This is a genomic window from Collinsella sp. AM33-4BH, from assembly GCF_003469205.1.
GTDB lineage: Bacteria > Actinomycetota > Coriobacteriia > Coriobacteriales > Coriobacteriaceae > Collinsella.
Genome location: NZ_QSIN01000005.1, coordinates 115,343 through 173,013, shown reverse-complemented (window position 1 = coordinate 173,013; position 57,671 = coordinate 115,343). Strand labels below are relative to the sequence as shown.

Sequence of the window (57,671 nt, the reverse complement as noted above, 5' to 3'; positions counted from 1 at the left end):
CGGCGACGCGGGCAAGGACCAGCGCGTCTACTTCATCAACACCAAGGAGATCATCGGCAACAAGTACGGCACCGCCTCGCCCGTGCCCTTCCGCGTGGTCGATAACAACATTGGTCTGGACGTCGACATCTCCGTGCGTTGCAACGGCGAGTATTCGTACCGCATCACCAACCCGCTGCTGTTCTACACCAACGTATGCGGCAACGTGACCGATAGCTACACGCGCGACAAGATCGACAGCCAGCTTAAGTCCGAGCTTCTCACCGCCCTGCAGCCCGCCTTCGCCAAGATCTCGGAGATGGGCATCCGCTACAGCGCCATCCCCGGCCACACCACCGAGCTCGCTCGTGCGCTCAACGAGGTCCTCTCTGCCGACTGGCGCGACCTGCGTGGTGTCGAGATCGTGAGCTTTGGCGTCAACTCCATCGCAGCCTCGCAAGAAGACGAGCAGATGATCAAGGACCTGCAGAAGGCCGCAGTCATGCGCGATCCCACCATGGCGGCAGCCAACATTGCCAGCGCCCAGAGCGACGCAATGCGCGCGGCAGCGGCCAACCCCAACGGCGCGATGGCAGGCTTTATGGGCATGGGCATGGCAGGTGGCATGGGCGGCATGAACGCTAGCCAGCTGTTCGCCGCCGGTCAGGCACAGCAGCAGGCTGCCCCGCAGCCGGCTCCGGCACCCGCCCCGGCTCCTGTCGCCGCACCTGCGGCCGGCACGTGGACCTGCAGCTGCGGCGCCACCAACACCGGCAAGTTCTGCTCCGAGTGTGGCAGTCCCGCACCCGCCCCGGCACCGGCCAAGTGGTTCTGCCCCAACTGCGGCAGCGAAAACGGCGGCAAGTTCTGCAGCAACTGCGGAACGCCCAGGCCCTAGCCCCTCTATCTGGTAATTGGCGGGGGTTCCGCACCCCCGCATTTGTTTCTATGGGTTTCGTTCGATAAAGGAGGACACCATGAAGACAACGTTCAAAAAGTCCGTACTCGCATTTCTGACATGCGTCCTGGCGCTCGCCTTTGCCCTGACGGGCTGCAGCGGCGGCAAAGACCCCAAGGCCAACTTTGTCGGCAGCTGGAAGCTCTCGGGTGGAACCACGGAGGGCGAAGAGCTGACCGATGAGTATATGGATATGTTCGAGGAATGGGGCATCAGCTGCATCTTGGTCCTGGACGAAGACGGCACGGGCAGCCTCGATTTGTTCTCCGAAGTTTCCGACCTAAAGTGGGAGGCCAAGGACGCTACCACCGCGAGTATCACCGTCGACAAGGAGACGACCGACGTGAAGCTCGAGGACGGCAAGCTTGTCCTTGAGGACGGCGAGGACAAGCTCATCTTTAGCAAGTCCGATAAGGATCTGTCCGGTACCGTGAAGAAGGATCACGAGGCCGCCGAGAAGGAAGAGGAAGTCGAGGAGGCCGTCGAAGACGGCGATGTCCAGAGCGTCGAAATCTCCCCCGCCGTCACTGTCGCCGATGACGACCTGTGCACCATCACCATCACCGAGAAGTTCCAGGACGACTGGGGCGACATCGGCTTTGTCGTCAACATCACCAACAAGAGCGACAAGGACCTGAACCTTCTACGCCCCCACCGGCAAGACAAACGTCAACGGCACCATGAAGGAAGCCTGGTTCTCGGCCCACCTGATGCCCGGCACCAACGCCACCGAAGAGTTCACCTTCTCGAAGGGCACGCTTGACAGCTTCGACAGCCTAGTCAACACGACCATCGGCATCGACGCCTACCTGACCGATTCCTACGAGGACGTCGCCTCCTACAGCGCAACCATCGCGTAGCGGCACGTAACATCAGCCGCGGATTGGCGGACACATCCGCGCACACCAGACGGGGCCGCAGGAGATGATCCTGCGGCCCCGTCGCTTTATGCCGACAGCACTGCCCATACAAGCAGGCCGCCCGCCGTTTTTAGATGCGAAACGGTGGGCGGCCTATCCTTGCGGTGCCGGAACACGGGTGAGCGCGTCGATTACGGGCGCTCCATGTTGGGAACGATGCTACCCTCGGTCACCGCATGCACGGCCAGGCGCATGATGTTGTCGTAGCCGGTCTTGCTCAGGATCTCCGAGATGCGGCGCTTGATGGTGCCCTCACTCATAAACAGCTCGGCCGCGATCTCGCGACGACTTTTGCCCTCGCAGGCAAGGCGCAAAATCGATAGCTCGACATCGTCGAGGGCTGCTGTACCCGAAAAAATGCTCTCGGGCGGCTTGGGAAACGTGCAGTAGCCAGCCAACGTGGAGCGCATCACGGCGAACAGCTCGTCGATACCGACGTTCTTGTACACAAAGCTATCGACGCCCGCCTCGCGGGCCTGATCGACAAAGGTGATCTCGGGCATGCCTGTCATGATAATGATGCGACACTCGGGCAGCTGCTCCTTGATGCGTGCCGCCGCCACGATGCCGTTTGAATCGTGTTCGGTGCACACGTCCATCAGTATCATGTCCGGGCGCTCCTTGAGCGCGACACCCAAGGCCTCGGAGGCATCGGCGATCGCGGCAACGACGGTCATATCGGGCTGGTCGCCAACGGAGCGCGCCAGGCTCTCGCGCAGGATGGCCTGATCTTCGACAATTAACACGCGGATCATGAGTTTCTCCTTTGGGACGTGTCGTTGGCGTTAAGCGGAATGGATACCGTAAGCGTAAAGGGCGGGGTGGCGTGGACCTCTAGGCTGCCACCCAGATCTTGCGCGACATGCCTCATACCTGGGATTCCCGTTCCCTCGCGATACGATACGGGGGCCGGGGACCCGTCGTTAGAAATCGTCATGTGCGCGACGGCGTCAGCATCCGTCCTCTCCTGCCACAAGCGCACATGGACCCGATGCGCCTGCGCATGCTTGGTGGCGTTGGTCGAGGCCTCGCGGATAATCTGCAAAAAGGCAGCGGCGACACGCGCGTCCTCAGGCAGCGCACCCTCAACATCGATCTGCACGCTCACCAGGCCAAAAGCATGGACGATATCGCCCAGTTGCTCTGCCGGTTCGGTGTCGCCCCCGCTGCGCAGATCGGCAGCGATTGAGCGCAGCAGCGGGTCGATCTGCTCGAGCGACTCGTCGTCCAAGCGCCCCTCCTCCAAATAGCGATGGAGGATGGACAGACGCTGCCCGATCACGTCGTGCACGCGGGCGCGCATACGCAGATAGGCCGCATTGCCAGCAACCTTTTTGACTTCTTCGATCTGGGCCTGGAGCTCTTGGCCCGCAAGCTCAAGCAGGTGGTTGGCCTGCGCCAGGCGGTCATGCGCATGCGCATACTCTGTCACATCCAGACCGATTATGCGCTCGAACGAACGGCCCGAGACCATAACGCCATCGCACACAAACAGGCGAATCTCGGCGGGAGAAACCTCGACCACCGCACGCGCCTCACCAAAGCGGTCCAGGTTGATCCGCACGCGGTTCTTACCGCCTTCGGGCATTTGCATGCTGAGCTTGCGCAGGTCGTTCCATGTACCGCTCATATCGCCTAGGTCGGTGGGCATATGAAGCTCCACCAGGTTTTTACGCATGCAGCGGTTCATGAGCAGTGGACGGCCCCTCGAGTCCAGATACAGGATGCCCACGGGAATCACGTTGATGGTTTCGATCGTCGAGAACGCGGTGATATCCTCCTGGCGGTTACGGACGTCCATCAAGAGCGCCGCGACGGAACGGAACAGGAAGAACGCTCCCTCTGCGATAAGGACAACGGCCCACACCGAGCCCATGGCAAAAACCACCGGCGGTGTCACGGCGCCAACAAGCAGCAGCTCGGCCAGCATGACAGGGCGACGATAGTGCACCATAAGGACCACGCCATAGGCAAAGATCGCGGCATTGAGCCACAGCACTCCGCCCATTGCCCTGGCGCAAACGTCAAGCGGCGCCACCAGATACGAGCCAGACGACGCGAATAAGATGAGCGCCGAAATCATCAGGTGAAGCACAAGGCTCGTCTCGTAGGCGCAAATCACCTTACGGTTATAGGACGAGCGGCGCGATGCGATGAGCGGGACGTGGATCATCTGCAGACACGCAGCCAGGGCAAAGATAACATCGAGCGCAACGATTTGGGGAAGGATGAACGAAATCTGCATCGTCACTCACCCGCCCTCGGCATCAAGACGATCATGCGCAGCTGGCCGGGCTCGCCCTCAAGGCGGTATGCCACGTTGCGCCCTTGCAGAGCGCTTTCGAGCTCTTGCGCAGCGGGCGTCTGCGAAAGATCTTCATCATCGTTGGAAAAAAGCGTGGCGCGCAGCTCGACACTGCACCGGTCAAGGTCGCCCAAGTGATACATAAGCGCCGGATGGTCGGTGGTGTAGGCAAAAAACGCAAAGTCATACACGCAGTCGTACAGGGCGCTTACCGTACTGGCGTGCATCGGGCGCCGTATGGCGATAATCGAGGCGCAATCGACATCGATGGTGCGCAGGTCACTTGCGAGCTCGTTGGCGATGAGCTGAATGCGGTCGCGGTCAAAACCGCTCTCCCCGTGCTGTGCCAACGTGAGCGACCCCTTGCGTTTGCAATAGGCGACGAGCATCTTGGCGCGCTGCAGCATGCGGTAACGCTCGTGCGAAGATGCCTCATCGGTCAACGGCGGCAGCGAGCTCAACAGGTCGTACATCCCTTCGAGCGCACGGGCAAGCGCTTGGTCCACGTCTTGGACCAGTAAGGTCTCGGCCTCTTGGTCTGCCAGATGCGTCTTAAGGTCGTAGTCGGCGGCGAGCAGCTCGTTTTGGCGCTGCAGCTCCATGCGACGATGCGCCAGCTCGCGATTGAGCTCGTTGAGCTCCGAGACGTCCTGGGCAAGCAGGGCCGATCCGCCCAGCAGTGGAAAGGCACGGTACATTACATCGGGATCGGACGCCACGGCAAAGGCATGGGCATGCCCGTGTTCCTGGGCCCGCAGCTCTTCGCACACGCCCGCCGGCATTGGCTTTGACACCGGTGTGGCATAGACTTCCTGCAGGTCGCGCGTTAGAACTTTGAGGTCGAGCGGCAAGGTATCGAAGATGCCAGCAATGTCGTGATATGACGGAATGACACCGCAATCGAGACAGATTTCCATCGCCACCACGCACAGGACGCAATAGACGAGCGAAAAGTTGAGCCTCCATGCCCAGGGCACGCGCAGAGCATACGAGATGGCAAAGAATGCGCCACCCAGCAGTACGAGCGCCGCCGTGCCCGAGAAACGCTGGATGCGAAAGGACGAGGACCGGCCCACCAGGATAAAAAAGGCAACGAAGTTAAAGGCTGTCCATACCAGAACGGTACCGTAGCCCCAACCATATGTGTAATCGTTGCTCCAGGTTCCACTCGATCGATCGAAATGGAAGACCTGCTGATGAACATCGTTAGTAAGCACAAAGCCGATAAGCAGGACAGCCATGACCCACAAAACGGTGCGGTACCGACGCCCCATACGATGCTGTTCCAAACCCGCGAGGCGCAGACCGCACAGCTGGTAGATCAGCGGAATGAGCGTCATGGGCACGTAGTACAGGTACCACAGCACGGTGGCATAGAACGGCGTGAACGACTTATATTTGAGGATGACCTCGATCATCCACAGGGCACAAATGGCGGCGATGGCAACAAGGCGGCGGCGCAAGACGTAGTCCAAGCAGCGTAGGTACGCCAACACACCCCAGATTGAAAATGCAATTGCGGCGACAAGCAGCGGGAGAGAGCTCGAGTGGACGAGCGCATCCACGACCTCTTCGGACACCTCGCTATAGGCGGGCACGGTGTTGGAAAGCTTGGGGTCGGAGGCAAACAGTGCCGGCAAGACTGCCAAAAGCATAAGGAACAGCGCGGTAATGGCGCCGGCGATAACAAAGACGCGGTGGCGATACACGCCATGCGATATTCCAACAAGGAATCGCGGCATGGCGAAGAGCCTGCCGCCCCTAAGATCCGCCACGGGCGCGGATCGGGCGGTCGCGTGGCCGATATGTCGCTCGCGGGTACCCATAGTGCTTTTAGTGTACCGACAGGCGGGCCCAAAAAGCGGGCCACATGTCCCAAAATCCGCCGACGGCGAGGGACGTCGCCAGCGACTAGTCGTTTAAGAACGTCCCCAATGACTAAGACAAAACGAGCGAGGATTTTTGGACGCCCAAATGGCGAGAGTGGATAATCTCCCACTTTGAGCCCACAAACAGGCTAAAAACGGGAGATTATCCACTCTCATTCTGCGGGTACTCATTTAAGTACGTCCCCAATGAGTGCTTTCACTTCTTTTAACAAAACGCCCGGCGGGCATTAACTGCTCGCCGGGCGTATTGGTTAGGAAACTCTGAAGTTGAGTGTCTCGGCTTCCTTAGGACAGATCCTCACCATTCGTTTCAATGACATGCTTGTACCAGTGAAAGCTCTTCTTTTTGGAACGCTTGAGGGTGCCGTTGCCGGCGTCGTCGCGGTCCACATAGATAAAGCCGTAGCGCTTGGACATCTCGCCCGTGCCGGCAGACACCAGGTCGATCGGGCCCCAGGTGGTGTAGCCCAGCAGGTCAACGCCGTCCTCGGTCACCGCATCGCGCATCGCGGCGATATGCTGGCGCAGGTAGTCGATACGGTAGTCGTCGTTGATGGAGCCATCCTCCTCGACAACGTCCTTGGCGCCCAGACCGTTCTCGACCACAAACAGCGGCTTCTGATAACGGTCGTACAGGTCGTTGAGGGTGATGCGGAAGCCCAGCGGATCGATGGCCCAGCCCCACTGGCTCTCCTGCAGGTAGGGGTTCTTGGCGCCGGCGAAGGCGTTGCCCTGGGTGCGCTCGACATCGGGGTTATCGGCACCGGCGGAGCAACGGGTGCTGTAATAGCTAAAGCTGATGAAGTCGACGGTGTTGGCGGCCAGGATCTCGCGGTCCTCATCCGTCATGCCCACATCGATGCCCAAACGCTCGAGCTTCTTGACGGCATAGGCCGGGTAGTAGCCGCGGCTCTGAACGTCGACGAAGAAATAGTTGCTCTGGTTGTCAATCTGCGCTTGGCGCACATCGCCCGGACGGCAGCTGTAGGGGTAGTAGCTACCTGCGGCAAGCATGCAACCGATCTTGACCTCAGGGTCGATCTCGTGAGCGATCTTGGTTGCCCAAGCGCTGGCGACGAGCTCGTTGTGGGCGGCCAGGTACTCGACGGCCTCCTTGTTCTCGCCCTCCTCAAAGACCAGACCGGCACCCATAAACGGCAGGTGCAAGATCATATTGATCTCGTTGAAGGTGAGCCAGTACTTCACCAGACCCTTGTAGCGGGTAAAGATCGTGGTCGCGAGGTTCTTGTAGAAGTCGATGAGCTTGCGGTTGCGCCAGCCGCCGTACTCCTTGATGAGGTTGATCGGGCAGTCGAAGTGCGTGATGGTCACGAGCGGCTCGATGCCGTGCGCCTGACACTCGCGGAACACATCCTCGTAGAAAGCCAGGCCGGCCTCGTTGGGCTCGGTCTCGTCACCGTTGGGGAAGATGCGGGTCCAAGCCAGGCTCATGCGGAAGGTCTTAAAGCCCATCTCGGCAAAGAGGGCGATGTCCTCCTTGTAGTGGTGATAGAAATCGATGCCGGTCTGCGCGGGGTAGTAATAGCCGTCCTCGAAGTCGAGCATCTTGCGCTGGCCGGAGACCACCGCATAGCGCTCGGGGCCGTGCGGTGCCACGTCCACGTTGGCCAGGCCGCGGCCATCCACGTCGTAAGCGCCCTCGCACTGGTTGGCAGCCGTCGCGCCGCCCCACAGGAAGTCTTTACGGAAAGCCATGCATCAATCCTTTCACACGCTGTTTGTCGTAGCTTCAGTATCCCCGCAAACAGCGCGCCGCTCAACGACAGCAACGCAGGTCGACACTTCTTTTCGCGCGCGGGCGTCCGGCAGCCGCCCCTGCCTGACACTTTCTGATACCGCCGCCCCAAACCACCACAAAGGGGACAGGCACCTTTGTGGTGGTTTGGGGCGGTTTGTCTTGATCTGTAACAGGTAGACCGCCAAAACCGGGCCTGGTGTTACAGATCGAGATCTTTCGGGCACCCTCTGCGGTTATCTCAATCTGTAACAGGTAGAGACGATTTAGCCCGCCAGGTGTTACAGATTAAAACAAAAGCCCCTAGTCCACGGTGATGTCGAGGTTCTTGCCGACGAGGCCCACGTAGCCGCCTTCGGCTGCCTTGGGGCTATCGGCGTGGCAGAGGACCCACTTGTCAGCCTTCCAGTAGCAGTAGCTGTCACCGGCGGCAGGCATGTCGGCTGCAGCCTCGGGGCGCGGGCCATTGGTGCCCGCCGGCAGCGCCACCATCACCTGGAAGCCGCCGTCGTCGACCATGCAGGGCGTGTAGTGGAGCGTGGTGTTGAAGACCTCAACGACCTTGCCCGCCGGTACGCGGAACGCCTTGACGCACGCGGTGTCGAGCTTGCCGTCCTCGATCTCCCAGCGATGCGCCACGAGCAGGATAAAGTCGCGGGCGCCCAGGTTAAACTCGCTGGCGCGGTGATACTCCAGGCAGTTGAGGCGTGTGTTGTGCCCGTTGCACCAGCCGAGCTGGAAGGAGCGGCCGCCGTACATGAGAAAGCCCAGCTTATCGGCATCCTTGACGCCCTCGAGCTCCGGCGCGCTTGCTACGTACTTGCTGCCCTCGGGGATGGGCGTAGCCGCGAGCGCCTCGATGAGCGGAGCGGTCAGGTTGGACGGAACGTCGTTCCACACGCAGCCATAAGATTTGAACTCGTGATCTGATACAGAGTAGATATGCATGTTCGCTCCTGTTCGTTTATGTGACAGTACGAACATTCTAGAACATCATTCATCCACGACCACGATCAATACCGAAAACATTGCATGACGAAATCACCCGCTTAAAAAGCGACATGCAGTTTCCTAGTCGAGATAATCTTTAAGAAACTCAATAACGCTCATACACCAGTAGTCGGTCTCCGGCGCATGGGGCTTCATCAATGCGTGCCCCCCTTCTGAATACATGACTCCCTCATGGTGTACTCCAGCTGCATCCAGAGCATCGACCATCTTTTCATAATTGTCGGGCGATACAATATCATCGTCAGCGCATTGCCAAAGATATGTCGGAGGATACTGCTCCCACACATGCTGATTAATACAGAAATCATCGAGCGAGTCGCGACCAGCCCCGCCGCACACCGAATCAAGAAATCTATTGTCTGATGCGTTCTCAAAGCCATGAAGATCAATCGGTGCATAACACAGGGCCAAGGCTTTTGGCGCCTCGCATCCGTAGGACGCAAATCCCTTGTTGTCCGTCCCCCACTCGGCAGTTAAATGCGCACCAGCAGAAAAGCCGATAACTGCATAACTTTTTGCGACATTAAATTTCGCTGAATTCTCCAGGACAAAACGGACGGCTCGATTTAAATCGTCGATTGGGCGCGGCATCAAAGGCTCGACCCTCACCCTGTATGACAGCACGAACACGTTATAGCCCGCATCGTTGAGCTCGGGGGCAACGGGAAAGCCTTCCACTTGATGACAAACGCTCTGATAACCTCCGCCCGAAACCGCAATGATAAAGGGAGCCCTAGGTCTCCCGGGAAAGAAGAACAGTTTCGTATTGCGCCGAGTCGGATCACGGATGCAGTCGGCTTCATCCCAAATATCGTAGGCAACCTGCCTCCCGTCATCCACGAGCTCGACAATTCGATTCAATCCACGCAAAACGCGAGCAGTTTCATATGGATTAGCATCAGAATTCATATGAGACACAATGGGTTTATTCCACATGCGCTCCCAAGTTGAAGGCCGGCAAAGCATAAGGTGCTCGCCAAAGCCAGCGAACTCAGGAAGGAGCGCGATTTCGCCAAACGTCATATCGGCAGTAATTGTCATAGCTAGTCACTCCAAAAATGAGGGTGGGCTCGCGTGAATCAACGGCAAGCCCACCACATGCAATCTGCCGCGGGGTTTTCGGCAGCTTACATCCCGAATAATTGTCTACTCCACTACCGCCTCTTCATCAGGGCGATACAGGATGTAAACGAGAACGAAGTTAAGAATTAAACCGACGACATTGCAAAGAATTGCGCCGATGAGGCTGCTCATATCACCAGAAGGATCCATATAACCGGGGAAGCTAAAAATGCCGCTCGACGTCATAACGAACGTACAGGTGTTGAAAATCGCCGGGATAACAGCACTGATTGCTCCGGCGACCATGGAAGCGATAATGATCTTCTTGTGCTCCAAGATGATGCCGTACAGCGCCGGTTCCGTAATCCCGAAAAAGCCCGTAATGGCACAGCTGAACCCAAGACTCTTTTCACTCGGGTCCTTCGAGCGGAGGGCAAACGCCAAACAAGCGCCGACAACACCCATGCTGCAGCAGAGAAGTCCAAGGATAGGATCGGAGCCGACGGTCATAATATTGTTGATGGAAAGCACGATCAGGGCCCAATGGAGTCCAAGGGGGATCATAACGAGACCGAATATCGGCCCGAGAATAACGCCGCAAAGGACGGGGCTGAACTGATAGACCGCCAGCACTGCAGCCGCAAGCAAAGAGCTCGCCTGCTGAATAACGGGGCCGATCACAAGGAGCGAGACGGGGGCGGCAACAGCAACCGTCAGGAACGGGACGAGCGCAAATGCCACAACATCGGGAAGAACCGCCCGCAGCCACTTATTAAGAACGGATGCGAACCAAGCCGCCACGATAGCAGGAAACACCGTGGAGGAATAGCTCACCATTGTGAACTTCATGCCGAGCAAATCCAGCGCATCGCCCGCTCCGGCCGCAGCAACGAAAGTCGGATAAACCAGGATTGCGCCGAGTACCGCACCGATATATCGATCGGTTCCAAAGAACTGAGCAGCAGATGATCCGACAAGAACGGGCAGGAAATACATGCAGGCATTTCCCATGCCGTACAGCAGAGTGTATATTCCGCTCTCGGCGGAAACAGCACCCGCCGTCGTCAGAATGCTAAGGATGGCGTTTATCATTCCGCATGCGATCAAGGCAGGAAGAACGGGCATCATGATGCCGCTGATGAACTTCATTAGCTTTCCCAGAAAGCCCTTAGTCTCTCCTTCGCTTGCCTCGGAATCTCCGGCGTCAATCCCGGTTTCCTTGGCAACGATTTCATAGACCTTATCGACCTTAGGTCCCACAATCACCTGATATTGCCCCGCGGAATGGCGAATGTCGATCACGCCATCAATCGCCTTGACTTTTGCATCGTCTACGATGCTTTCGTCCTTAAGGTTGAACCTTAAACGAGTCATGCAGTGAGCTACAAATGTAACGTTGTCTGCGCCGCCCACCATCTCGAGAATCTCGGCAGCGAGCTTGGTTGTATCTGCCATAAATACCATTTCTCCCATGTTGAGTTTTATATGTAACCATCAGCAAAGCGCGCGCCTTTGCCAACTAATTACCTTGTTTTCGATGCAATTCGATTGATGTGCATCATGAGGTAGAGTCTTTCTTCGTCTATAAGTTCCCGCCCCGTCAGTCGGCTGAGAACAGAAGCAATATCATCGGCGCACATTGATGCCACCGGATATTCTTTTTTGAGCGAGAGGTACATCTTGCGGTTGTCGCTCACGATGCTTTCGCCAGAGTTCAACCTATTGAATAAGTACTGAAGATGGGTTGCGAACCTTGCGTAATCGAAACCTTCCCGATCAACTTGAATGCCAAGCCGATTTTCAACAGCAACGGTTGACTCCTCCAGAACACGATCGTAGATATCCGCGCTAAACTCTTTAACTACTTCGCATGAGTCCGAATCGGCCATGTTATTGATAAACGCCATGGCAATTCCAACTGCCTCATGAGCTGGAAGCCTAACGTTAAGACGTTTCCTGATTATCCTAAGTGCATACTCGCCGATTTTAAATTCGACGGGATATTGTTGGCGGACATCAAACGATAAAGGCATGCGGACAACGATATTTTGCTCTTTGCGCTTAACCGCATACGCGATATGGTCCGCAAGGATAAACGGCAAATTAGGGCTCACCTCATAAGGCAGCAAACCTGTCGACATATCAATAACATCCGAGGTAAGCTCAAGAAGCTCGTCGGGGACCTCGTCAACGAGAGCGATGTAGCGAGAGCTAACGTTATAAAACGTTCGTTGAATCTCCGAAAGAGGGACCTCGTCTCCGACATTCTTAAACCCCAGACCACGGCCGAATGCAACCAACTGTCTGCCATTTCCATCGACGCAGAGGACAGCGCTGGTATTAATTCGTTTAACAATTTCCATGTGCCCCCCTAAACAGAACAAGGCTCCCGAAGCAGAATCCGACAATCAATGTCAACAGATGCTGCTTCAGGAGCCTTGCCTGAATATCACTCTAAGAACTAGTTTAAGCGAGCTAGTGCTAATGACCTCGAATAAACACTTCTAAACAGTTAAACGGTCGATATCTCCGTGTGAACGGTTTGGAGGCAGAGGGCGGCCCTATGCCTGCTGATAGTGCAGGTGCTTCTCGTCGATATCGGCCAGATCGCGGTCGAGATAACGGCGCGCAAGCCAGTTTGCCATGGGGAGGTTCTGGTCCAGGTAGTTACCGCACTCCTCGGGAGCGGCACCGGGAACATCGCCCTCAAAGCCCGCGACAAACGCGAACAGCTCACGCACGAGCGGCAAGATCTCCTCGCTCGTCACCTCGCCAAATACGACGAGGTAAAAGCCCGTGCGGCAGCCCATGGGGCCAAAGTAGACAATGCGGCTCGACCACTCGGCATGATTGCGAAGGAACGTCGCACCCAGATGCTCGATGGTGTGGCACTCGGCCGTGTTCATGACCGGCTCCTTGTTGGGCGTGGTCAGGCGCAGGTCAAACGTGGTGACGGCGGCACCGGTCGCCGGATCGCGGTCGATGCGGCTCACGTACACGCCGGGCTCAAGCAGCAGATGGTCAACGGAAAAACTCGCGATGCGCTCCATGGCAGATCCTCTCGGTAGTCAATTTAGGACGGGACTCTTTTAGCTGGTTGGAATGGTCGCACCAATCATACCAGTCAAAAAAGCCCCGTCCCAAATGAGCTACCCGGGACGGGGCCCGAATGATTTTTTAATCCCCGTCCCAGAAAAATCATTCTAGGCAGTGTACGAGATGGTGGCGGCTACGGCGTGGCGCCAGCCGGTGATCTTTTTGGCGCGCTCGTCGGCGGTCATGGCAGGCTCCACGATGCCGCGGGCCCCATAGACGTCGACGACATCGCGCGTATACATGCCCAGCGCAATGCCGCAGGCCCAGGCCGCACCCAGGCCGCTCATCTCGTCGTTGCTCGCGATGCGGATAGGCGAGCCAACCAAGTCGCTCTCAAACTGCATCAGGTACGCATCGCGCGTGGGACCGCCGTCAACGCGAAGCTCGGCAAGTGCCGCGCCCGAATCCTCGACCATTGCGTCAATTACGTCAAAGATTTGATAGGCAATCGATTCGTCTGCAGCTTTTACGAACTCCGCGCGACCCGTGGTGCGCGTCATGCCAAAGACGCAGCCCTCGGCGTCACTCGCCCAGTGCGGCGCGCCCAAACCGGTAAACGCCGGCACAAAGTAGACGCGGCTCGCCGGATTGGCGGCGTAGCACAGGTCGGTAACTTCCTCGGGGTTATTGATGAGCTCCAGATCGTCGCGCAGCCACGTCTTGACGGCGCCGGCATAGCTCACGTTGCCCTCGAGCACGTACTCGGTCACGCCGTCCATGCGCCATGCGAGCGAGCTCGAAAGCCCGTGCGAGCTGGCAACGAACTCGTTGCCGACGTTCATCATGACCGAGCTGCCGGTGCCATAGGTCGCCTTGGCCATGCCGCGACTATGGCAGCCTTGGGCAAACAAGGCCGCGTGGCTGTCGCCGAGCACGCCGTGAATGGGCACGGGCGCCGGCAAAAAGCCGCCCAGATCCGTCGTGCCGAACAGGCCGTCGGAATCGGTCACCTGCGGCAGGCAGGCCACGTCGACGCCAAAGGCCTCGCACACCGGCTCGCTCCAGCAGCCACGGCGCAGGTCAAAGAGCTGCGTGCGGCTGGCGTTAGACCAGTCGCAGCGGAACTCCGCACCGCCCGTGAGCGTCCAGACCACCCAGGCATCGATGGTACCCAGGCACAGCTCGCCCGCCGCGGCAGCCTCGGCAGCAGCGGGAACGTTCGCGAGGATCCAGGCCATCTTGCCCGCCGGGTAGTAGGGCGAGAGCACCAGACCCGTCGTGTCACGCACCAGCTCGGCCACACCCTCGCGCGCGGCCAGCTTGTCGCACAGCTCGCGGGCGCGGGCGCACTGCCACACCACGGCATCGCACAGCGGCTCGTCCGTCGTGCGGTTCCAGGCAACGGTGGTCTCGCGCTGGTTGGAGATGCCGATGCCGGCGATGTCGGCCGGATCGACCCCGGTCTCCTCCACCACAGCGCGCGCCACGGCCAGCACATTGGCGGCAATCTCGGCCGGATCATGGCTCACCCAGCCGGCCTCGTTGACAATCTGGCGATGCGAGCGGTCGGCACGATGAATCAAATGGCCGCCCTCGTCCACCAGCAGCGCCTTGGTGCCCTGCGTGGACTGATCGATCCCGATGATGTATTTACTCATGTACTCTCCTGTCTCCCCCGCCGATTCAAAAACTAAAACCCGACGGACAAGGAGCGAGCGGCCACCAAGTGCCGCAGATTGCCGTGAAAGAGGAGCGCCGCGTACTTTGCGTACGCAAGCGACGGTTTGAACGGCAAGGTGCGGTGCTTGGCGGCCGCGCAGCGTCTGTGTCTACTAGTTGCCGAGGAACTCGGCGACGGTCTTGGCAATGCCTTCGCCGGTGAGGCCGTAGTGCGCAAAGACCTCGGGGCTCGTGCCGGTGATGACCGGCGCGTCGGGCAGGCTCAGGCACTTGACCGGACGCGGGCAATGCTCGCCCACCACCTGCGCGACCATAGAGCCCAGGCCGCCGAAGGGGCTGTGCTCCTCGACCGTCACGACGGCGCGCGTGGCACCGGCAGCCTCGATCACGGCCTCGGCGTCGAGCGGCTTGACGCAGTACATGTCGAGCACCGTTGCCGAAATGCCCTGCTCGGCCAGCAGGTCGGCGGCATCCACGGCGTGGCGGACCATCTCACCGGTGGCGACGAGCGTCACATCGTTGCCGCGGCGAACCCAGGTGGCACGGTCCATCTGGAACGGACACTCGTCCTCGGTATACACGTCCTCGACCGGGTTGCGCCCCACGCGGATGTAGGCCGGCTTGTTATCGTTGACCAGGGCGCGCACGAGTTCGGCGGTCTGGAAGCGGTCGCTCGGCAGATACACGCGCATGTTGGGAATCGCGCTCATGGCGGCGATATCCTGCGCAGAGTGGTGGCTCATACCTAAGGCGCCGTAGGACACGCCGCCCGAGATGCCGATGAGCTTAACATTGGTGTTGGAGTACGAGACGTCGACCTTGCACTGCTCATACGAGCGCGTGGTCACAAAGGACGCCGGCGAGGCGGCCCAGGCCTTCTTGCCGCACGAAGCCATGCCGGCGGCGATGCTCACCAGGTCCTGCTCGGCAATGCCGACCTCGACGGACTGCTGGGGATACCGATCGAAGAACGGCGTGAGCGACGCGGAGCCGCGGGAGTCGGAGCACAGGACGACGATGTCCTTATCGGTCTTCGCGGCCTCGAGCAGCGTGTCGCAGATAACCTTGCGATTGGCGATCTTGTTAGCCATTGATGGCCTCCTTATGGGCAGCGAAATCGGCGATGATCTGGGCATATTCCTCATCGTTGGGCAGGTGATGATGCCAGGAGGCCTTGTCCTCCATAACGGGCGAGCCATAGCCCTTCACCGTGTTGAGGATGATGACCGTGGGCTTACCCTTGGTCTCGGCGGCCAGCGTCAGCGCGGCGTCGATGGCCTGGACGTCGTTGCCCGGAATGGAGAGCACGTTCCAGCCGAAGGCGGCCCAGCGCTCCTCCTGCGAGTCCTGCTTCATGACGTCCTCGGTGCTGCCGCTGATCTGCAGGCGGTTGCGGTCCACGAGCGCGCACAGATTATCGAGCTGGTAGTTGCCGCCGCTCATGGCGCCCTCCCAGACCGAGCCCTCGGCAAGCTCGCCGTCACCCATGATGGTGTAGACGCGGTAGTCGCGGCCGTCCATCTTGCCGGCAAGCGCCATGCCCACGGCCACGGGCAGGCCATGGCCCAGCGAACCGGAGTTCATCTCGATGCCCTTGAGCTTGTTGTTGGGGTGACCGATGTAGGGGCTGCCGAACTTGGAGAAGCGGGCCTTGACGTCGTCGAGGTCCAGATAGCCCTCGTGGCAGAGCACCGCGTAGTAGGCCTCCATGGCGTGGCCCTTAGAGAGCACGAAGCGGTCGCGACCGGGATCGTCGACGGTCTCGGGCGAAATGTTGAGGTGGTTGGCGTAGAGGGTCATGAGGGCGTCGATCACCGACATGTCGCCGCCGATGTGGCCGCCGGCGCCAGCCATGATGATATCGACGCAATCGCGGCGAAGGTCCCAACGCAGGGACTCAAGCTCTTCGATAGTTGCCATTTCTACTCTCCTCGCAGGTAGGCTTTGACGTCTTCTTCAATCGGGTCGTACAGGTCGGGGGCAATGCCGATGTACTTGCACGCCTCGTAGAGCACCGGCACCACGTTGGCGTGAATGGCGACGCAGTGGTGGATGTAGGGGCCCTCGACGATCTTGGCCTCGAGGCGCTTGAGATTGTCGACCTCGACCCACAGGTAGGTGCCCATGCCGGCCGGGCCGTCGATGCCGCGGGCGTTGCCCAGCAGCAGCGAGTACTCGCCGTTGTCGCCGTCAAAGCGGGCAAGGGTGAGGTCGCCGTGCTTGGCCTCGGCCGTCAGCGCGCCGGGGTGATCGAAGGCCAGCGGGTAGGTGAGCTTAGGCTTGACGGCCGCACAGCTGCAGGGCCAGGGGCCGCAGTGCTGCAGCAGCTCGCCGTTCTCGTTATCGGGATGGCGCACGGTCCAGTCGGCGAACATGCCGCGGTGACGGCCCAGGTCGGCCGCCTCGACCATCAGCGCGGTGATGGCGCCGTGGATATCGGTCTCGCACACGACGGGGATACCCATCTCGTTGAGGATGGCGTTGGCGGCGCAGGGCATAATGCCCAGCTCGTCCTGCAGGGCGTTCCAACACTGGATGGCGCCGGCGTTGCAACCGTACTTCTCGACCAGGCGCTTCATGGCGATGGCGAGCCCTGCGACCGCGGGGACCTTGTCCTCGGGGATGCAGATCTCAAAGCTGTCGGTGATGTGGGCGAGCATGGCGTTCATGGCCTGCTCGTCGGCCTGGGCATCGCGCACGGCCTGGACAAGCTCGGTCATGGGGATGGGCGAAAGCTGGATATTGAACTTTTCGAGCAGCTCACCCTCGTTGCACATCGTGGACCAGAAGTCGAACGGACGGGTGGCCATCTGCAGAATGCGGGTGTGCTTGAAGGTCTTGACCACGTTGCACACAGCCAAGAAGTCCCAGACGCCGCGCTCGAACTCGGGGTCGGTCAGGCGGCAGTTGGTCATATAGGTGAAGGGAACCCGGAAGCGGCGCAGGACCTTGCCGGTGGCGAACAGGCCGCACTGGCTATCGCGCAGACGGGTGCCATCGGGCTCGGGGCGCTCGTCGCGCGGGCCCCACAGCAGCACGGGCAGGCCGAGCTCGCGGGCAAGGCGGGCGCAGACATACTCGGTGCCAAAGTTGGCGTGGCACAGCATGATGCCGTCGACGCCCTCGGCGCGGAACTTCTTGACGATAGGCTCGATATGGCTGTCATCGAACAGCAGGCCCTCGTCGTTGATGTCGTCGATATCCACGATGTCGACGCCGATCTCGCGCAGGCGATCAGCCGTCAGGCCGCGATACTTGATCGCGTCCGGCGCGCTAAAGATGCTGCGGCGCGTGGGCACAAAACCGAGCTTGATCTTATCCATGTACGTCCTCCCCTAGTCACATGTTCAGTAAACAGACGCGTGTTTCGTTTTGTTCTGTTTACTAAATGTTTTACTCTTCTGTTTAGAAGTTTAACGCGAAATACCAGTAGACGGTAGAGAAATCAGCCTAAACGGTATGTAAACAATCTGAACATACAAGGGGAACAAAAAGAGGGCCCCGAAGGACCCCCTCTTTGAACGACGTTATGCGTGCCGCCCCGCGCATCTTGGCACGGCGCGTGCGATGCCGCTTTCGCCTAGAGCTCGCGCACGCTCTGGCGCTCGACAAAATAGGTCGATACGGCTGTCTTGCAGGTGTAGCTCTTGGGATTGCGGATGTTGCCCACCAGACGGCGCACCGCGATCTCGCCCACCTCGTGCTTGGGAACGTGCACCGTGGTGAGCGGCGGGTTGGAGAAAGCGCCCAAAGATAGGTCGTCAAAGCCGATGATCGAAACATCCTCGGGCACGCGTATGCCGTGCTCGTTCAGGGCGCGCATAGCGCCCACGGCGAGCACGTCGTTCTCGGCAAAGAAGGCCGTCGGCAAGTCATCGCGCGAGACGCCGTCGAGCCACGCGCCCATGTCGCGATAAGCACCCTCGAGCGTGGTGCCCAGCGTGACGTGCCAGGTCGGGTTGGCCTCGAGGTCCGCATCCTCAAGCGCTTGGCGATAGCCGCGCTCACGATCTTTAAAGTTGCGAATGCGAAGGTCGCCTGCCAGGTAGCCGATTTGTCTGTGGCCCTTCTCGATAAGGTAGTCCACGGCACGCAGCACCGAATCGGTGTTAGCAATGACCACGGCATCGAAGTACTGGCGATCGCTCCAACCGTCGAGCACGATCAGGTGGGCGGCAGCGTTGGCGAACAGGGCGTAGTCTTCCTCGCCCAGCTCGGTGCCCATCAGCACGATAGCAGCAGACGGATCGGCGATCAGGCCCTCGACCTGCGGGCGCACGGCGTCCAGGTCGCTAAAGTCGAGTGTGACAAAGCTCGTGCTCATGCCGTGACGACGCGCCTGGCGCTCCACGCCCTCGATGACCGCGGGATGGAAGGTGCTCTCGTCCAGGATGGCGCCCGTCTTGCGCGCAAGTACAAACTGGATGCTCTCGAGCTGCGTCGACTGCTGATAGCCGAGCGACTGCGCACACTCCAGGATGACCTTGGCGGTCTCCTCGCTCACGCTGCGCTTGCGGTTGAGCGCGTTGGACACGGTTGCGGGCGAAAAACCGGTGATGCGGCTGATCTCGCGAACACTTGCTTTGGCCATTGGTCCCCCTAGCGGCGGCCGTGGTGGAGCATCGCGACTCGATGGCTCGGCAACTAAACGGCCGCAAATTCAAACTAAACATAATAGTAAATGTTTATGAGCTAGTTTAGCCTGTTGTCAAGCGAAGTGGCACGACTATTCCCCCAACGGGCGCATTTGCTCGGTAGCTAAAAAAGCCCCGTCCCAAATTGACTACATGGGGCGGGGTGCAGGAATCGTTTAACCTAGGACGCGGGCCATGCGCGCCTTAAACTCGGACAGGAAGCGCGGGGCGTCAACGGTCAGCGCCACAAGCGCGCTCTTGTCGGGATCGGACAGGCGGTGCTCGTCGCAGATGGTGCGGCCACGGTACTCGCCCAGCAGGTCGACACGCAGATTGCAGCCGAGCGCACCCACGAGCGTGGGGTCGATCGCCACGGCAACGGCCAGGGGATCGTGCAGTGCGCAACCACCCAGGTAGGGTGCGTTCATCTCGTACGAGCCAATGTAGTGCTCGACCATGCTCGCAAATGCGCAGCCCGCCATGGTGCCCGAGCCTGTCCAGCCGGCAACATCGCGGCGCGTGAGCACCACGCGATGCGTCACGTCCAGGCCCACCATGGTGAGCTTGCGGCCCGAGCGCAGCACGGCATCGGCGGCCTCGGGATCGCTTGCCATGTTGGCCTCGGCACCCGCGCTCACGTTACCGGGCACGGTCAGGGCGCCGCCCATCACCACCACGCGGCCGATAGACATCATCGCCGCCGCATCGCGCTCCAAGGCAAGTGCCAGGTTGGAGAGCGGGCCGGTCGCTACGTAGACCAGATCGGGCCCATAGGTGCGCGCGGCATCGATCAGATAATCGACCGCGGCATTGCCATCGGCCGAGGTCGCCCCCACTGGCTCGTAGGGAGACGCGGGCACGCTCGCGCCGCCGATGCCGTTCTTGCCGTGGATGAGCGTGGTGGACGCCGGTGGCGTATAGGGCTCGGTCGCCTGTAGGGGACGGTCGGCACCCAGATACACCGGCACCTCGGGACGACCCAACAGGTCGAGCACCGCCAGGCAGTTATGCGCCGACTGCTCGACGCGCACGTTGCCAAAGCACGTGGTGATGCCCACGAGCTCCACCTCGGGGCTCGCGATGGCATAGGCAAGCGCCATCGCATCGTCCACACCCATATCCAGATCAAGGATCAGCTTCTTGATTGCCATTGTTCTACTCCGCTTCTCCGTCTTGTACGTAATCGTCTAAACCAAACGCGCGCTCGACTTCGCCACGCGTGGGAATCGACTGCTGTGCACCCAAGCGCGACACCGTCACCGCCGAGGCACGGGCACCCGCGGCCATGCACTCAAAGAGCGGCAGGCCCTCCAGACGAGCCGCGGCAAGCGCACCGATAAACGTATCGCCCGCGGCCGTCGTATCGACCACCGTGCTCGAAAGCGCCGGCATGCGCAGCAGCTCGCCGTCGTCGCCGAGCGTAACCGACCCGGCACCGCCCAACGTGATGACCGCAGCTCCGGCACCCTTGGCGAGCAGGGCATTGAGCGCTGCGGCGCAGCTCGTATCATCCGCGGGCAAGATGCCCGTCAGCACCTGGCACTCGGTCTCGTTGGGACAGACCAGGTCGACCGCCGTCCAAGCCCCTGCCGGCACGTCACTTGCCGGCGCCGGGTTAAAGACCGTATAGAACCCCAGCTCGTGAGCGCAAACGAGTGCCTCGGCCGTCGCCGCCAGGTCGCATTCGCCCTGGGCGATAAAGACGCTTCCGGCAGCCGGGGCAATCTTGCTGGCGTCGCCGTCGAGTTCATCGGCCACCAGGCACCTCAGCGCGCAGGCAACGTCCTCGCCCGTAAGCGCATGGTTGGCGCCCGGCGACAGCACAATACGGTTGTCGCCACCAAAGCGAATGATGGTCGCCGTTCCCGTCTCCACGTCGTCGCGACGCGCCACAAAATCGCAGCTCACGCCAGCGTCTTGGAGCCCCGTCACGAGCGACGTGCCAAACGCGTCGCGACCGACCGCACCGATCATGCATGTGTGCGCGCCCATGCGCGCAGCCGCTACGGCCTGGTTGGCGCCTTTTCCGCCGGCGTTGGTGATAAACCCGCTGCCGCCGACGGTCTCGCCCGCACGCGGCATGCGCTCGCACGCCACCGAAAGGTCCATGTTCATGCTGCCGAACACCGCGACGATGCCGCAATCTGCCATGGAAACCTCCTCGTCCGCGGGCTCTGCACCCGCTGCCGGTCGTCGATCGTGCGCTCTCACGCCTCTATAACTTTAGTTCACTTTGATGTGGACGCGCGCTTGAGCTTGCGCCAGCAGCAAGCATTCACAGGAGCAGGCGGCTACAATAAAGGCGTGCTGATTATTCTCGTCATTTGGATGATGTTTTATGGAACAATTCCCGCGATCGAACTCGCGCAGCTCACGCCACTCGAGCGATCAACAGGCGCCGCACGAACGCTCGCGCGCCAGCCGCCAAACCTCCGAGCCGCGCCAAGCCGCAGACCCCCATCGCGCGTCTGCCAACAAGGGCGCCCACGCCAGCAGCGCCACAAAAGAGCAGGTGCCCGCGCGCCCCAAATCTCGGTATATCCCCGCCCTCGACGGTCTGCGCACGCTTGCCGTCGTCGCGGTGGTGCTCTATCACCTCAACCTCACCTGGGCGCAGGGCGGCTTGCTTGGAGTCACGATTTTCTTTGTGCTCTCGGGCTACCTGATCACGCGCCTGCTCATCAACGAAGTATCAAAGACCGGCCGCATCGACCTCAAGAGCTTCTGGATCCGCCGCATCCGTCGCCTGGTCCCCGCCGTGGTGACCGTTGTGGTTGTAACCTGTGCGCTGTGCACCGTCTTCAACCACGTGATGCTCACCAAGATGCGTCCCGACATTCTGCCGTCGCTGCTGTTCTTTAACAACTGGTGGCAGATTATGCAGGACGTTTCGTACTTCAACGCCCTGGGCGACCCCTCGCCGCTTACGCACTTTTGGTCGCTCGCCATCGAGGAACAATTCTACCTGGTTTGGCCACCGCTGCTGTTTGCCATGGTGTCCATGCATGTGAGCAAACCCAACACGCGCCGTGTGGTCCTGGGACTCGCAGCGGTATCCGCCCTTGCCATGATGGTGCTCTACAACCCTGCCGCCGACCCCAGCCGCGTGTACTACGGCACCGACACCCGCGTCTTCTCGCTGCTGCTGGGCGCCTGGATGGCCTTTATCCCCAATCGCGACCTGGCGCCGGTGCGTCTCGCTCATCGTTTGGGGCTCAATCGCCTGGCTGGCGCCGCCAAGCACGGCAAGAACGCCGAGGGCAAGCCTGGCGAGAAGGCCGACAACGCAGCCGAGACCGTCCCGGCACAGCCGAGCGCCCTCGTGCGCTTTTGGTCCTCGCCCGCATCCATCGATGTGTTGGGCGTCGTGGGTCTGGTTGGCCTTGCCGCCATGGTCGCGCTCACCAACGGCTACACCGCGTTCCAGTATCGCGGCGGCACGCTGCTATGCTCCATCCTCACGCTCATGGTCATCGCGGCCTGCGTGCAGCCCCAGGGAATGGTTGCCCGCGCACTGTCCGCCGAGCCGCTCGTGTGGGTTGGCAAGCGCTCGTACAGCATCTACCTGTGGCACTATCCGCTACTGTTGCTCATGAACCCGGTCGCCAACATCAACGATACGCCGTGGTGGCAGTACATTTTGCAGGTGTTGTTGGTGGTCGCCGTAGCCGAATGTTCATATCGCTTTATCGAGACGCCGTTTAGAAAGGGCGCCTTTGGGCGCACCGTATCCGAGTTCCGCGACGGCACCACCGCGCCCGCCAACTGGGTGCGCGCGCACGTCCCTGTCTGCGCAGCCTGCGCTGTCGTGTTGGTCGTTGCACTGGGCGGCCTGATCTTTGTGCCCGAGACGTCTGCGCTGAGCGGTGAGGGCGCCGAAGTCCTCAACAAGGAAGCCAAAAACACCGCGCCCACAGACCAACAGGCGGCCGACGACACCGACAAGGACAACGACGGCTTCCCCGATGGCTCCTACGACCTGTTGATGATCGGTGACTCCGTGTCGCTGCGCGCCGTTGATTCCTTTGACGGCGTGTTCCCGCACAGCCATATCGATGCCGAAAAGGGCCGCCAGTTTGATGCGGGCCGCGCGACATTTGAGGGCTATCTCCAACAGAACCTTGCCGGCAAGATCGTGGTCTTTGCACTGGGCACCAACGGCTTGGTAACCGACGACCAGATCGACGCCATCATGACCGATGCAGGAGATAAGCGTATTGTGGTGTTTGTGAACACGCGCAGCCCGCAGCCGTGGGTTGGCTCTACCAACCAGGCCATCGCCAACGCTGCTACGCGCTACAAGAACGTGCGCGTTATCGACTGGTACGGATACAGTGCCAATCGCAACGACCTGTTCGATGGCGATGGCACGCACCTGTCGACCACTGGCGTGACTGAGTACCTCAACTTGATCCACGATGCAGTCAAGAAGGACCTGCCCGTGCATCCCGAGGATCACGTCAACGATCCGCAGCCGGCGGCCGTCAAGTCTGCCACCGACGCGCTCGTCAATGCGCTCGCTCTCAAGCCGCACAAGCTGGGCACCGACAAGTAACCTGCAGCGCAAACTTCCCACATCCGGAGGGGGTGCCCGCCACGGCAGGCACCCCCTCCGACAGTTAGGGACGTTCCTTATGTGCCGGCACCCAGGGACACTCCTGACACAGCCGAGGAACGCCCTCCTTGCGACCAAATTCTGGGCGCCTCGCCACCCCGAACGTTGTTTCCAAGCCCACACCCGCAGCAAACAACCCAAAATCACTCTTTTCGAGCCGGCTCCAAGGGGTCGTGGACAAAAAGGGGCAAATATGAGTACTGTTACCATTTTAGTAGCAGGCAAAACCACCCAAAATGACGTCCGAGCGACCCCTACAACCCCCTAAAGCAGCCAACCTGACTGGTTTAAGACATATTGGAGCCAATTTTAATGAACATACTATCGGCTATGTCCATTATCTTCTTGGATGTAAATGCTATTCACTTAGCAACAGTACTCATATTTGGCATTTTTTGTCCACTGCCATATAACTAATGCCCTATAGCGGGCAAAAAACAGGCCGCAGTCCATCGCTGCGGCCTGTTCGGAAGCAAAAGTGGGCGCTAAGCGCTGTAACCCATCGCCTGCAGGACAAACATGACGACCGTGAGCACCGTAATCACACCGATAGTCGCCCAAGTGAGCACGTTCCACACGCGACCGTTGCGGTTAGTGCCCATAATGTGACGGTCGGCGGCGATAACCACCTGGAACACCAGAACCACGGGCAGTAGCACGCCATTGATGACCTGCGAGGTCATCATAATCTGGAACAGATCGACACCGGGCATGAGCACCAACACGGCAGAAATACCGATGATGGCCGTAATGATGCCGCGGTAAACCGGGGCCTCATCCCAGCTGCGATCGGCGCCGCGCTCCCAACCAAATGCCTCGCAGATGGCACTCGACGTAACGCCCGGCAGCACGCAGGCAGCCAAAAAGCTCGCTGCAACCAGGCCCGAGGCAAACAGCACCGTGGACCACTGACCCGCGATGGGCTCCAGCGCGCGGGCGGCATCGGCAGCATCGCTAATCTGAATACCCGCCGGGAACAGCACCGTACCGGTCGTGATGATAATAAAGCCCGCAATGATATCAGCAGCGATCGAGCCGCTCACGGTATCAATGCGCTGCAGCACGATGTCGTCCTCGCCCGCGTTCTTATCGACCACGTTGTTCTGCGCCAAGAAAATCATCCACGGCGCGATGGTGGTACCGATCGTTGCGACCACGAGCGACACGTAGCTGGGGTCATTTTGAATGTTAGGCACGACCAGGTCGACCGCGACCTCACCCCAGTTGGGGCCAGCCATAAACGCGGCGACAATATAGGTCACGAAGACGCAGCTTACCAACAGCAGAATCTTCTCGATGCGCTGGAAACTACCCGACATGGTAAGCATCCACACCAGCAGCGCCACCAACGGCACCGAGATGCTCGCCGGCACGCCAAAGAGAGCAAGGCCGCTGGCGATACCCGCAAACTCCGAAATGGTCACAGCCGTGTTGGCGATCAACAGCGCCGCCATAGCAAGTACACTCTTGCGCACGCCAAAGCGCTCGCGAATGAGCGATGCCAGGCCCTTGCCCGTGACGCAGCCGCAGCGCGCCGCGGTCTCCTGCGTCACGATGAGCAGCACGGTCATGACGGGAAGCATCCACAGCATCTTGTAGCCATAGCTGGCGCCCGCGCTGGAATACGTTGCAATGCCGCCGGCGTCATTGCCCGAAAGCGCCGCCAGCAGACCGGGACCCATAGCGCCAAAGATGGCCGCGATGGTCAACTTTTGCTTGGTGCCCGACTTTTGCTTGGTATTTTGCACGCGACCACCTAACCCATGACCGACATGGTGAGCAGCACCGCAGCGGCGCAGTACGCTACGCACGAGATCATGACGGCAATAACGTTCATGGCGGTGCCCGACGTGTTGAGGTCATGCTCGTCACGCCAGAACAGCACCATCAGGTAAATCACGGCGCTCATGTTGCCAACCAGGCAAATGATGGCAGCGATATTAAAGCACCCGGTAAAGAGTTGCTCCTCAAACATGGACGCATCGGGGAACGCAGCGGTGCGCACCAGCTGGGCGCACAGGTAGGTCACGAGTGACAGAATCAGGCCCATGCCCGTGCTCTGGAAGAAGAACCCCAGATACGGCTTGGGCTCGTCGTCGTGACCGTCATACTCCAGGAAGTAGTTCTTGACGAACGACACCATGCGCGAGGCCGCCAGCAGCACGAGCGGCATGGCGCACATGGGGAACACCACCAGATGCGCGGAGCCGAGCGCCGTTCCCAGCACGGTCGCCATGATGCACGACGCGATGCCCCATACAACAACCCAGTACTGGCGATGCACGAACCAGCTGAGCACATTCGTCGAGTCATCGGACGCGCTATCGCCCGAGCCGACACCGGCGATCTGCAGGTCCTCCTGGTGCTCCTCGGCGATAACGTCCATGGCGTCGTCGAAGGTCACGATACCCAGGATGTGGCGGTTCTCGTCACAGACGGGGATAGCTACCAGGTCATACTTGGTCATCTCATCCGTTACGTCTTCCTGGTCCTCGTCCGGCGACACATAGACCAGGTCGCGATAGGCCAGCTGACCCAGCGTGGCGTCGCGGTCGGCTACAATCAGCGTGCGCAGTGAAAGCACGCCGGTCAGCATGCCGCTCGGATCCTCGGTATAGACGTAGTAGACGCTCTCGAAGTCCTCGTCGAGCTCGCGAATCGCCTCGATGGCGTCACCGACCGTTGCCGTGGCGGGCAGGGAGACAAACTCCGAGGTCATGATGCGGCCGGCGGTGTTGTCTTCATACCCTAACAGGTTACGAATCGCCTTCTCCTCCTTGACGCCCATCAGGCGCAGGAGCTTCTCGGCCTTCTCATAATCGAGCTCGTCGATCAGGTCGGCAGCGTCATCCGGGTCCATCATGGCCAGCATCGACGATGCGTCCGTGTCGGACAGGCCCTCGAGCATCTCGGTCATGAGCTCGTCGTCATCGAACTCCGAGATGGCCTCGGCGGCCTGAGCCGTGTCGAGCTGTGCGAACACCTGCGCGCGTAGGCGCGGGTCGAGCTGCTCGATAATGTCGGCGATGTCGGCAGGGTGCAGCTCGCCGAGCGTCTTGTGCGACACCGAGAGCTGGATGTTCTTAGTCGAGCGATCGAGCAGGTCCATGTAGGACCAAGCGATGATGTCCTCACTGAGCGGCTTACCCAGGTGCTTCATAAAGCCTTCGACGATATGCTCGAGCGCGGGGCTGATGGCGCGTAGCAGACCGCGGGCACCGACCTCGGCACCCAGCAGGCGCAGCTGGTTTTCGCCCGACATGGAAAACTTGATGTCGTTTACGCGCACGACCTTCATGCCCTGCGTGTCGACGATCTGCTTGTTGAGCACGTCGCGTGCGAGCAAGAGCTCGGTCGGCTGCAGGTACGAAAAACGGATTTCGGTGGCCGACGCCTTAAGGTACACGCCCGTCTCGTCGATACGGTCGACCCATTTGCGCCAACTGATCATAAACGGCGTCTTGCCGGGTCCGCGGAACGCGAGCGACGTCACGTGCGGAAAAACTTCGCCGGTAGCAATACCAAAATCGTTGACCACGCCGAGCTTTTCGCCGTCGACGTCCAAGACCGGCAATTTGAGCATCTCACTCAGATAATTCAATGGTGCTCCCCATCATTATTCCTCCGGACGCGGCCATGCCGGCGCGCCATCCGTGGACTTTTAGATATTTATACGCATGCGCGGGCGGCACGCCGCTCGGCGCTCACACCCCGTGCATGCGCAGAAAGCACCTGCATGGGGTCATCGACTGTATGGTCGAGGTTTGGATTTCACCTGTAACCTTTCTCTTGACCCTTATTATCCGCAGTAACTATAGCATCAGCATCGCGCTGTGGCGCCAAATTTATGCGCTGCACATCGCAGGCATACCAAAGGCTGACGCATCCGTGACATAGTCATTGGGGACGTTCTTAAATGACTACCCAATAACTACTCTGCGGTGTCGTTGTCCTCGGCAAGTTGGGGGAACACGGCATCCTTGGGCATGGTGGCCTTCGTCAGCGAGGTGAGCTTTTTGCTCAGCGACGTGTCCGTCTTGACCAGGTCGCTGAGCGTCACGATCTTGTAGCCGTCGGCAATGAGGCCGTCGATAATCTGCGGCAGCGCCTCGAGCGTCTGCTCGGCGCATTCGTCTCTATCGGTGAGCAGCACGATATTGCCCGGCGTCACCGAATCGAGCACCGTCGAGACCTGCTCGTCGGCACCGTTGAGCAGCCAGTCGCCCGAGTCAATATTCCACGAGACCACGGCGGAGACCAGGTCCATCGCATCAATCCAGTTTTGCTCGTCAAAGGCAGCGTAGGGAGCACGCAGCAGCATCGTCTTCACGCCGGTCGCCGACTTAATCGCATCGGTGCCTTTCGTGATCTGCTCGCGTACCGCCTCACGGTCCTGACCCTTGAGCGAATCGTCGCTGTAGCTGTTGGATCCGATTTCGCACCCGGCATCGACAATCGCCTTGGCCGTGGCGGACGAGGCCTCGACCGCATCGCCTGAAAGGAAGAACGTCGCGGTGACGCCCTTTTCCTTGAGTACCTGCAAAATCTGCTTGGTCGCTCCGCTCGGGCCCTCATCAAACGTCAGCGCCACGTACTTTTCGTTGCCCTTGGGTGCCACGCTCGCGCACGCAACGACGCAATCGGTAGCGGGCACAACCTCGCCGCGGTCCTGCGTCTTACCCGATTGCTCGCCGACCCACACCTCCGAGCGGCCCTGGACACCCCACGTCTGCACATACTCGATAGCGCCCGTGCCCTCGACCTTGAGCTTGGGCTCGATAACCGAAGCCTGAACCTCGTGCTTCTCGTAGGTGTTACGGCCATCCTTGACCGTCACCTTCTCGCCGCCCTCAAGTTCGCGGCTTTTCCACTTACCCTGTTTTATGCGCTTGCCGTCCACCTTAACCGACAGCTTTTCGCCGCCATGGCGGGTCAGCACGCTGTCATCGACGGCCAGCAGGTCGCCTGCGTCGTAGGTGTCAGTCAACTCCTGGTCGTCGATGAGATTCTGCAGCGTAGAGCCCACGCGCACCGCGGTCTTCTGGCCGTTGAGCTCCACGTCCACGCTGCGGTTGACGTAGCCCACGACGGCAGCGATAAACAGCACGAGTGCGCAACCCACGGCGATGAGCGCATAGGGCAGACGGGACGGTCGGCGCGGCGAGCGCCCGTTGCCGATGCGCGCGCTGCGGTCGCTAAACCCGCGGCTATGGTTGAGGTACATCGCGCCGGGCTTACGGCGACGGCGGCGCTGACCGCCGGGCAGCTGCCCCAGGTCGCGGCGCGCCGTCGGACGCGCACCCGAACGCCCGTTTAAGTTGGATCCGTTTTGGCGCATGTGCCCTCCCCCATAAACACAGCAAGCCGGAGCAACAGGTCTCCGGCTTGCCTCCCATCATTTGGTACGTCGCTATTTTGTAGCTTTTGACGAGCCTCCGCTCGCCTTTTGGTATTCGTCCTTAAAGGCCTTGAACATGCCGCGCGTCTTGCCGAGCTGCTTGCCCAGCGCGCGACTGCCCTTGTCCACGGCAACCGATCCCTTGTCGTCGAGTACCATGGCGCCCTTTTTGACCTTGTCGCCCACCACGACGCTGGCCTCGGCGGCCTTGGCAGCCGCACCGCCCGAATACCCGAGCGACTTGACCTCGTCCGAAACAATCATTGCGCCGTTCTCGTAGCCGCGCAGCATCGTCGGCGGCACCTGCGTGTCACCAACCAAAACACTCGAAGCAGCACCGGCGGTCACATAGAATGCCTGCACGATGCCCGAGCGTGGCTTGAACTCAACGTCCGAGCAATAGCCCACGACGTCGCCCGATTCCGTGCGCACGTCCATACCGACCCAGATGATGCAATCGTCCAGGTTGATGTCGAGGCGCTTGGCAGCGGCGGCATCGTATGTGTCCTTGACGTCATCGACCGCAATGGCGCCCTCATAGACGCCGATGGCATCGAGCGCCACAAAGCGGTCGGGGCGCTCGATCATGCCCGCGATATCGGACTGGCGGACCATAAAGCCGACCACGCGCGTACCGCCCGGGGTAAAGACCGGAAAGTGAATCTTTCCGAGCTTTTTAGGGCTGCGCGGTGTGCCGTCCTTTTTGGTGCGTTTGTCCTCGGTAGGCTTGCGATAGATCTTGGCGCCGACAAAATCCCCGGCGCGCATTATGCCTCGGTCGAGGGCTCCGCAGCCTCGGCGGCGTTCTCGACCACGACGTCGGCGGCAGGCGTCACGTTGCCGCCCGAAATGGCGTCGTTGAGCTGCTCGCGCAGCTGGTCCATGCGCTCGCGGGCCAGGTCGACCTTGGCGCGCAGGTCGTCGGTCTTGGCGTCGACCATCGGGCCAAAGTCATTCACCGCAGCACGGGCCTCCTCGGCGCTGTGCTCGTAGGTGTCGCGCATATTGTCCCAGGCGTCGTTGGCGATATCGGCAGCCATGGCGCGGGTCTCGGCGCCCGAGCGCGGGGCCAGAGCAACACCGATAATAGCGCCGGCAGCGGCACCAAAAAGTGCGCCGGAGACAAAGCTGAAAGTCTTACCCATGATCATTCCTCTCCTGCGGGCACGTCGGTGCCCACCGTTTGAATGCTGTCCATTATACCCGCAGCGCATCACTTGCCGCTCCGCTCATCTGCGTACGGCAAAGGCGCAGGTACGTGATGGTGATAAACGCGTAGGCCTACTCCTGAGGCATAGCCGGCATGGCCACCGTGGCACCCGGGTCCTCGCCGGCGCCGTCCACGAGTGGCAGGCCGCCCTCATGCGCAGGTCCTGCCGGAACCGTCGCCGCACCGCCAAAGACGGCAGCGGAGGCCTCGTGGTTCTCGGCAACCGCGCCCTCGGTATCAATCGCCACCTGGGGCTCGTCGTCAAAGTTGGGGACGCCCTGGGGCTCGGTGGGAACGGGCTCGGCGGTCGCATCGGCAACGGGCTCGGCGTCGACCGGCACATCGCCCTCGTCAGCGCCCTCGTCCTCGGCAGCATCTTCGCCGTTCGCAGCAGCGACGGCCTCGTGAGGATCCTTGCCCTCGGCCTCGGCGCGCATGCCCAGCACCAGGTTGCGCAGGCCCGCGACCGTGCCTTCCACGTCGGGGGCAGGCTGGTCGGCGTGCAGGTACGCCCAGTCCATCATAAAGGTGGCCGACGACAGCGCACCGATGGCCAGTGCGTCGTCGGGACACGAAAGCTCGACCTCAAAGACACGCTCGTCATGCTCGCTTACGCGCGTGCGGCCGCACGAGATGCTACCGGCAAGACCGGTCTCGTTCATGAGCTCGACCGTCACGTGCTCCAGCAGGTGGCAGAGCTCGGTCTGACCCATGCAGTCCTGGAACTCGCGGCCGGAATCGCCCAGGCACAGGTGCTTGGCAATCGCCGGTACCAGGTAGTACACGCGCGCCGTGGCCTCGATGTCCTCCGAGGTCATGAGCGGCATGCCGGGGTTCACCAGCACATGCGCACAGATCTTGTCCTCGCTGACGGTGACCTTAAGGATGTTGAACAGGCCTGCCATAACTCTCCCCTACTCTTCCTTGTCCTACTCGTCGCCATCGTGCGGATCCACAGAGCCCGCACCCGACGCCGCCGGCTTCTCTGCCGAAGACTCGGAATCCTTCTTATCGGTTTCGGCCGGAGCGATCACGCGAATGAGCGAGATGCGCTGGCCACGCATCGACTGCACTTTAAACTTGTACCCCGCGACCTCAAACACCTCTCCGATGTCGGGCACCGAGTCGCAAAGCTCCAAAATCCAGCCGGCGATGGTCTCATAATCATCGCTTTCCTCGAGCGGCCAACCAAGCTCAATCGCGTCATCGCACGAAAAACGCCCATCGACGAGCCACTCGCGGCGCGAAAGGCGCGTGAGGTACTTGTTGTCGGGGTCGAACTCGTCCTCGATCTCGCCCACGATCTCCTCGACGATGTCCTCGATGGTGATGATGCCGGCCGTGCCGCCGTACTCATCCACGACGACCACGATCTGGTCGTGCGAGGTCTGCATCTCGGACAGCAGCGGCAGGATGTCCTTGGTGTCGGGCACAAAGGTGGCGTCGCGCAAAAAGCCGGCGATGGGCTGGTCGCCCTTGCCATCGAGCGCGGGCTGGATCAGGTCCTTGATGTGCGCGATGCCCGCGACGTTGTCGGGGTCCTCGTGATAGACGGGGATGCGGCTGAAGCCGGTCTGGCGCATGGTGGACAACACGTCGGCGACCGTCTCGTCGTCCTCGCACATGGTGGTGTCCACGCGCGGCACCATGACCTCGCGGGCAACGGTGTCGCCCAGGTCGAAGATCTCGTGGATCATGCGCTTTTCCTCGTCGAGCAGGTCGTCCTGCTCCGAGACCATGTACTTGATCTCTTCCTCCGAGACGTTCTGACGGTCGTCGGCACTCTTGATACGCAAGATGCGGGCCAGGCCATCGGAGCAAGCGCCAGTCAGCCACACGAGCGGACGGGCGATCTTTTGGAATACGGAGAGCGGTCCCACGACCTGCTTGGATACGCCCTCGGCGTTAGCAAGGCCGATGCGCTTGGGCACGAGCTCGCCGATCACGATGGACACAAAGGCGACGGCGACGGTGATGATGACCGGCGCCAGGCCGCGCGCGATGGCGGAGAGCGGCGCGATGCCAAAACTCATGAGCCACGTGGCGAGCGGGTCGGACAGACTCGTCGAGGCGACGGCGGACGAGGCAAAGCCCACGAGCGTGATGGCGACCTGGATGGTGGCGAGCAGCTGGTCGGAGTCGGCAGCAAGCTTAATGGCACGCTCGGCGCGCCTGTCGCCTTCCTCGGCCTCGTGCTCCAGCACGGCGCGCTTGGCCGTGGTGAGCGCCATCTCAGACATAGAGAAGTAGCCGTTGATGAGGGTCAAAACGAGGGTAGTGATAAGGGAGATGGTTATGTCCATCGGGAGTTTCTCGAACCTCCAAGATTCGGGACGTCAGGTCAAAACGTTGATGACGGATACGGCAATTGCACCGGCGCCCAAACGAGGACGCGGGCGCGCAGGCGCGGTCGCTAGATTACGAAGAGAATCACCGCCATGAACTGGAAGATGCTGCCGGCGAGCACCCACAAGTGGAAAACACTGTGCAGATAGCGCACGTTTTTGGCGATATAGAACGGCACGCCCACGGTGTAGCACACGCCGCCGACGGCGAGCAGGGCAAGCGCCACGGGGTTCAGCAGCGCCACGAGTGCGGGCAGTTTAAAGACAACGAGCCAGCCCATCAGCAGATAGACCAGGCCGCTTACCCAGTGCGGCTGGCGCTCGCGCATAAAGCACTCGAGGGCAATGCCGATAATGGCGATGGCCCATACGGCGAAGAACAGCGCAGCGCCGCCGTCGTTTGCGAGCGTGATGAGGCAAAACGGCGTATAGCTGCCGGCTATGAGCAGGTAGATGCAGCTGTGGTCGATGATGCGGAACACGCGCTTGGCGCGCGCGGGTTGAATCGCATGGTAGAGCGTGGAGGCTAGGTACTCGAGGATGATGCTGACGCCATAGACAATTGCCGCGGCCATGTGGGCCGGGCCACCGCCGCGCAGGGCAGCGAATACGATCAGGAGCACCAGGCCCGCGATACCCAGCAGACAGCCGACACCATGGGTGACGGAGTTCATGATCTCCTCGCCCACCGTGTAGTGCGGAACGGCCGCGGCCTTGGGTCGCGGCTTGGAACTGTCGCTCGAATCGGACATGCCGGTTACATCCTCCAACGTAAAGAGTTCTCAACACTATATCAAAGCGTCTGGGTGCGTGCGAAATTTGCACCATACGTGACCCTTTGTTTACCCATTCTTTGCCTGTTGACGCATCAACGGCGAACGTCCATAATGCGCTTCGTTTAATTGTTGACGTATTAACATCTTAGAGGAGAACGCTGCATGGCTCAAAACACGCACCCCCATCGAAAGCTCAAGATAGCCGGCGTTGTTGCGTTGGTGCTCGTCGTCGCGCTGCTTGGATTTGCCGGCAACTTTTTGTTTGACTTTGCCCTGAACCCCCAAGCGCCGTACACCCCATGAAGATGATGCAAGACGGCAAGGATGACAAGAAGGACGAGCAGATAGATGCCGAGGCAGTCGAAGCGCGGGCGTGGTTCAAAGAGCATCGCGAGAGCAGCAGCCTCACCGCAGACGACGGGACCGAGCTTGCCGCTTGGTATTTTGCCGCCCCGGAGAGCATGCACGATTACGCTATCTGCCTGCACGGATACACCGACGAGCCCATCGGTATGGCCCGATACGTCAAGCGCTTCCACGACCGCGGCATGAACGTGCTCGCACCCGCCGCCCGCGCCCACGAGCGCTCCGGCGGCGACTATATCGGCATGGGTTGGCCCGAGCGGCTCGATGTCGTTGCATGGATTGGGCGGATCGTTCAGGCCGACCCCGAGGCACGCATCCTGGTCTTTGGCGAGTCGATGGGCGCGGCGACGGCCATGAACGTCGCGGGGGAATCGTTGCCCGCAAACGTGAAATGCATTATCGAGGACTGTGGTTATACGAGTGTTTGGGACGAGTTTTCTCTGCAGCTCAAGGACGTGTTCGGGCTGCCCAGCTTTCCCTTGCTCGATGTAGCAAACTTGGTGTGCAACGTGCGCGCGGGCTACGACTTTCATAAGGCGAGCAGTGTGGAGCAACTCAAACACGCGACGGTTCCCATGCTGTTTATCCACGGCGACCAGGACACCTTTGTGCCGTACGACATGCTCGACCAAAACTACGACGCGTGCGCCAGCAAGGTCAAGCAAAAGCTCACCATCCATGGCGCCACCCACGCCAAGAGTGCGCAAGTTGACCCCGAGCTCTACTGGAACACGGTCGACAACTTCCTCGACGAGTATTTTTAGGCAAATAGTACGGTTTACTGGTCTATCTGACCCCTAGCACTTCCGAAAATCCGCCCGCGAGCGCTGTGCTCGCGGGCGGATTTTGCTTGAATTAAGCCACGAATGCGCTTGATATGTCCAATAACTAGGTGCTATTTGACCTCGATGAGCTCGTACTTGCTCGTGCCCAGGCCGATCTTCTCGGCATGCGCGATGCACGCGCGCCAGTCGGTGTCGGGATGCGTGATGCAGAAGGGATCCTTGGCCTGCTCGCCCTCCAGATGCTCGTGATTATGCTCCATCTTGGCCGCGCTGTCGGTAAGCTCGGTGTTAGGCAGCGGCTCGGATGCCAGGACGGCATCGGCACAGGCCTGATCGATGGCGACCGGGTCGAAGCTCGCGAACATGCCGATATCGTTGACGATAGGCGTGTCGTTTTCGGGATGGCAGTCGCAGTTGGGGCTGATGTCCATGGCGAGCGAGATGTGGAAGCTGGGGCGATCCTGAACAATGGCCTTCGTGTACTCGGCGATCTTGTAGTTGAGTACGTCGGCCGCGGCATCATAGTCGGGCTTGATGCAGTCCTGGTTGCACGCCGCAATGCAGCGTCCGCAGCCCACGCAGCGATCGTGGTCGATGGCAGCCACGTGAACCGTGCGAGTGCTGCCGTTGGCAAGCTCGCGCTCGCGGGTATCGTCAAACGAGATGGCGTTGTGCGCACAGATCTTTTCGCAGGCACGGCAGCCAACGCAGTGCTCAGTCGCGACGTTCGGCTTGCCGGCGGCATGCTGCTCCATCTTGCCGGCACGGCTGCCGCCTCCCATGCCCAGGTTCTTCATGGCGCCGCCAAAACCGGCCTGCTCATGGCCCTTAAAGTGGGTGAGGCTGATCACGATATCGGCATCCATGAGCGCCTGACCGATCTTTGCCTCGCGCACGTACTCACCGCCCTCGACCGGGACGAGCGCCTCGTCGGTACCCTTGAGGCCGTCGGCGATGATGATCTGGCAGCCTGTGGCGTACGGGGTAAAGCCGTTCTGGTAGGCGGTGTCGATGTGCTCGAGCGCGTTTTTGCGGCTACCGACATAGAGCGTATTGCAGTCGGTGAGGAAGGGCTTGCCGCCCAGCTCCTTCACGACATCCGCGACGGCGCGGGCGTAGTTGGGGCGCAAAAAGCTCAGGTTGCCCAGCTCGCCAAAGTGAATCTTGATGGCGACAAACTTGTTCTCGAAGTCGATCTGCTCGATGCCGGCGCGGCGAATGAGGCGCTTGAGCTTGTCGAGCTGGCTCTCGCGGCCGTGCGTGCGCAGGTTGGTAAAATACACCTTGGCAGGTGCTGCGGGTGCAGTTGCGGTCATAGATATATCCCCTCGGTCTATATGGCGTTACAGACATAGAGGATGGTACCCGGTGAAGTGGGGTTGAAGTCAAGCACAGGCACTCATTGGGGACAGACTTAAATGAGTGCTTGCCGCCCGGCCAGCGAGCCGGCGATCCGGCAAAGACTGTCCCCAACGACTAGTCGTTTAAGAACGTCCCCAATTGCTACTCTTGCACCTTGAGGGCTTCGGCCAGGCTGACGCGCTTGATAGAGCGCGTGTGTAGCAGCGCCACGACCAGGTACGTTGCAAAGCCGATGCCCACGCACGCCGCCATGGACCAAGCGGGCACGTAAATCTCGATATTGCCGTTATAGGCGAGCAGCATCGAGCGGAAGATGGCCGTGAGCGAGCCAATAATGACCGGCAGGCTCAGCACGAGCGACGCCGCCACGCACAGCGTGATCGAGCGGATGTACAGATGCGAGATCTCACTATCGCGATAGCCAAAGACTTTCATGTAGCTGATCGAACGGGCGCTATGGTCGATCACCGCTTTGGTCAGCAGGTACATAAACAGCAGGAAGATAAACACCGCGAGCCCGATCATCATTCCGATCATTTTGCTCATCATGCCGATGAACTGGTCACCCACGGCGCGCATGTCGTCGGGCGTGGTGTCGCCGGCAAAGTAGCGCGCGTCGAGGTCGAGCTTCTCGTTGCTCACATAGCCGTTAAAGTAGGCGGCATCGTTGTCGAACAGCTCGTTAAAGTCATCGATGCTCATATAGATGTTCATGTCCGACTTGGAGCCCCAGGCACAGTCCTTGCCCGCGTACTCAAAGGAATAATGCTCGCCCTCGTACTTGTCGCTGAGCGTGACCTTCTGGCCCTCGCTCCAGCCAAACTTATCGAGCAGACCGCCGCCAAAGACGACGCGGCCATCGCCGATGTTGAGGCCCTTCCAGTAGCGCGAATCGGACGAGATGCCGTAGACAGAAATCGTCTCCTCGCCATTACCGTCGCCGCGGTCGTACTGCAGCTGGTAGACGGCGTATTTCTCGGCCTGTGCAATCTTGGCTACACCGTTGTCGATCGTGTTGACCGGGTGGATATCGTCGTTGTCAGCGTCGATCTTAGAGGCCTTGTCGATCAGGTCGATAGCCTCATCGCGGTCGCAGCCGAGAGCATCGGCAAGGTCATCGAGGCGCGCATAAAGCGCATCCTTCTTGTCCTGGACCTTGGCAAGCGCATCCTGCGCTGCGGTCAGGCTCTCGGCAGACGGAGATGCGGTCGCGGCATCGGCTGCCGTCTGCGCCGCATCGGCCGCGCCGTCAAGCTCGTCATCGGCATCCTGGGCGGCAGAAAGCAGCGCGCCGTCAACCGACTGCAAGCGCTCGAGTGCCGACCACTGCTCGCGCTCCTCGGTAGTGCCCTCGAGCTCCAGCGGCGCCTTGAGTGTGTACTGATGCTCGGCGACCAGGCTCGTCTCGAGGTTGTCGGCGTAGTGCGTCATCGTGGGCAAAATCGCCAGGCCAAGGAGCAGCAGCAGCGAGGCGAATGCAATGCCCACGAAGAGCGTGGCGAAGTTGCCCAGGTTGCGCAGGAAGACGCGCAGGCGGAAGCGCGAGACAAAGCCCATGCACTCCGGCAGCTGCAGGCCGCGCTTGGTGCCCGATTTGCCGCTCGCCTCGTGACGAAGGAACTGCAACGGCGTCTTGCCCATCTTGCGAAGCAGGCCCACCAGCGTGATGAGGATGAGCGCAGCGGCGGGGACCACGGCACACTTCACGAAGATCTCCCAGCTCCAATACACCTGGAAGGGAGGCAGGCTGTACGAACCGTAATAGAGGCCGCGCATGGGCTCGGTAAAGAACGCAACGCCGAGCGCGGTGCCCAAAAGTGCCGCGAGCACGCCCACGATGGCGGGAAGTGCCAGGTAGTGCAGCACGATCTCGCGGCGGCGATAGCCGCTGGCGAGCAGCGTGCCGATGATGGCGCTCTCCTCCTCGATGGTGGCGTCGGTAAGGACCACAAAGACGAACGCCATGATCACGATGATAATATTGAGCAGCGTCATCCACATCATGGAATCGCCGTCCACGTCATCGCGCGCATAGCCAATGCCCTGATTGGAATCGGCATCGATCAGATCGTCCACGCGCGCATCGGCATCGGTCAGCGCCTCGACCATATCCTGCTCCGCATCGATGCGATCCGCGGTGGGGAGATCGCGGTCGGTAAAGGTAAAGGAGTAGGTGTAGGCAGGCGCGCCGCCGGCATCCTCGAGCGCGGTAAAGCCGGCGTCAGTGACCTCGGCCACGCCGTACGTGATGGTGTTCACCGTAAAGTCCGAATTGTCGAGGAACAGCGCCTGGCTATCGGGCTGCGTCATGATGCCGCAGATGGTGTAGGTGCGCCCCTCGAGCTCGACCTTATCGCCGATGGCGAGGTCGTTATTGGTGGCAAAGACGCGGTCGATAGCCACCTCGTTGTCCGCCTTTGGCTGCTTGCCTTCGCAGTAGGACGCAATGTCGACCTTGGTGCGATGCGCGTAGGTGCGCAGGGTGCGCTTGGTGCCATCGTCGCCGGACGCCTTTTTGATGATGGCGTCGATAGAGAAGTTCTTGTAGAACGTAACGCCGTCGACGTCGCCGGCTGCATCATCGGCGGCCTTGAGCTGGTCTTTGGTAGCCTCGAAGGAGGTGGTCACGCGGCCGTCCTCGATCGTGTACTCGTCGCGCATGTCGTCGATGAGGCAGCCGATGGAATGCGCCGCGAGCAAAAAGCCCGAGGTAAGGGCGATGCTTCCGCACATAAGCAAAAAGATGCCCAGGTACTTGCCGATATTGCGGCGCAGCTCGCGCGGGAGACGTTTTGCGAGAGGTGTCATGGCGCCGCCTACCAATCGAGCTCGGCGGCCGCGACGGGTGACTCATTGAGCTCATCCTCGACGATGCGCCCGTCGCGCAGGCGCAGCACGCGATTTGCCATGCGCGCGATGGCGGCATTGTGGGTGACAATGATGATGGTGCAGTCGTAGGTGCGGTTGACATCCTCCATGAGCTGCAAGATTTCCTTGGACGTCTTGTAGTCAAGCGCGCCCGTGGGCTCGTCGCACAGCAGCAGGCCTGGGTTTTTGACGAGTGCACGGCCGATGGCGCAGCGCTGCTGCTGGCCGCCCGAGACCTGGCGTGGGAACTTGTTGCGGTGCTCGTAGAGGCCCAGCGAACGCAGCAGGTCGTCGACATTGAGCGGGTTTTTGGACAGGTGCGCCGTGACCTCGATGTTTTCCTTGATGGTAAGGTCGGGCACCAGGTTGTAGAACTGGAAGACAAAGCCCAGCTCGCGGCGGCGGTACTCGCCCAGATCGGCAGGCTTGAGCGCGGTGAGGTCGCAGCCGTCCACCATGATGGAGCCGCCGTCGGCATCCTCCAGGCCGCCAATGAGGTTGAGAAAGGTCGACTTGCCCGAGCCCGAGGGTCCCAGCATGACGCAGATCTCGCCGCGGTTGATGGACGTGTCGATGCCGTCGAGCACCGTCAGGCGCGCATCACCGTCGCCATAGTGTTTCTTGAGCCCTTTGACCTGGACATAGGCTTGCTTTGTCGCCATGTTATCCCCCGTTGTTAGCCTTCTGCTACTTTTCTAGGGTAATAGTAAACCTGGGCGAACTATTTTTAAGCGACGTGCGCGACTTTTTTCCAACCTACTCATTGGGGACAGACTTAAATGAGTGAAATCGCTCATTTAAGTCTGTCCCCAATGAGTGCCGGCAGGAAAGGAGCGTCCCCAAGTGCCGACATATTGGGACAGTCCCTGCCAGCCCTGCTGGCGAACCGGCGAATCGGCAAAGACTGTCCCCGATGACTAGTCGTTTAAGAACGTCCCCAAGTGACGGGTTACGGCTAGGCATGGGATTTGGCGCGCGTGAGGGCCAGGCCTACGGCGGCGATGGCGGCGGCGAAGAGTACCGTGATGCCCAGGTCGCAGGCGATGTCGCCCAGCACGGTGGACGTCAGGTCCGCGGCGAGCGCCTTGCCGATCGCGTCGTTCACCCAAAACGTCGGCACAAAATGCGCCACGGTCTGCACGGCCGAGCCCATGAGCGACAGCGGCATCCAGGCGCCACCCAAAAACGTCATGAGCATGCCGAGTAAGTTGCCCACACCGTTGAGCAGCTCCTCGCGCGCGCCCAGGCTCGAAAGGGCAAAGCCAACGGCCAGCGGCGTGCACGCCAGGGCAAACGTCGCCGCCAGCGCCAGGCACACACGGCCCACGCCGACCTCGGCGACCGCGCCGGCAAAGCCCACGACACCCATCATGCTCGACACAAACCATATGCAGACGGTGAGCACCGCGGCAGCCGCGAACACGGCAAGCGAACGCCGGCGCTCGGAGATTGGGCCGGCATCCATACGACGCACGCGCTCGGGCTCGTTCATGCCCGAGAACACCAGCCCCACCGACACGATGACCGACGAGATAATCGCGTACGCGCCAAAGTTGAAGTACGACTCGAGCGTGGCGGCGGCTGTCGAGTCAACTTTGACCTGCTCAATCTCGACCTCGGCGCGCTTGGCGGCGGCATGTTCGGCGGCCTTGGCGACGCTGCCATTAGAGGCGGCGGGCTCTAGTGCGGCCGCAGCGCCCGCGAGCGAAATCCAGCGTGAGGCCTCGGCAGACGAAAGCGCCGCCGCCATGGTGCCGGCGCCGTAGGTCACATCGAGCTTGGGCAGGGACTCCCCCGCGCGGGCGGCTGCAACAAGATCGTCCTCAAACCCCTCCGGGATAAAGAACACGCAGTCGGCGCTGCCTTTGGCGCTGTTGCTCTTGGAGAGCGCATCCGCGAGATCGTAGGTGTCGTCGCCGACGCCCGTGACCAGCTCAAAGCGCGAACCCAGATGCTTGGTAAGCGCACGCGAAAGGTCGCTGTCGTCGCGGTCGACCACGATCACGTTGGCATCGTAGGACTTGTACTCGGCGAGCTGTGACGAGTTCCAGCTCACCGAAGCCGCGATGAATACGCCCATGAGCGAGATGAACACCGTATAGATGAGCAGGTAGAACGGGTGCGCCAGCGCCATGCGAAGCGCGGTCTTAAAGGTGCTCATAGCGGCTCCTTCCAAAGATCAGCGTAGCGGCGGCGACAAACACCAGGGCCATCAGGACGAGCGCGCCGGCGCGAACGGCGAAGGGCCCCAGGTCCTCAAAGAAATACAGGCGATTGAACATGTCGCAGATGAGCTTGACGGGGTTGAGCCAGCACTCGGCCGGGCAGGCGCGGGCGACGTCGTCGGCAAGCGCCATCGCCGGCTCGCCGTAGAGCCCGGCGAACAGGGCACACGTGGTGGCAAAGCCCGTGAGGATACCCGACTTGGATGCCTTGCCACCCTTAACGGGAAGCGTGCCTACAAAAAGGCCCAGGCCCGTCGCGGCAAGCGCGGAAGCAGCGCCGCCCACGAGGCACAGCCCCTCACGCCCGCCAAAGTCGACGCCCACGACCAGGCGCACGTAGCCGATCGCGATCGTCATCGAGGCAAAGGAAACCAGCCACGAGCCCACAAAAATGCCGGCCAGCGACGCCGTCTTGGAGAGACCGCCCACGCAGCGACGCGCGCCAAGGCCGGACAGATTGGGTTGCAAATCGACGACGCTCAAAGCGGCAAACTCGGCAGACATCATCGCGACCAGGCCAAAGAGCGCGTAGTAGTAGATGACCGTGCCATCGGGCGTGGCACGCGTCAAGCTCACGCGACGGGTTCCGCCCTCGAGTGACAGGGCGCGCGCAACCGCCTCCGGGTCGGCGAGCGCCGCCGGGTTGTCTTGGGCAATCTGGCTCATGAGCTCGGCATTTTGCGTATACGAACTCGCCACCGTCTCCAGGATGCTGCGATCGATGAGCACGGACGAGGCACGCGAGCTGTCATAGCTCGAAAGCAACGTGAGCTTGGGCGCGCCCGCGGCATCGACCGTATAGATGCCCGCGACCTCGCCGGCCTTGAGCGCACGGTTCGCATCGGCTGCGTCGTCGCACTCGTGAATCTCGAGCAGCTGGTCGTCGCCTGCCTTGGCAAGCGACGTCGTCACGTCCTTAAAGGTCGAGGCGTCCCAGGCCTCATCCGCTACGATGGCCACCGGCACCGGGTTGACCGTGCCGTCGGAGCTGAGATTCGCAAACATAAACATGAACATCGTGGAAAGCGCGACGGGAAAGACCGCGCCCCAAACCCACGTGCTCGGCCGGCGCAGCAGCGTCTTGACCGCAATGATAATGGTGTTGAACATGGCTGCCCCCTAGTCGCGCAGCTCGCGGCCGGTGATCTCGAGGAACACGTCGTTGAGGGTCGGTGGCTCGCTCCACACGCGGCCGAGCGCCACGTCGGCAGCACGCAGCGTGTCGAGGATGTCCACCAGGTTGTGCGGGCTTGCCTCGCAGGTGCAGACGAGTTCGCCGCCGGAAAGCTCAACCGAAAGCACGTGCTCGAGGACGCGCAGTCGCCCGACTGTGGCGGGCTCGACGGCGCCGACCTCGACGGTCACGCGCTCGCCCATCTGAATCATGCGCTTGAGCTCGTCGTTGGTGCCCTGCGCCAGCACGCGCCCGCCGTCCATGATCATGATGCGGCTGCAGATCTGCTCGACTTCCTCCATGTAATGGCTGGTGTACACCACCGTGGCGCCCTCGTCGCGCAGGCGGCAGATGCCCTCCAGGATAGCGTTGCGGCTCTGCGGATCGACTGCCACCGTGGGCTCGTCAAAGAAGATGAGCTCGGGCTTGTGCGCGATGCCACAGGCAATGTTGAGGCGGCGTGCCAAGCCGCCCGAGAGCTTTCCGGGACGAAACTTGGTAAAGTCGCCCAGGCCGACAAAGTCGATCGCCTCGTCCACCAGCGCGCGGCGGCGCTTGCGGTCGTTGACGTAGAGGCTGCAGAAATAGTCGATGTTTTCGCGCACGGTGAGCTCGTCGAACACCGCCACCTGCTGTGGCACCACGCCGACGCGACGCTTAAGGTCGTAGCGGGTGGGCGTCATGGGCTCGCCGAACAGCTCAATGGTGCCTTTGTCGTAGGCAAGCAGCTGCAAGATACAGTTGATGGACGTGGTTTTGCCCGAGCCGTTGGGGCCCAGCAGGCCAAAGATCTCGCCGGGGGCGATGCTCAGGTTAAAGTGGTCGAGCGCAATAAGGTCATCGTAGCGCTTGACGAGGTTTTCGACGTGGACGATGTCTGTCATGAGGCGGCCCTTCTGTTGGTCGTGGCCCGGTACGATTGCATCATCGCAGGAGCGGACGGCGCGCACCAGTGAGCTTTGTCACGAGTGCGAGGGGGCGGAGGCGAAACCCCCGCTCGCGCGAGCGATCGACGCCGCTTTGCCGCGCGGGAGGAATGTCACGGTTGCCCCGGGCGGCGCCTCCCCCGCGCGCGGCTTCGCGTACAATACCCGTATGAACAGGCTTTTCGACAAATCGATCGTGCTGGCGTGCTGCATTGCGGCCGCCACGGGCCTTGCTGTGGACGCTCGCCTGGTCGCGGCGTTTTGCCTTGGCGTTATTGCCACCTCGCTGGCCGAGCTCGCACAGAAGGAACGCACGAGCCGCACAAGCGAGGCCGCGAGCTACGCTTACATCATCGCGGCTGTCTTCGTGCCGCCGTTTGTGCCGTTTGCGCCCCTCGCCCTCTATGACATCGCGCGGCGCGTGCGCCGTGAACGCGTTTGGGTCGCGCTGGGCATTGGCGTCGCCTTTGTCTTTGCACTCGTCGCGGACCTTCGCGCCGACGCGCTTGCCGCTCGAACGCTCCTGCTGACCGCCATCCTTTCAGTCGCCGCCACCCTACTGTCACTGCGTACCGCCCAGTTGGAGCGCGAGCAGCAGCGCATGCGCCGCATCCGCGACGAGCTGCAGGAACGAGCCCTCGCGCTCGAAGCGCGCAACCGTGACCTTGCCGACCGCCAGGACTACGAAGTCGAGCTCGCGACACTCGCCGAACGCGCCCGCATCGCGCGCGAGATCCACGATAGCGTTGGCCACCAACTTACACGCGCCTCGCTGCAGACCGAGGCCTTGCGCGTCGTGCACGCCGACGAGCCCAGGGTTGCCGCCGATTTCGCCGACGTCAAGCACACCGTTGACGAGGCGCTCCAACTTGTGCGCGCCAGCGTCCACGCGCTCAATGACACTGCCGCCGACCTCTCCGTACAGCTCGAGTGCATCGTGGAAGGCGCGTGCTCAGATGGCGGCCCGCAGATTGAGCTTGAGGTTTTGGCCGAGCATGCGCCCGCCAACATCACCAACTGCTTTGCGGCGGTCCTGCGCGAGGCGCTCTCCAACACCATGCGCCACGCCCGCGCGCAAAACGTTGTTGTGCGATGCTTGGAGCATCCATCGTTTTACCAGCTCATCGTTACCGACGATGGCACGGGCGGGACCCAGACGGGCGGTCGCGGCATCGCCGAGGGCATGGGGCTCGGCTCCATGCGCGAGCGCGTCGAGGCGCTTGGCGGCACCTTCACCGCCGGCCCGCGCGCCGGCGCCGGCGGCTGGCGTGTGTTTGCCACCGTTCCCAAACAGCAAGGAGATGAGGCCCGATGAGGCTCATAGTTGTCGACGACGACCGTTTGGTGGTCGATTCGCTCAAGATTATCCTGGGCGCACAGCCGCAGATCGAGGTGGTGGGTACCGGCGCCAATGGCGACGACGCGGTCGCGCTCTACGCCGAGCACGCGCCCGATATCGCGCTACTCGACATCCAGATGCCGGGGCGCGACGGCCTTTCGGCGGCACGCGAGATCCTCGAGCGCGACCCTGCGGCGCGCGTGGTGTTTCTGACAACATTCTCGGATGACGAGTACATTGTGTCGGCGCTCAAACTGGGCGCCCGCGGCTACCTGATCAAGACCGATGTCGCCGCCATTCCACCGGCACTGGCGCAGGTCATGGACGGCAAACGCGTGCTCGAGGGCAAGGCGATCGAGGACATCGATTTTGACGGGACAGGCGCCGATGCCAGCACGCCTCGCCGACCCGCCGCCTTTGCCAGCCTGACCGACCGTGAGTTCGAAGTCGCCGAGCTCATCGCCCGCGGCCTCGATAACAAGGAGATTGCCGCCGCCGCTTACATGGGCGAAGGCACCGTACGCAACCACATCAGCTCGATCCTTGCCAAAATGGGCCTACGTAACCGCACGCAGATCGCCATCGCCTACCTGCGAGGGTAATTGCCCAACAACCGACCACCCCGGCATAGCAAAATGGCTGCCATCGATTTAATGCCATTTCAAAACTAAGCCGGTTTACGGGGCTAAACTCAGGACCCCCATCCATACCCGCGTTTTCTGCAAAATGACGGCTCGTCTACCTGCGGTTTTATTTTCACGAATATCGGCATGGTTGGGGACTCGTGACTCAGCCCCGTAAACCGGCATAGTTTTGTTTGAACGGTCCTGCGCGAACGCACCCACCAGCCGCGTGGGGCCAAAAATGATCCGTTTTCCTCCGTCCCCGGGGGATCATTTGGCGGCGCCAACCACGAAATCGGCCCATCTACTACGTTTGACTCGATACCCCTGACCATGCCTTCGTTTTGAACAAAACCGCAGGCGTTCTACCTGCGGTTTTGTTTTCGCGTTTTTTGGCATGGTTGGGGGTAAGGGGATAAACGTAGTAGATGGGCCGATTTCGTGGCGGCCCTTCCTCCCCTGCGCACAAAAGTGCCGCCACGGAGAAGGGAGACGTCTCCGTGGCGGCTGGGGGTGGGGGGGGTGGGGCTATGTTCTGGCTCCCCGCCGGCCGCCCGGGGCCTTTTGGCCCCGGGCGCTGCCAGCGTGCCTAGCGCTTACGGATACCCCAGACCAGGGCTCCGACGCCAGCCATGGCAATAACAAATGCCATGAGCAGTGCAGCGGCCTGCTGGTCACCCGTGGTGGGCAGGAAACCCTTGACCGTCTTGACGATGTTCGTCACGGTCTTGGGCGTGCCGGGGTCGGGCGTCGGCGTAGGGGTCTCGGGCTTCTTGTACGTGTTGTTGAACACGATACCCTCGACGCTCTTGTCGCCCTTGGTAAAGGCGACGTTCGCCTTGAGGCTGCCCTCGCCGTCGTCGACCACGTTGACGGTCGCGGTAAAGACGGACTTGTCATAGGTCATACCGGCCTCGTCGCCCTTGACCTCGCTGATGGTGTAGACGTACGTACCGGGCTCGTCGTACTCGAACTTGTCGAAGTTGATCTTGCCGTCGGCATCGTTGGTGACGGTGGACTCGATGTCCTCGCCAACGAGCTTAAAGCTAAACTCGTCCTTCTTGAGCTCGCGTCCCTCGAGCACCTTGATGGCGCCGATGGAAACCTGCGTGGGCATGGCGTGATACTTGTTGGTAAAGCCAGCCGACTCGGTGGTTCCCTCGAGCTTGTGCGTCGCGGTCAGCGTGCCGTCGCCATTGTCGGAGACGGTGGTCACGACGGTGTAGGTCGTGCCGTCATAGGTGACGCCCTTGTACAGGCCGAGCGCGTTGGGGCAAGCCTCGCGCAGCGTGTACGTGTGCGTGCCGGGCGCCTCGTAGCGGATCGGGCTCAGCGTAACGTTGCCGCTGGCGTCGTTGGTGCCACTAGCGACAGTCACGCCGTCCTCGAGCAGCTCAAACGTGAACTCGCCAGCTGCAAGGTCGCGGCCGGTCAGACGCTTAACCGTCTTGACCTGATCGGTCACGGAAGAGTCGGCGGGCGCCACGCTGTACGTGTTGGTGAACGTGAAGTCCGCACCGTCGTCGCCGTTGCGCACGACCCTCAGGTGTCCGGCGCCGTCGTCAGTCACGGTGTAGGAAACCTTGCGCGTGGCGCTGGCGTCGTTGGTCACGCCAGGGGCGCTACCGGACTCGGCCACCGTGTAGGTAAAGGTGTGCGAGCGCGGGGCAGCGGGGGCCTCGGGCTTGGACTCGTCCTTGGTCTCGTCACCGCTGGCGTCAGCGTCAACCTCGGCCTTGTCGGCGTTGGCCTCAGCGTCGCTCGATGCATCGCCAGAAGCGTTGGCCGTCACGCCCAGGGCGCGGTTGAGGTCCTCGAGCGTAAAGCGAATCTTGCCAAAGTCCACGTTGCCGGCCGTGTCGTTAGTTGCGGTCGTGCGCTCGGGCATCGGGGCGCCCGCCTCATCGGCAGTCACGGTAAAGGTGAACTTGCCCGCAATGTCGGCCGGGGTCAGGCCCTTGTCTGCCTGGAGCTTCTTGGTGCCGGCGAGCGCGGCATCGACGGCCTCGGCACCATAGACGTTCTCGAACACGGGCTCGGTGCCACCGTAGTCGGGCGATGCCGTCAGGGTGCCGTCGCCGTTGTCGACAACGATGACCTTAAAGCTAAAGCTCGACTTCGCGGAGGTAATGCCCTGGTCGGCCAGTAAGTTCGTGTACTCAAAGGCCGTGTAGTTGATAGTCCACGCAAGCTTGCCGTCCGTGTCGGTGCGGATGGCGCGCCCGGTGCTTACCAGGTCGGCGAGCATCTTGGTGTCGTAATGCAGCGTGCCAAAGCTCACCTGGCCGTTATAGTTGAACGCCGGCGTGCCACTGATGGCTTCCGTCTCGCCCGCATAGGCGATGCCAAAGTAGAACTCACCGTTAACCATCGGACGTCCGGTCAGGGTCTTGGTGGCGACAATCTGTGCAGAAACGCCCGGGTTATCGGTCGATGCGCTATAGCTGTTTTCGAACGGGACCAGAGCGCTCTCAACCTTGTTCTCGCCGCTCTTGTGGATCGTCTCGTGCGTGCCCTCGGGACCGCCGGAGACGGTCGTCGTAGCGGTAAGCGTGCCGGCACCATCATCGGCGATGGCAATCTTCACGGTACGGGCAGCATCGTCGTAGGTGTAGCCGGGCTTGCCGTTGTTCTTCTCGGCCACGGTATATTTGAAGGTCTTGCCGGCGTCAGCCTGCGTAAACTTGACCTCCTTGCCGGCCAGAATGTCAATCAGGCCGACGGTTCCCTCTGCCGCTGCAGGGGACTGGAAGTTGTTGGCGCCGTTGTACAGGCCGAGCGCATTGGCCGAAGCCTCGTCGGCGGGCGTCACAGTAAAGGTGAACTGGCCCTCGGTCATGGGACGGCCGGAGAGGGTCTTGCTGAGCTTGAGGCCGCCGGCCGCGGCGTAATCGAGCTCAGTGCGGTACGTGTTGGTGAAGCGTCCGTTTTCCTTCTTGGTGACGTTGGCGGTCAGCTTGCCCTCGCCGTTCTCGGTCACGGTCACTTCGGCGGTCGCGACATGTCCGTCATACGTCATGCCCGTCGCGTTGCCCGCGCCCTCGCGGATCTCATACTTGTAGGTTCCGGCAGCCGTGTAGCGAATCTTGCCGAACTTGATGGCGGCGACGCCATCGTCGTTCGCGTTCTGCTTGGTCACGGTTACGGTTACGGGGTTGGGCAGCGGGGTGCCCTCGGCGGCGGCAATGGTAAAGCTAAACTTGTCCGCATCCGTCCAGTCGCGACCGTCGATAGCCTTGCTCAGACCAAAGTCGAGCTCGGTCTCGAGCGGGGTCACGCTGTAGGTGTTCTCGAAGATCGCAGCCTCGGCATTCTTCAGAACATGCTGGGCACTGAGCGTGCCGTCGCCGTTATCGGTGATGATCGTCTCGATGGCGAACTTGGCGTCACTGTAGGTAATGCCCTTGCTAGTGGTTCCACCGTTGACCTCGCGCAGCGTGTAGATGTGGGTGCCGGGCTTTTCGTACTTCACGGCGCCCATCTTGATGTTGCCGTCGACATCGTTGGCGCCAGTGGCGACGACCTTGGCGTCCTTGCCCTCGCCCTCTACGAGCTCGAAGGAGAACTCGCCGGCCTTGAGGTCGCGCCCGGCCAGGACCTTGGTCGCGATGATCTGGTCGGTGATGCTGGAGTCCTTGGGCGTCACGTTGTAGGCGTTCTTGAACTCGGCGGGCTCGGCGCCCTTCAGGACATGCTCGGCCTTGAGGGTGCCGTCGCCCTTGTCGGTGATGGTGGTCTCGATGGCGTACTCGGCATCGCTGTAGGTGATGCCCTTGCCGGTGGTTCCGCCGTTGGCCTCGCGCAGCGTGTAGGTGTGCTCGCCAGCAACGGTGTACTCGATGGGGCTCATCGTGATGCTGCCGCGAGCGTCGTTGGTGCCAGTGGCAACGACATCGTTACCCTCGACGAGCTCGAAGGAGAACTCGCCGGCCTTGAGGTCGCGCCCGGCCAGGACCTTGGTCGCGATGATCTGGTCGGTGACGCTGGAGCTCTTAGGGGTCAGATTGTATGCGTTCTTGAACTCGATGCTCTTGGCGCCCTCGGCGCCCTTTATCTCGTGCGTAGCCACCAGCTGGCCCTTGCCGTTATCGCTGATAGTCGTCACGATGGTGTGGACCGTATCGTCGTAGGTGGTACCACCGGCGTTGCCCTTAACCTCGTGCAGCGTGTAGGTGTGCTGGCCGATCTCGGTGTACTTGATGGGCTTGAACGTCACCTTACCGTCGGCGGCGTTCGCAACGGTCTCGATAAGCTCAGAGTCCTCGCCCTTAACCTCGCGCAGCTCAAAGCTAAACTCGTCGGCCGCAAGGGCGCGCCCGGTCAGGGACTTGGTTACGTCAATCTTGTCGGTAACGCTGGACTCAACAGGATTCGTAGTGTAGGTGTTCCTGAACTCGGTCACGCCGGCTTCGCTCCAGGCTACCTTCACATCAGCGCTCAGCTCGCCCTTCTTGTTGGGCGTCACCGTCACGGTAATCTCCGCGACGTTCTTGCTGTAGGCGATGCCGTCAACCGTGGTCCCGGCGTTCTTTTCGCTAACTTTGTAGACATACGTGCCGGGCTCGGTGTAGGTGATCTCACCGAAATCGATAGCCGTGTTGCCCTCGGTCGCAGTCGCGATCGCGGACGCGGGCATCGGGGCGTTATCCTCGGACGTCAGCCCAAACTCAAACGTGTCCTCATCCGTCCACTCGCGGCCCTCGAGCACCTTGGTCAGGCCAAAGCTGGCCTTGGTATCCACCGTTGTCGGCGTCATGTCGTACTTATAGCTAATCTTGCCGTTGTTGCCCAGATGGACGTCAACCTCTGTGGCGTTCGCCTTTGCAGACATGTTGTTCCACTTGGGGTTAAGCACGTCGGTCACGGTGCCGGTGAGGTTACCGCCCACGCTCTCTTTGGTGGTGTGGAGCTCATCAATAAAGGCCAGGCGTGCGGTTCCCTTGCTAAACGACAGGTTTCCACTCGCGTCGCGCACGACGGCGCCCTCAAAGTTCGCAGCGTGTTCACCGGCAAACTCAATAACAGCAGTACGGGATTCGGCCTCTCCGTCTGCGCCCAGCGCCTCAAACTCATCCTTGTAGTAATACTTGCTGCCGACAGCCAGCGAACCCGTTGCAGGCGTCGTGCAGTTCTTATCCGTGTAAATGGGAGTCTGCTTCTGGAAATAGTAATAGCGGTTGGTGTCGGCAGGCTCAAAGTTCGCGATCGTATCGCCCAGCGCGCCAGCGTTCCACTTGTTCGCGTAGAAGTTAACGGTCTTGGAACCGTTCTCCGCGGTGGTCGTATTGCTCTTGATGTAGTCCTCGAGCCCCTTTACGTTCTTGGGCGTAAACAGGTTATCGAGCGCTTCTTTCTTAACGCTCGAGGTGTAGTTCACCTGAATGGGCTCAGTATTGTCGACCGTAAGCACGCCGTCGGTGATCTTAAAGTGGCGCAGCGGAATCAGCGACGCAGGAATCTTAACCGTTACGATATCGCCGGTCTGAGGCTTGCCCTCTTCGGCACGCTGAACGGTAATGTCCAGGTTCGCGGCCGCACCAGTAAATGTATAGGTGTCGACATTGCCCTTGGTGCTCTTTGCCGGGTTGGCAAACGTCTCGCCGTTGTACACGGCAGACGTAAAGTCGTCAACCTGCATAAAGTCGCCCAGCTCGTCAGTAAACGTAATGTAGCCAGACTTATGCTCGCCATAACCGCCGTGAACTTCTGTCGGGTAACCAGTTTGGATAATGCTTCCCGAGATCTCTTCGAAGATTTTCTCGAGCTCAGAGGCACTGGTTGCCGACTTGTAGTAGCTGACATCGGCAACGGAGTCGCCGAAATTAACGCTCCAGTCAACAAATCCAAAAAGGCCATAGCTAACGGACGATGAGGCATTCGGGTAGTTGCTCGACACGGCATGCATAAACTTGTTCGCGTTGCTCGTGTCATTGTTTGTTGGATTGTCACTCGGCTTCGCGCCGCTGAAGATTCCAATGGTGTAAATGGTCGCCCCGCCGCTCTTTATGGTCTTGGCAGCATTGATGGCATCCTTAGCGACCTCGGGCTCGAAACCATTAGTACTCGTAGGAGAGCCATCGGTAAAGAACACAACGATCTTCTGGGCATCCGCGCGATTAGACGAAATGCCCTCGGCTAGCTGCAGGCCATAGTCGGCGTGCGTGGCACCGGCAGGCGCAATGGAATCGATCGTTTTCTTAAGGCTCTCTGCGCCATCGACCGAGCACGTCGTCAACCCTTGCATTGTCTGCGAGTAGTTATAGATATAGCCGTCGTCGCGATAGGTATCATTACCGACCCTATCGCTCCTCTTCTTGCCTGCGAACTTTACGATGGCAACCTGATGCTGTTTGCCCGCATCCATCTTCTCGTTTTGCGTGGCGATGGTATCGATAAAGCTGTTGGCGGCATTCTTGAGCGCAACGATACGCTTGGTGGAATCTCCACCGCCCATGGGGTCATCCATCGAGCCAGAAGCGTCCAGCACCAGCACGATGTCGAGCGGCTTGCCGGAAACCGTCGTATCGGATGTCGAAGAGATAGCAGACAGCGTAGTCAGGAAATCCGACTTTTCGTCTGCCGCGGTTTCCTTGACCGTCTTGTCGGTCCAGATTCGGCCGACGTTTTGAGTTGTTACTTCCTTGCCGTCATAGCCGCCAGCCCAGAACTTCCAGTTGTTGCTGGTGTCGGGGTCGGCTATCTTATTGCTCACCGTCGGTCCGTCCATTCCGGTGCTGGACCTGGCGTTGGCCTCGGGCAGCATGGCAAATGCTGCAGCCGGCAACACCAGCACTACGGCCAGTATCACCGCCAAGAGACCCCTCGTGTACTTACTCATCGCGTCTCCCTTCTCGCGGTCTCAGACCTTGCATCAGCCTAAAGTTACGGAATGAGACACAATTAGGGCAGGTGACACATGTTCCAGATTCGGTTTTGGGCGTGAGACGAATGTCTCACCAAAGTTGAGACACGGCGTTTTCGCAGGAAAACGGGTGCGACTCGGAGCCATCAGGCAAAAATGATCCGTTTTCCTCCGTCTACGGTAGATCAAGGGCTATTACGGATATGGTGACATTTCAAAACTATGCCGGTTTACTACGATAAAAATGAGATCCCCGATCACGCGTGACTTTTTCGCAAAGCTGCAAGCCGTCTACCTGCGGTTTTGGTTTTGCCGAATGCGGTGTGATTGGGGGTAGGCAATTTATCGTAGTAATCCGGCATAGTTTTGTTCACGGCGGCTCCACCGCGCGTTTAAGCGCGAGGCCGGCGGGGCATTTTCACCCCGCCGGCCCCCATTCCAGCGCTATACCAGCCCCATTCCAGAGCTACTCCGGCTTGGTTTCTACCGTGGGAGTCTTATCCGCTGCGACTGGGGTACGGGCGGTATCCATAGTCAGGCAGTGTTTGGGGCAGCTTTCGATGCACTCGCCGCACACCACGCAGGCGTACGGGTCAATCGACCAGGTGCCGCCTTTGCGATCGACCGCGAGTGCGCCCGCCGGACAACGCCGAGCGCACATGCCGCAGTAGATGCACACGTCCATGTCATTGACAATATGCCCGCGCAGGCGCTCGGGCGCCGTCAGTTTCTCCTGCGGATAGCACACCGTGACCGGCTGCTTGACCATAGAACCCAAGGCCGTCTTGGCAAATGTCAGCAAACTCATGCCGCGCCTACCTTTCCGTGCAGCTAATGCAGGGGTCGATGGTCAGGATAATCATGGGCACGTTGGCAAGGAGCACGCCCTGCAGCGCATGTGTCAGACCCGCCAGGTTTTGCGACGTCGGCGTTCGCACGCGAAAACGGTCCAGGTTCTTGGTGCCGTTGCCGCGTACATAGTAGTACGCCTCGCCGCGCGGCTGCTCAATCACAACTTCGCCGCGCGCGCCGTCGGCCGGCGTAAGCTTGGTGCGCCCGCCGATGCCGTCGTGTGGAATCTTACCGACAAGCTCCTTGATGATATCCATGGCCTGCGTGACCTCGGCGCAACGCACCTGGCAGCGGGCATAGCAGTCGCCGTCGGTTGCCACGATGGGCTCAAACGCGGCCAAATCCGCATAGGCACCGTCGCCAAACATGCGCACGTCGTAGTTCACGCCCGAGGCGCGACCGAACGGGCCGACCATCGAAAGCTCCAGTGCGTCCTTCTTGCTGATCACGCCCACGCCATGCAGGCGCTCGCCGCAGCTGTCGTCGTCCAAAAACGTATGCACCAGGGCATCGTAGTCAGGACGCATGGCATCGAGCGTCTGGACAATGCCCGCCAGCTCGGAATCCTCGATATCGTGCTTAAGGCCGCCGATCTCGTTAATCGACAGGATCACGCGACCGCCGCACGTGCTCTCAAAGATCTTGAGAATCTGCTCGCGCAGCGTCCACGAACGATAGAACAGCGCCTCAAAGCCAAAGGCATCGGCGAGCAGGCCCAGCCACAGCAAATGCGAGTGAATACGCGAGAGCTCGTGCAGAATGGTGCGGATATACTGCACGCGGCCGGGCACCTCGATGTCAAGCATGCGTTCGCAGGCGCTGGCATAGCCGCAGCTGTGGCCCACGGCGCAAATGCCGCAGATGCGCTCGGCGATGTAGCCAAACTGATGCATGTCGCGCTTTTCGGTGAGCTTCTCGAGTCCGCGGTGCACAAAGCCGATCTGCGGAATTGCCTCGATGACGCGGTCGTCCTCGATTACCAGGTCCAGATGAAGCGGCTCGGGCAGCACCGGGTGCTGCGGGCCAAACGGAATTACGGAGCGATGAGCCATGGACCTTACGCCTCCTTTTTCTGCTTGTCGCGGACGGCCTTGGCGGCAAGCGCCGCGCGGACCTTGGCCGCTTTCTCGGGATCCATGGCGGCGAGCTTTGCCTCCATCTCGGCAGCCTTGAGCGCGGCCTTGGCGGCAGCCTCGTCATGCTGAGCATCGGAGCCGGCAGCCGCTGCGGGCTGGGCGGCAGCAGCGCTCGCAGCACCCTCCCCTGCAGCAGCCGCAGCAGCGGCGGCCTTTTCGGCCGCGGCCTTGCGCGCCTTGGCCTCGGCGGCCGCGCGGACCTTCATGGCCTTCTCGCGCGCGGCCTTCACCTCGGGCGTGATAACGCTCATGGGTTCAGCGGTCGAGACCTGGTAGAAAAAGCCCTTAAAGTCGATCTGCATATCGGTGATGGCAAGACCGAATAGGTCGTGGACCTCATTTTCAAACGGGAATACCGCCGGATAATACGAGCTGATGGACGGCATCTCCTGGTACCGGTCGATTCCCTCGACTACCAGGTTCTCAATCGCATAGCTGCCGTCCTGCGCAATATGCTCCTGAGCAGCATGAACGTTGATAAACGTATAGACCAGACGATACGTGCCGTCGTCGACGTTGCGCTCGGCGTGCATCTGCACAAAGCGCGCGCCGACGCCCTTGAGCGCCTGGACATGCGACAGGAGCTCGTCGATCCCAACGGTGGTATAGATAGCCTTTTGCATTACTCGGCCTCCTTTGCAGCGGCGGGCGCACCGTCAGCCGTGCCTGCGTCGACACCGGCCCCGGCACCCGCAGCAGCCACAAACCCGTCCTCGCCCAGCTCAACGCCACCATCCCAGGTAGCAGCGCCGCCTACGGTAAGCGGGTCGCCGCCGGCACGCATCACGGCCTCCTTCTGGTCCAGGATGCCGCACGCCTCCACGATGGCATCGATCACCGTCTCGGGGCGAATGGCACACCCGGGCGCGTACACGTCCACGGGGATTGCGCGGTCCACGCCGCCGATCACGTTATAGGCATCGCGGAATACGCCGCCCGAACACGCGCAGATGCCGCAGGCCACCACGCACTTGGGCTCGAGCATCTGGTTGTAGATCTGGCGCACGACGGGCAGGTTCTGGGCATTGACCGACCCCGTCACCAAAAAGATATCCGCATGCTTGGGGTTGCCGGTGTTGACCACGCCAAAGCGCTCCGCGTCGAACAGTGGCGTGAGCGAAGCAAGCACCTCGATATCGCATCCGTTGCAGCTCGAGCCGTCGTAATGAATAACCCACGGCGAGCGCGACATTTTATGATCCATGGATGCCGCCTCCTAAATAAACACGTCGACGAGGATGGGCATAAGGTTGAGCAGGCCAAACACCAGCGCCACGCCCCAGCCGAGCTTAAAGCAGCTGCGCCAGGTGCTACGGGCGAAGGTGTTGTCGATCAGCACCTCGACAAAATACGTCGCGGCCATGACGACCAGGGCGACCACCCAGCTCACCGGGTTGTCCCAAACAAAGAACATGCCCACCCACATCAAAAACAGCACGGTCTCGCACCAGTGCATAAGGGTCATCTTGGCCAGCGTGCTGCCGCTCATCTCGGTGGCGACGCCCTGGACAATCTCCTGATGCGCGTGATGCGAGTACGAAAGGTCAAACGGCGACTTACGCAGCTTGATGGTGAGCACCGCGAGCAGCGCAAGGAAAATGGGCGCACTGTACACGATGATGGGCGCCGACTGCCCGGTCACGGCGATGGAATCAAAGCTATCGGTGGCGAGATACAGGCCCACGCTCATCAGCAGAACGGCGGGCTCGTAGCTCATAACCTGCAGCAGCTCGCGATCGGCGCCGACCTGCGCAAACGGGCTTTGCGTCGAGGCGGACGCCAGCACCACAAAGATCGCGGCGAGCGTCACCATAAAAGCGCACAGCAGCGTGTTGGAACCCGACACAAAGATGCCGCCGCCTACCACGGTAAAGATGAGCGCACATGCCATATAGGTATCGTCCATGGTGTTTACGCTGGCAGGGGCCTTGCGCAGCAGTTTGGCAACGTCGTAGAAGGGCTGCAGCAGACGCGGACCCACGCGGCCCTGCATGCGAGCCGAAAGCTTACGGTCAAGGCCGTCGATCAGGCCGCCCACAAGCGGCGCAATCAAGGCAAACGCCACGGTACCAATAAAAATGCCCACGACGCCCGAGCCTTCAAAATACTTGCCGCGCAGCACCGAGGGCGCACTCATGGCAAGCCGCTCGGGTCCAATCCACGCGCAGCACAGCAGCGCAAACAAGATAATGCTGCAGCACACGACGCTGCCCGCGGGGCCAATACGCTTCTCGCCAAGGACGTCCTCCGAGTACCAATTGCGCTTTTCGGCCTTCACCTCGCGTCCCATCGAGCCGCGGAAATGGCGATATTTGTCGGTTCCCACGCCCGAAAGGTACACGTTGACGTGCGGTTTGTTGCTCACGCGGAATGACGTCAGCAGCACCACGGCGATAAAAGCCACGATAACCACCATCAGATACATGGCGTCCTTGCCAATAACGTACGGCACGCGGCCAAACACCATGGCCAAGTAAGGCGACACCAGACCGCTCGAGATAACCGGAAACGCCACGCAGCACAGAATCAGCAGCGCGGCGATGGTGTTGAGGGCCATCCATTCGGTCTTATGGACATTGACCTCAACGTTTTGAGCCGTGGGGTCGACGCCCGAAAGCTTGGCAAGCCACTTGCCCCAGAAGTAAAACGTCGCGGCCGAGCCAAAGGCAAGCACCATGATCATGAGCACGTTGCCGGTCTGCGCAAACGCCACCAGGGCGCCCCACTTGGACACGAGCATGCCAAACGGCGCCACAAACATGCCCATAATGCCCAGCATCATCAGACGCGTCAGGTGCGGCATGCGGCTGAACATGCCGTCCATGTCCTCGATATTGCGGCTGCCGATATGATGCTCGGCCGTGCCCACGCACAGGAACAGCAGCGACTTGGCCACCGTGTGGAACAAGATCAGGAAGATGGCCGCCCATACGGCCTCGGGCGCGCCGACACCCAAGCAGGCACTGATGAGGCCCAAGTTGGAAATGGTGGAGTACGCGAGCACGCGTTTGGCGTTGCTCTGCGAGATGGCCATGAGTGCAGCGAGCAAAAACGTGATGGCACCCACACTCGTGACCATAAAGCCGGTCACGGGGTAGATGGCATAGAGTGGGCTCAGCTTGACCATCAGGAACACGCCGGCTTTGACCATGGTTGACGAGTGCAGCAGGGCGCTCGTGGGAGTGGGTGCAACCATGGCACCCAACAGCCAAGTGTGGAACGGCATCTGTGCGGCCTTGGTGAGCGCGGCGAGCGACAACAGGATGACCGGCATCACCAGCAGCGCGGACTGCGCGGTTCCGGTGCCGGAAAGCTCGATCATGCCCGAGATGGTCAGCGGCATGCCGTTAACGTGCAGATACATAAGTCCGGCCAAAAACGCGATGCCGCCCAGCATGTTGAGGATGATTTGGGTAAAGGCGTTCTTGATGGCCTCGGGCGTACGCGTGTAGCCAATCATAAGGAACGAACACACGGTGGTGATTTCCCAGCCGCAGAACAGCCACTCAAGGTTGTCGCTCGTCACGATGACGAACATGGCCGAGAGGAACAGGAACATGAGCGCCAGGAACTGCGGGC

General features: G+C 60.8%; 44 protein-coding genes (2 of these 44 running past the window's edge). 7 read left to right on the top strand and 37 right to left on the bottom strand.

Features of this window, described 5'->3' with window-relative positions:
• From DW821_RS05510 to DW821_RS10115, 3 genes are all read left to right on the top strand, one after another.
• Positions 1-877: the 3' portion of an SPFH domain-containing protein gene (locus tag DW821_RS05510; protein ID WP_118065976.1), read on the top strand. The gene continues 359 nt to the left of window position 1, outside the view; the window shows 877 of its 1,236 coding nt (coding positions 360-1,236); its start codon lies beyond the left edge, outside the window; it ends in the stop codon at positions 875-877.
• Between the two features lie 79 nt (positions 878-956).
• Complete coding sequence (locus DW821_RS05505) at positions 957-1,700, top strand: hypothetical protein (RefSeq protein ID WP_118065974.1); 744 nt, start codon at positions 957-959, stop codon at positions 1,698-1,700.
• Positions 1,648-1,797 (top strand): hypothetical protein, encoded by a 150-nt coding sequence (locus tag DW821_RS10115; RefSeq protein ID WP_158567547.1) that lies wholly within the window; start codon positions 1,648-1,650, stop codon positions 1,795-1,797. Before DW821_RS05505 ends, DW821_RS10115 begins: the two co-directional genes overlap by 53 nt.
• 191 nt (positions 1,798-1,988) lie before the next feature.
• Here the strand turns inward: DW821_RS10115 and DW821_RS05500 are convergent, their stop codons facing one another.
• From DW821_RS05500 to DW821_RS05425, 16 genes are all read right to left on the bottom strand, one after another.
• Complete coding sequence (locus DW821_RS05500) at positions 1,989-2,612, bottom strand: response regulator transcription factor (RefSeq protein ID WP_055252147.1); 624 nt, start codon at positions 2,610-2,612, stop codon at positions 1,989-1,991.
• Positions 2,609-4,102 (bottom strand): sensor histidine kinase, encoded by a 1,494-nt coding sequence (locus tag DW821_RS05495; protein WP_147487031.1) that lies wholly within the window; start codon positions 4,100-4,102, stop codon positions 2,609-2,611. The genes DW821_RS05500 and DW821_RS05495 overlap by 4 nt, the downstream gene beginning before the upstream one ends.
• A 2-nt stretch (positions 4,103-4,104) precedes the next feature.
• Positions 4,105-5,904, bottom strand: coding sequence for a histidine kinase N-terminal 7TM domain-containing protein (locus DW821_RS05490; RefSeq protein ID WP_158567546.1), 1,800 nt, complete (start codon positions 5,902-5,904; stop codon positions 4,105-4,107).
• 432 nt (positions 5,905-6,336) lie between these two features.
• Positions 6,337-7,767: a 6-phospho-beta-glucosidase gene (locus DW821_RS05485; protein WP_118065968.1), complete on the bottom strand. Its 1,431-nt coding sequence runs from the start codon at positions 7,765-7,767 to the stop codon at positions 6,337-6,339.
• A 343-nt stretch (positions 7,768-8,110) separates the two neighbouring features.
• A complete protein-coding gene (locus tag DW821_RS05480; protein WP_117766237.1) occupies positions 8,111-8,755 on the bottom strand; it encodes a DUF4867 family protein in 645 nt (214 codons plus the stop codon).
• 123 nt (positions 8,756-8,878) lie between these two features.
• Positions 8,879-9,859, bottom strand: coding sequence for an alpha/beta hydrolase (locus tag DW821_RS05475; protein WP_117766239.1), 981 nt, complete (start codon positions 9,857-9,859; stop codon positions 8,879-8,881).
• Between the two features lie 105 nt (positions 9,860-9,964).
• Positions 9,965-11,335: a PTS transporter subunit EIIC gene (locus tag DW821_RS05470; protein WP_158567030.1), complete on the bottom strand. Its 1,371-nt coding sequence runs from the start codon at positions 11,333-11,335 to the stop codon at positions 9,965-9,967.
• A gap of 68 nt (positions 11,336-11,403) precedes the next feature.
• Positions 11,404-12,243 (bottom strand): PRD domain-containing protein, encoded by an 840-nt coding sequence (locus DW821_RS05465; RefSeq protein ID WP_099432486.1) that lies wholly within the window; start codon positions 12,241-12,243, stop codon positions 11,404-11,406.
• A 198-nt stretch (positions 12,244-12,441) separates the two neighbouring features.
• Positions 12,442-12,930 (bottom strand): S-ribosylhomocysteine lyase, encoded by a 489-nt coding sequence (locus DW821_RS05460; protein ID WP_089573539.1) that lies wholly within the window; start codon positions 12,928-12,930, stop codon positions 12,442-12,444.
• Between the two features lie 153 nt (positions 12,931-13,083).
• On the bottom strand, positions 13,084-14,574 hold the full coding sequence (locus DW821_RS05455) for a glycerol kinase GlpK (RefSeq protein ID WP_118065966.1): 1,491 nt from the start codon (positions 14,572-14,574) through the stop codon (positions 13,084-13,086).
• 174 nt (positions 14,575-14,748) lie between these two features.
• Entirely contained in the window at positions 14,749-15,687 is a 939-nt protein-coding gene (locus DW821_RS05450) for a transketolase family protein (RefSeq protein ID WP_118065964.1), read from the bottom strand.
• Entirely contained in the window at positions 15,680-16,516 is an 837-nt protein-coding gene (locus DW821_RS05445; protein ID WP_199408129.1) for a transketolase, read from the bottom strand. Before DW821_RS05445 ends, DW821_RS05450 begins: the two co-directional genes overlap by 8 nt.
• A 2-nt stretch (positions 16,517-16,518) precedes the next feature.
• Positions 16,519-17,919: an L-fucose/L-arabinose isomerase family protein gene (locus DW821_RS05440; protein ID WP_118065962.1), complete on the bottom strand. Its 1,401-nt coding sequence runs from the start codon at positions 17,917-17,919 to the stop codon at positions 16,519-16,521.
• 257 nt (positions 17,920-18,176) lie between these two features.
• Complete coding sequence (locus tag DW821_RS05435; protein WP_118065960.1) at positions 18,177-19,187, bottom strand: LacI family DNA-binding transcriptional regulator; 1,011 nt, start codon at positions 19,185-19,187, stop codon at positions 18,177-18,179.
• Between the two features lie 219 nt (positions 19,188-19,406).
• Positions 19,407-20,381, bottom strand: coding sequence for a nucleoside hydrolase (locus DW821_RS05430; RefSeq protein WP_118065958.1), 975 nt, complete (start codon positions 20,379-20,381; stop codon positions 19,407-19,409).
• Between the two features lie 4 nt (positions 20,382-20,385).
• Entirely contained in the window at positions 20,386-21,381 is a 996-nt protein-coding gene (locus DW821_RS05425) for a ribokinase (RefSeq protein ID WP_118065956.1), read from the bottom strand.
• Between the two features lie 187 nt (positions 21,382-21,568).
• Here DW821_RS05425 and DW821_RS05420 point away from each other — a divergent pair, with 187 nt between their 5' ends.
• The gene (locus DW821_RS05420) at positions 21,569-23,785 is read left to right on the top strand and encodes an acyltransferase family protein (protein WP_118065954.1); all 2,217 of its coding nucleotides are present in this window, start codon (positions 21,569-21,571) and stop codon (positions 23,783-23,785) included.
• Positions 23,786-24,330: 545 nt separating this feature from the next.
• Here the strand turns inward: DW821_RS05420 and DW821_RS05415 are convergent.
• The 9 genes from DW821_RS05415 to DW821_RS10240 all read right to left on the bottom strand — a co-directional run bounded on the left by DW821_RS05415 (position 24,331) and on the right by DW821_RS10240 (position 33,859).
• Positions 24,331-25,527 (bottom strand): Nramp family divalent metal transporter, encoded by a 1,197-nt coding sequence (locus tag DW821_RS05415; protein ID WP_117769790.1) that lies wholly within the window; start codon positions 25,525-25,527, stop codon positions 24,331-24,333.
• Between the two features lie 74 nt (positions 25,528-25,601).
• Positions 25,602-27,446: a magnesium transporter gene (locus DW821_RS05410; protein ID WP_118065952.1), complete on the bottom strand. Its 1,845-nt coding sequence runs from the start codon at positions 27,444-27,446 to the stop codon at positions 25,602-25,604.
• Positions 27,447-27,776: 330 nt separating this feature from the next.
• Positions 27,777-29,183, bottom strand: a complete 1,407-nt coding sequence (locus DW821_RS05400) for a polysaccharide deacetylase family protein (RefSeq protein WP_233553002.1) — start codon at positions 29,181-29,183, stop codon at positions 27,777-27,779.
• A gap of 72 nt (positions 29,184-29,255) precedes the next feature.
• Positions 29,256-30,011: a PRC-barrel domain containing protein gene (locus DW821_RS05395; RefSeq protein WP_118065948.1), complete on the bottom strand. Its 756-nt coding sequence runs from the start codon at positions 30,009-30,011 to the stop codon at positions 29,256-29,258.
• On the bottom strand, positions 30,011-30,388 hold the full coding sequence (locus DW821_RS05390; RefSeq protein WP_118065992.1) for a YtxH domain-containing protein: 378 nt from the start codon (positions 30,386-30,388) through the stop codon (positions 30,011-30,013). The genes DW821_RS05395 and DW821_RS05390 overlap by 1 nt, the downstream gene beginning before the upstream one ends.
• A gap of 136 nt (positions 30,389-30,524) precedes the next feature.
• Positions 30,525-31,358: a hypothetical protein gene (locus tag DW821_RS10305; RefSeq protein ID WP_233504106.1), complete on the bottom strand. Its 834-nt coding sequence runs from the start codon at positions 31,356-31,358 to the stop codon at positions 30,525-30,527.
• 24 nt (positions 31,359-31,382) lie between these two features.
• Entirely contained in the window at positions 31,383-32,756 is a 1,374-nt protein-coding gene (locus DW821_RS05380) for a hemolysin family protein (RefSeq protein WP_118065946.1), read from the bottom strand.
• Positions 32,757-32,866: 110 nt separating this feature from the next.
• Entirely contained in the window at positions 32,867-33,550 is a 684-nt protein-coding gene (locus DW821_RS05375) for a hemolysin III family protein (protein WP_199584290.1), read from the bottom strand.
• Between the two features lie 90 nt (positions 33,551-33,640).
• Positions 33,641-33,859, bottom strand: coding sequence for a hypothetical protein (locus DW821_RS10240; protein ID WP_199584287.1), 219 nt, complete (start codon positions 33,857-33,859; stop codon positions 33,641-33,643).
• A 14-nt stretch (positions 33,860-33,873) separates the two neighbouring features.
• Between DW821_RS10240 and DW821_RS05370 the strand changes: the two genes are divergently transcribed.
• Positions 33,874-34,704 (top strand): alpha/beta hydrolase, encoded by an 831-nt coding sequence (locus DW821_RS05370; RefSeq protein ID WP_199584285.1) that lies wholly within the window; start codon positions 33,874-33,876, stop codon positions 34,702-34,704.
• Positions 34,705-34,835: 131 nt separating this feature from the next.
• On the opposite strand, the gene DW821_RS05365 is transcribed toward DW821_RS05370, so the two are convergent.
• The 6 genes from DW821_RS05365 to DW821_RS05340 all read right to left on the bottom strand — a co-directional run bounded on the left by DW821_RS05365 (position 34,836) and on the right by DW821_RS05340 (position 43,238).
• Complete coding sequence (locus DW821_RS05365; protein WP_118065944.1) at positions 34,836-36,041, bottom strand: DUF362 domain-containing protein; 1,206 nt, start codon at positions 36,039-36,041, stop codon at positions 34,836-34,838.
• Between the two features lie 187 nt (positions 36,042-36,228).
• Positions 36,229-38,895 carry an ABC transporter permease gene (locus DW821_RS05360; protein ID WP_118065942.1) on the bottom strand — a complete coding sequence of 889 codons (2,667 nt, stop codon included), beginning with the start codon at positions 38,893-38,895 and terminating at the stop codon, positions 36,229-36,231.
• An 8-nt stretch (positions 38,896-38,903) separates the two neighbouring features.
• Complete coding sequence (locus tag DW821_RS05355; RefSeq protein ID WP_117655442.1) at positions 38,904-39,617, bottom strand: ABC transporter ATP-binding protein; 714 nt, start codon at positions 39,615-39,617, stop codon at positions 38,904-38,906.
• 293 nt (positions 39,618-39,910) lie between these two features.
• On the bottom strand, positions 39,911-41,116 hold the full coding sequence (locus DW821_RS05350) for an ABC transporter permease (protein ID WP_118065940.1): 1,206 nt from the start codon (positions 41,114-41,116) through the stop codon (positions 39,911-39,913).
• Complete coding sequence (locus tag DW821_RS05345; RefSeq protein ID WP_118065938.1) at positions 41,103-42,290, bottom strand: ABC transporter permease; 1,188 nt, start codon at positions 42,288-42,290, stop codon at positions 41,103-41,105. Before DW821_RS05345 ends, DW821_RS05350 begins: the two co-directional genes overlap by 14 nt.
• Positions 42,291-42,299: 9 nt before the next feature.
• The gene (locus DW821_RS05340) at positions 42,300-43,238 is read right to left on the bottom strand and encodes an ABC transporter ATP-binding protein (protein WP_118065936.1); all 939 of its coding nucleotides are present in this window, start codon (positions 43,236-43,238) and stop codon (positions 42,300-42,302) included.
• A 211-nt stretch (positions 43,239-43,449) separates the two neighbouring features.
• On the opposite strand from DW821_RS05340, the gene DW821_RS05335 reads away from it, so the two are divergent.
• A complete protein-coding gene (locus tag DW821_RS05335; RefSeq protein ID WP_158567545.1) occupies positions 43,450-44,595 on the top strand; it encodes a sensor histidine kinase in 1,146 nt (381 codons plus the stop codon).
• Positions 44,592-45,221 (top strand): response regulator transcription factor, encoded by a 630-nt coding sequence (locus DW821_RS05330; protein ID WP_117803505.1) that lies wholly within the window; start codon positions 44,592-44,594, stop codon positions 45,219-45,221. Before DW821_RS05335 ends, DW821_RS05330 begins: the two co-directional genes overlap by 4 nt.
• 610 nt (positions 45,222-45,831) lie before the next feature.
• Here the strand turns inward: DW821_RS05330 and DW821_RS05325 are convergent.
• From DW821_RS05325 to DW821_RS05300, 6 genes are all read right to left on the bottom strand, one after another.
• Entirely contained in the window at positions 45,832-52,080 is a 6,249-nt protein-coding gene (locus DW821_RS05325; RefSeq protein ID WP_118065932.1) for a Spy0128 family protein, read from the bottom strand.
• Positions 52,081-52,570: 490 nt separating this feature from the next.
• A complete protein-coding gene (locus DW821_RS05320) occupies positions 52,571-52,912 on the bottom strand; it encodes a 4Fe-4S dicluster domain-containing protein (RefSeq protein ID WP_118065930.1) in 342 nt (113 codons plus the stop codon).
• Between the two features lie 7 nt (positions 52,913-52,919).
• Positions 52,920-54,008 carry a nickel-dependent hydrogenase large subunit gene (locus tag DW821_RS05315; protein WP_117803504.1) on the bottom strand — a complete coding sequence of 363 codons (1,089 nt, stop codon included), beginning with the start codon at positions 54,006-54,008 and terminating at the stop codon, positions 52,920-52,922.
• Between the two features lie 5 nt (positions 54,009-54,013).
• Positions 54,014-54,715, bottom strand: coding sequence for an NADH-quinone oxidoreductase subunit C (locus DW821_RS05310; RefSeq protein WP_118065928.1), 702 nt, complete (start codon positions 54,713-54,715; stop codon positions 54,014-54,016).
• Entirely contained in the window at positions 54,715-55,296 is a 582-nt protein-coding gene (locus tag DW821_RS05305; RefSeq protein ID WP_117655435.1) for an NADH-quinone oxidoreductase subunit B family protein, read from the bottom strand. Before DW821_RS05305 ends, DW821_RS05310 begins: the two co-directional genes overlap by 1 nt.
• A gap of 12 nt (positions 55,297-55,308) precedes the next feature.
• Positions 55,309-57,671: the 3' portion of a proton-conducting transporter membrane subunit gene (locus tag DW821_RS05300; RefSeq protein WP_118065926.1), read on the bottom strand. 520 nt of this gene lie beyond the right edge of the window; the window shows 2,363 of its 2,883 coding nt (coding positions 521-2,883); the start codon falls outside the window, past its right edge; the stop codon is at positions 55,309-55,311.

Coding starts and splice junctions, on each gene's coding strand:
- DW821_RS05425 (WP_118065956.1), bottom strand. CDS start 21,381: ATGGCAGATTGCGGCATCGTCGCGGTGTTCGGCAGCATGAACATGGAC.
- DW821_RS05365 (WP_118065944.1), bottom strand. CDS start 36,041: ATGACCGCAACTGCACCCGCAGCACCTGCCAAGGTGTATTTTACCAAC.
- DW821_RS05430 (WP_118065958.1), bottom strand. CDS start 20,381: ATGGCAATCAAGAAGCTGATCCTTGATCTGGATATGGGTGTGGACGAT.
- DW821_RS05370 (WP_199584285.1), top strand. CDS start 33,874: ATGAAGATGATGCAAGACGGCAAGGATGACAAGAAGGACGAGCAGATA.
- DW821_RS05480 (WP_117766237.1), bottom strand. CDS start 8,755: ATGCATATCTACTCTGTATCAGATCACGAGTTCAAATCTTATGGCTGC.
- DW821_RS05355 (WP_117655442.1), bottom strand. CDS start 39,617: ATGGCGACAAAGCAAGCCTATGTCCAGGTCAAAGGGCTCAAGAAACAC.
- DW821_RS05390 (WP_118065992.1), bottom strand. CDS start 30,388: ATGGGTAAGACTTTCAGCTTTGTCTCCGGCGCACTTTTTGGTGCCGCT.
- DW821_RS05505 (WP_118065974.1), top strand. CDS start 957: ATGAAGACAACGTTCAAAAAGTCCGTACTCGCATTTCTGACATGCGTC.
- DW821_RS05310 (WP_118065928.1), bottom strand. CDS start 54,715: ATGCAAAAGGCTATCTATACCACCGTTGGGATCGACGAGCTCCTGTCG.
- DW821_RS05450 (WP_118065964.1), bottom strand. CDS start 15,687: ATGGCTAACAAGATCGCCAATCGCAAGGTTATCTGCGACACGCTGCTC.
- DW821_RS05375 (WP_199584290.1), bottom strand. CDS start 33,550: ATGTCCGATTCGAGCGACAGTTCCAAGCCGCGACCCAAGGCCGCGGCC.
- DW821_RS05485 (WP_118065968.1), bottom strand. CDS start 7,767: ATGGCTTTCCGTAAAGACTTCCTGTGGGGCGGCGCGACGGCTGCCAAC.
- DW821_RS10305 (WP_233504106.1), bottom strand. CDS start 31,358: ATGGCAGGCCTGTTCAACATCCTTAAGGTCACCGTCAGCGAGGACAAG.
- DW821_RS05345 (WP_118065938.1), bottom strand. CDS start 42,290: ATGTTCAACACCATTATCATTGCGGTCAAGACGCTGCTGCGCCGGCCG.
- DW821_RS05440 (WP_118065962.1), bottom strand. CDS start 17,919: ATGGATAAGATCAAGCTCGGTTTTGTGCCCACGCGCCGCAGCATCTTT.
- DW821_RS05490 (WP_158567546.1), bottom strand. CDS start 5,904: ATGCCGCGATTCCTTGTTGGAATATCGCATGGCGTGTATCGCCACCGC.
- DW821_RS05500 (WP_055252147.1), bottom strand. CDS start 2,612: ATGATCCGCGTGTTAATTGTCGAAGATCAGGCCATCCTGCGCGAGAGC.
- DW821_RS05495 (WP_147487031.1), bottom strand. CDS start 4,102: ATGCAGATTTCGTTCATCCTTCCCCAAATCGTTGCGCTCGATGTTATC.
- DW821_RS05475 (WP_117766239.1), bottom strand. CDS start 9,859: ATGACAATTACTGCCGATATGACGTTTGGCGAAATCGCGCTCCTTCCT.
- DW821_RS05325 (WP_118065932.1), bottom strand. CDS start 52,080: ATGAGTAAGTACACGAGGGGTCTCTTGGCGGTGATACTGGCCGTAGTG.
- DW821_RS05350 (WP_118065940.1), bottom strand. CDS start 41,116: ATGAGCACCTTTAAGACCGCGCTTCGCATGGCGCTGGCGCACCCGTTC.
- DW821_RS05360 (WP_118065942.1), bottom strand. CDS start 38,895: ATGACACCTCTCGCAAAACGTCTCCCGCGCGAGCTGCGCCGCAATATC.
- DW821_RS05415 (WP_117769790.1), bottom strand. CDS start 25,527: ATGGGTCCCGGTCTGCTGGCGGCGCTTTCGGGCAATGACGCCGGCGGC.
- DW821_RS05420 (WP_118065954.1), top strand. CDS start 21,569: ATGGAACAATTCCCGCGATCGAACTCGCGCAGCTCACGCCACTCGAGC.
- DW821_RS10115 (WP_158567547.1), top strand. CDS start 1,648: ATGCCCGGCACCAACGCCACCGAAGAGTTCACCTTCTCGAAGGGCACG.
- DW821_RS05330 (WP_117803505.1), top strand. CDS start 44,592: ATGAGGCTCATAGTTGTCGACGACGACCGTTTGGTGGTCGATTCGCTC.
- DW821_RS05305 (WP_117655435.1), bottom strand. CDS start 55,296: ATGGATCATAAAATGTCGCGCTCGCCGTGGGTTATTCATTACGACGGC.
- DW821_RS05435 (WP_118065960.1), bottom strand. CDS start 19,187: ATGGCCAAAGCAAGTGTTCGCGAGATCAGCCGCATCACCGGTTTTTCG.
- DW821_RS05320 (WP_118065930.1), bottom strand. CDS start 52,912: ATGAGTTTGCTGACATTTGCCAAGACGGCCTTGGGTTCTATGGTCAAG.
- DW821_RS05395 (WP_118065948.1), bottom strand. CDS start 30,011: ATGCGCGCCGGGGATTTTGTCGGCGCCAAGATCTATCGCAAGCCTACC.
- DW821_RS05315 (WP_117803504.1), bottom strand. CDS start 54,008: ATGGCTCATCGCTCCGTAATTCCGTTTGGCCCGCAGCACCCGGTGCTG.
- DW821_RS05455 (WP_118065966.1), bottom strand. CDS start 14,574: ATGAGTAAATACATCATCGGGATCGATCAGTCCACGCAGGGCACCAAG.
- DW821_RS05465 (WP_099432486.1), bottom strand. CDS start 12,243: ATGGAAATTGTTAAACGAATTAATACCAGCGCTGTCCTCTGCGTCGAT.
- DW821_RS05460 (WP_089573539.1), bottom strand. CDS start 12,930: ATGGAGCGCATCGCGAGTTTTTCCGTTGACCATCTGCTGCTTGAGCCC.
- DW821_RS05470 (WP_158567030.1), bottom strand. CDS start 11,335: ATGGCAGATACAACCAAGCTCGCTGCCGAGATTCTCGAGATGGTGGGC.
- DW821_RS05380 (WP_118065946.1), bottom strand. CDS start 32,756: ATGGACATAACCATCTCCCTTATCACTACCCTCGTTTTGACCCTCATC.
- DW821_RS05340 (WP_118065936.1), bottom strand. CDS start 43,238: ATGACAGACATCGTCCACGTCGAAAACCTCGTCAAGCGCTACGATGAC.
- DW821_RS05445 (WP_199408129.1), bottom strand. CDS start 16,516: ATGGCAACTATCGAAGAGCTTGAGTCCCTGCGTTGGGACCTTCGCCGC.
- DW821_RS05335 (WP_158567545.1), top strand. CDS start 43,450: ATGAACAGGCTTTTCGACAAATCGATCGTGCTGGCGTGCTGCATTGCG.
- DW821_RS05400 (WP_233553002.1), bottom strand. CDS start 29,183: ATGCGCCAAAACGGATCCAACTTAAACGGGCGTTCGGGTGCGCGTCCG.